A 57,671-nucleotide genomic window follows, 5' to 3' on the forward strand; every position below is an offset into this window, starting at 1 on the left:
ACAATACCGTTTAAAGAACATCAGAAAACGCAGGTAGAAGTTATATCGCATATATCAAATGACTTACAAGCACCGATAAATCAAGGCGAAAAAGTGGGGTGGCTTGAAATTGTGTGTGACGGAGTGAGCGTCGGTGAAGTTGATATTATTTCGGAAAACGATATTTACGGAGTAAGCAATATAAGATTGAAAAACAGTTTTTTCAGCAGTTTTATAAGAGTTGCGAAAATATTGTTGGTATAAATGAAAGGAGAAAAAATGGGAGAGATAGTAAGATTACAAAAATATATAGCAATGAGCGGTGTTGCGTCAAGACGTGCCGCAGAAACTATGATACAAGAGGGCAGAGTTAAGGTAAACGGCAAGAAAATAACGGAACAAGGCGTAAAAATCGAAATCGGTGCAGACAATGTATCCGTTGACGATAAGCCGATAAAGCTTAAAAACAAGAAGTATTATATAATGCTTAATAAGCCTGTCGGATATGTTTCAACCGCAAAAGACCAATTTGACCGACCGACTGTTGTTGACCTTATAAAAGAAGATTTGGGTGACGTAAGAATTTTTCCTGTCGGACGACTTGACTATGAAACCGAGGGATTGCTTTTGCTTACAAATGACGGCGACTTCACATACAAAGTCACGCACCCTAAGTTCCATACCGATAAGACTTATATCGCAACGATAAAGGGCGGTATAACGATAAGCGGTATCAATAAGCTGAGAAACGGTGTTTATATAGATGATTTCAAAACATCACCGGCGGAGGCTGAAATACTTGATGCGGTAGACGGACACACATATATTAAAATAACAATTCACGAGGGTAAAAACAGACAGGTTCGTAAAATGTTTGCGGCAATCGGCTGTACGGTTGTCGGCTTGCAGAGAATTAAGATAGGCAACGTGGAACTCGGTAATCTTCCGCTTGGAAGATGGCGTCATCTGACAAGTCACGAAGTAAATTATTTGATGAATTCTTAAAAAGAGGCTGTTGACATTTTGTCAACAGCCTCTTTTGTGTATCATATACAAATTTAAGGGGATATTTGTCGATATTTTTTGAAAGCTAACTTGTGAAAAAAGAAATAAAAATGATTGAAAAAAAATTGCGGTTAAGGTATAATATACTTTAGGTATATTTTTTTAAAATTTATCTCTAATCTACAAACAATGGAGGTTAAAACATGGGAACAGTTGATAAATTGACTGAACTTCAATACCGCAGAAGTGTAATAAATAACGGCGGCGGAGAAGTAAAAATCAAAAAGCAGCATGATTCCGGAAAGCTGACAGCAAGAGAGAGAATTAATGCTCTTTTGGATGAAGGCAGTTTCGTTGAAATTGATGCTTTTGTAACTCACAGATGTACCGAGTTCGGTATGGATTGTGTTGAGGCTCCGGGTGAAGGAGTTGTTACAGGTTACGGTACAGTTGACGGACGTCTTGTTTACGTTTACGCGCAAGACTTTACAGTAATCGGTGGCTCACTTGGAGAAATGCACGCAAAGAAAATTTGCAAAGTCATGGATATGGCGGCAAAGATGGGTGCTCCGATAATCGGAATGAACGATTCGGGCGGTGCAAGAATTCAAGAAGGTATAGACGCTCTTTCAGGTTTCGGAGATATATTCTTCAGAAACACTGTAAACAGCGGTGTAATTCCTCAGATTTCTGTAATTATGGGACCATGTGCAGGCGGTGCTGTTTATTCACCGGCTATTACAGACTTTATCTTTATGGTTGAAAAGACAAGTCAGATGTTTATAACAGGTCCACAGGTAATCAGTTCTGTTACAGGTGAAAATGTAACAAGCGAAGAACTTGGCGGCGCTGATACACATACTTCAAAGTCGGGTGTTGCACACTTTAAGGCGGCAAATGACGAAGAATGTATCGCAAAAATCAGAAAGTTGCTTTCATACTTACCTGCAAACAATCTTGAAGAGGCTCCTTACGAACCTACAAATGACGAAATCAATCGTCTTTCAGAAAAACTTACAACAATCGTTCCTGACGATTCGGGTAAGGCTTATGACGTTAAGGAAGTTATCGCCGAACTTGTTGATAACGGCGACTTCTTTGAAGTACAGGAAGGCTTTGCAAAGAATATTGTAATAGGTTTTGCAAGAATGAACGGACAGGTTATCGGTATCGTTGCAAATCAGCCTAAGGTTATGGCAGGTTCACTTGATGTTAACTCATCAGACAAAGCAGCAAGATTTGTACGTTTCTGCGACAGCTTTAATATTCCTCTTGTTACTCTTACAGACGTACCGGGTTATTTCCCTGGCGTTGAACAGGAACAAAACGGTATTATCAGACACGGTGCTAAGTTGCTTTACGCATTCTCAGAGGCTACAGTTCCAAAGATTAACGTAATCTTGAGAAAAGCTTACGGCGGTGCATACATAGCAATGAATTCAAAACATCTTGGTGCTGATATAGTAATGGCATGGCCGACGGCAGAAATCGCTGTTATGGGCCCTGAAGGTGCAGCTAACATCATTTTCAAGAATGATATTAAGGAAAGCTCTGACCCTGTTACTACAAGAAATGAAAAGATTCAGGAATACAGAAATAAGTTTGCATCACCTTACGAGGCTGCAAAGCGTGGTTACGTTGACGATGTAATTGAACCTGATTCAACAAGACCGAGAATAATCGCCGCACTTGAAATGCTTGCATCAAAGCGTGATTCAAGACCGGCTAAAAAGCATGGAAATCTTCCTGTTTAATTGTGAAAGGAGATTTTTAGTATGTATTCAGAAGCATTATTGACAGGTCAGAACCTGTCATTAAGTGAAGCGTTGGCAATGGGAGGAGAAACAACAGTTATAGGTTTGGCAATAGTTTTCGCCGTACTTATCATACTTATGATAGTGCTTTCGCTTTTCAGGGTTATATTCTATAAAAAGCCTAAAACACAGGCAGCTCCTGCTGCAGCACCGGCTCAAGCAGCACCTGTAGAGGAAGAAACGGCAGACGATACAGACGAAGAAGAGCTTATCGCAGTATTGACAGCCGCAGTTGCCGCAAGTCTAAATACTTCAACGTATAACCTAAGAATTAAGTCATACAGAAGAACAGACAACAAAATGCCTGCTTGGAATAAGGCGGGTGTAACCGAAACAATTAATAATAGATTCTAAAGGAGGCAAAACCTAAATGAGAAAGTTTAATATTTCAGTAAATGGAAAATCATACGAAGTTGACGTAGAAGAAGTAGGCGGAGTATCAACTCCTGCACCGGCTCCTGTTCAAACAGCCGCTCCTGCACCAAAGGCTGCACCGGCTCCAAAGGCTGCACCGAAAGCTGCTCCTGTTGCAGGCGCTAAGCAAGTAACTGCTCCAATGCCTGGTACAATCGTATCTGTAAAGGTAAATGTTGGTGATAAAGTTGAGGCCGGAACACTTGTTGCCGTACTTGAGGCAATGAAGATGGAAAACGAAATTTTCGCCGGTGTAGACGGAACAGTTGCAGGTATCAGTGTATCAGCAGGTGACAGTGTAAACAGCGGTGACGTAATAGTTTCAGTAAACTAATACAGTCACGACTAAATTATAGAAAGTGGTGACAATAAAGTGTTAGAAAGTTTTGCAAACTTTTTGCAGAATACAGGTTTGTACGCACTTATTTCAAGCGGTGGCATTGACGCCGTTAAGACAATTATAATGATTGCGATAGCTTGCGTACTTCTGTATCTTGCAATAGTAAAAAAATTCGAGCCGTTATTGCTACTTCCGATTGCGTTCGGTATGCTTTTGTCAAACTTACCGATGATTAAGGATTCAAGTGCTATTATGATGCACACGGAATTTTTTACGAATCCGGAGTATATGACGGACGGAAAATATATTAATGTCGGATATATCTGTCAGCATGGCGGTCTGCTTGACCTATTGTATCTCGGAGTTAAGCTTGGTATTTATCCTCCGCTTATTTTCGTTGGTATCGGTTGTATGACAGACTTCGGTCCGCTAATTGCCAATCCAAAGAGTATTCTTCTTGGTGCGGCTGCACAGTTCGGTGTATTCTTTACATTCGTAGGTGCTCTTGTTCTAAGCGCTCTTGTACCGTCAATCAATTTCGGTATCAAAGAAGCTGCGTCAATAGGTATCATCGGCGGTGCCGACGGCCCTACGGCTATTTACGTTACAAAATCACTTGCACCGGCACTACTGCCGGCAATCGCCGTTGCGGCATATTCATATATGGCATTGATTCCTGTAATTCAACCGCCTATTATGAAACTTATGACTCGTAAAAAAGACAGAATGATTGTTATGGAACAATTAAGACCTGTTTCAAAAACAGAAAAAATCTTGTTCCCAATCATCGTTACAATTATCGTTGCACTTATAATCCCTGACGCAGTGTCACTTGTAGGTTGTCTAATGCTTGGTAACCTTATGAAAGAATCAGGCGTTGTTGAAAGACTTACAAAGATGGCACAGAACGAACTTATGAATATCATAACTTTGTTCCTTGGTGTTACAGTAGGTGCTACTGCAACAGCGTCAAGTTTCCTATCAGCACAGACAATCGGTATTATCGTACTTGGACTTATCGCATTCTGTTTCTCAACAGCAGGCGGCTTGTTCTTGGGTGATATTATGTGTTGGGTAACAAAAGGTAAGGTTAATCCGCTTATCGGAAGTGCCGGCGTTTCAGCCGTACCTATGGCTGCTCGTGTATCTCAAACAGTAGGACAGAAGGAAAATCCTTCAAACTTCCTTTTGATGCACGCTATGGGTCCTAACGTTGCCGGAGTTATCGGTTCTGCCGTTGCGGCAGGCGTATTCCTTGCAATGTTCGGAAATCTTTAATTAAACAGATAATAAAGGAGTGAAATATAAATGGCAAAGGGAAAGAAAGCTGTAGAAATTACAGAAACAGTCCTAAGAGATGCTCACCAGTCACTTATTGCTACAAGAATGACAACAGAGCAGATTCTTCCTATTGTAGAAAAGCTTGATGACATCGGTTATCATTCGCTTGAGGCATGGGGAGGAGCTACATTCGATGCCTGCCTAAGATTCCTTAACGAGGATCCTTGGGAAAGATTGAGAAAGATTAAGGATAGAGCTAAAAAGACTCCTATCCAAATGCTTTTCAGAGGACAAAACATACTTGGTTACAGACACTATGCTGATGATATAGTTGAATATTTCGTTCAAAAGTCAATCGCAAACGGTGTTGATATACTAAGAATTTTTGATGCTCTTAACGACGTCAGAAACCTTGAATGTGCTATCAAGGCTTGTAAGAAAGAAAAAGGTCATGTACAGGCTACAGTTTGTTACACAACAAGTGAATTCCATACAAACGAAAAGTTCGTTAAAATGGCTAAGCAACTTGAAGAAATGGGTGCAGACTCAATCTGTATCAAGGATATGGCAGGTCTTTTAAGACCATATGTAACATATGACCTTGTAAAGATGATGAAAGAAGAAGTTAAGATTCCTATTCAACTTCATACTCACTACACAAGCGGTGAGGCTTCAATGGTTTACCTAAAGGCTATTGAGGCAGGTGTAGACGTAATCGACTGTGCTATGTCACCGTTGGCTATGGGTACATCACAACCGCCTACAGAGCCTATGGTTGCGGCTCTTCAAGGTACAGAGTACGATACAGGCTACGATTTGGATAAGCTTATCGAAATCTGCGACTACTTCAAGCCGCTAAGAGAAGAATACATTAAGAGCGGTCTTATGAACACTAAGGTTATGGGTGTTGACGTTAATACTCTTAAGTATCAAGTTCCGGGCGGTATGCTTTCAAACCTTGTATCACAGCTTAAGCAACAGGGCAGAGAAGATGCATATGATGAAGTGCTTAAAGAAGTACCTCGTGTTCGTGCAGACTTCGGTTATCCTCCGCTTGTTACACCGTCATCACAGATTGTCGGTACACAGGCAGTACTTAACGTGCTTATGGGTGAAAGATACAAGATGGTTTCTAAGGAATCAAAGGGTCTTGTAAGAGGCGAATATGGTAAGTGCCCTGCTGAAATCTCTGACGAAATCGTTAAGAAGATTATCGGCGACGAAAAGAGAATTACTTGTCGTCCGGCTGACCTATTAAAGCCTGAGCTTGAACAGATGAAGAAAGAATGTGCAGAATGGATTGAACAGCCTGAAGATGTATTGTCATATGCATTGTTCGGTCAAGTTGCCGTTAAATTCTTTGAATACAGACGTGCTCAGAAATATAAAATTGATGCAGATTTAGTGGATATGGAAAATAAGACATATCCGGTTTAATTGCGTGTTTTAGTACCGGACGAAATATTTCGTCCGGTATTTTTTATAAAAAATTTTAAATACAGGAGGATATTATGATTTTTGGATTTATAGGCAGCGGAAATATGGGCGGTGCTATAATCGGCGGAATTATTAATTCTGATATAGCAAGTCCTGAAAATGTAATTGTTTCGGATAAAAATGAACAGGCATTGAAGAATATTAATGAAAAATACGGTGTTAAAGTGACATCGGACAATAAAGAAACGGCAGATAAAGCTGATGTATTGTTTTTGTGTGTAAAACCGCAGTTTTTATACGGTGTAATTGATGAAATCAAAAACAGTGTTTCAGATAATACAGTAATCGTTTCAATAGTCGCAGGACAGGCGATAGAAACGATTGAAAAGGCTTTTGAACATGATATTAAACTTGTGCGTGTAATGCCTAATACACCGGCTTTAGTCGGCGAGGGAATGGCGGCATTGACACCGAACAGCAATGTTACAAAAGAAGAAACAGATGTAGTTGTAAACGTGTTTAACAGCTTTGGTAAAGGTGAAGTCGTATCGGAAAATCTTATGGATGCCGTAACGGCTGTCAGCGGTTCGTCACCGGCTTATGTGTTTATGATGATTGAGGCAATGGCAGACGCAGCTGTTATAGGCGGTATGCCGAGAAGTCAAGCATATACATTCGCCGCACAAGCGGTACTTGGAAGTGCAAAGATGGTACTTGAAACAGGCAAACACCCGGGGGAATTAAAAGATATGGTTTGCTCACCTGCCGGAACTACAATAGACGCAGTTGCAATACTTGAAAAAGACGGTTTCAGAAACAGTATCATTGACGCAATGGTAGGTTGTATGAATAAGTCAAAAGAACTTGGAAAAAAATAAGATAAAACAATAACGCCACCGATTTTATTATCGGTGGCGTTATTGTATATGAACGTAACATTGTATTCAAACAATGTTAAATATATTATACACTATTAATTGTAAAAATTCAATAGAAAAATAAAATCTTTTTAAAAATATCTCTGATTTTTAAACATTATCGAAGTATGATATATATTTTACGGGTGCTTGTTTATTAAATAAATACTCATATAAGTCGATAAAATAGTCGTCTGTCATACTTGCGATGTAATCCGTCACAATATCATTAAAATCACTGTTTTTTGTATATTCGTATCCCGAAAATCTGTTTGAATAGTCGATTAATTCAATATGATGCTTGAATATCGGCGATGATTTTATGTCATTTTTTAAATCATAAAGCAACTTATTGTATATTTCCTCAAACATCGGTTCAATAGTTTTGTCGTATACGTCAGAAATTTTGCTGTTTTGATATATAACACGGAAATTGTCTTTTTTACTGTTTTTTAGTGCTTGATAGTGCTTTTCATCAAGCTGTATAAAATCTTTGCCGTAACTGTTTTCAACGATATTTACAATAAGATTATTTATAATAGCCGCATTGTATTTGCCTATTTCACTTTCGGCGAAAACACTTTCACTGTCAATCAGCTTGGTTTTTATAGCGTCTTGGCGGTCTTTTCCGATATAAGCAATCATATCCGAAATTCTGACAACACAACCTTCAAGCGTAGACGGTACAAGTCGGTCTATTGCGGATTGGTCAATATAACATTCTTCAACCTTTGCGTCAAAATCCTTGAAATTGTCAAGCTTTGACGGACGGTATTCTTTGCACTCGAACTCACCGTTGTGACAAAGTATTCCGTCAAGTGTTTGAAGGCTGATGTTGAGGTTAAATATTTTATCAAGCACACGCACACTGTGTACGTTGTGATTGAAATATCGTCCCGTATTTGCATGATATGATTTGTTTAAGAATTTTTCGCCCGCGTGACCGAACGGTGTGTGACCTATGTCGTGACCGAGTGCGACAGCCTCTATTAAATCAAGGTCAAGACCAAGCATTCTGCCTATATTTCGCGCAATTCTTGAAACAAGCTGAACGTGCAGAGCACGGTGTGAAATATCATCGTTTTTATAAAAAGAAAATACCTGTGTTTTGTCGGCATAGCGGTTGTAATATGGACTGTGCATAATTTTTTCAACGTCACGCACAAACGCAGGCCGCCAAAGAGTGGCTCTGTCGTGTTCCTTGTCAATACGGCGGATTGCGTTATCCTTAAAACCGTTGCCGTCAAAAAGTTCTGTATTTATTTTGTTTTGTAATTCATCGGAAAGTTTTTCGTAATTTGAATCTGAACTCATTTTATACCTCCTCGTTTTAATTGATTATACCATAAAATGCGGAATATAACAATATTCGTAACAATAAATTAACAATTACAGTAGTGACAATTAAAAAAGAATGTGATATACTATATGTAGTATGAAGAAAATATTAAAGTAAATATAAGGAGCGAGAATTATGAAAAAAGTGCTTTCGGGTATGATTGCGGCAGTTATGACAATATGTATGTCGGTATCTGTATTTGCGTCACCAAATTCAAGCGTATCTATAAAAAATAATGACAGTAAGTCAACCCCTGTTACATATGAATATGCACCTGATCAGTTGGGCGAAACTGTGAGATCGATAAAGCCGTTGATGACAAAACTTGACGATTTGTCTAAACAGTCGTCTGTTGTTCAGACTCTTACAATATCAAGCGAAAGTGCAGAGGGTGATCCGGTAGATTTTAAATTGAGATTGTCTATGTCGGAAAAAACGTCAAACGATGTAAAACCAGAGGCCTTAAAAACACCGTCACCTGACGAATACAGTGCTTTGAATTATTATAATATAAAAGTAACGGATTCAAACAATAAGCTTATTTATTCGTATGCGAATGACGACTCTAAAACGGATAACAGTACATATAAAGATGTTCCGTTGGGAACAATGAACAGTTCTGCGAATACTGAAAACAAAATTATAAATGTAACGGTATCGGTAAATAAGTCCTTGAAAAATTCTGATGCGGCACAATATGCTGAAAAACTTGATTGGAGCATTGTTTCAAGCGTGAAAAAAACAGAGACTGCCGAGACACCAAAGGCTACAGAAGAAGTTGCAAAAGAAACAACCGCACCGACAACGGAAGTAACAGCGAAGGAAACAACTAATCCGTCTGTAAAAGAGGATAAAAACGGTGTTGTTACATTGGCACAGGGCGAATATATTTGCGGTGAAGATATTGACCCGGGCAGATATACTATGACAGGTAACGGGAAAGTTCATGTTTACACAGAAAACGGTGAATTAAAATCAACAATCGCATTAAAGGATAAAAATTCATCTGCAAACGGAGTTGAGGAATATCTTATAAATTTGACAGACGGTGAAAAGATAAAGGTTGAATCTGAAACTAAATTCACACCGTATACTGCAACTGCGACCGCAAAACCGAAAGCAACCTCAACAGCAAGTTCATCGACAAAAGCTACAACAAAGCCGACAGCTACACCGAAAACAACGGCTAAACCGTCAAAGAACAATCCTAAGACAGGGGATAACACTCCTATCGTAGCATTGGTTTCAGTCGGTATTCTTGCGGCAGGTGCATTTGTGTTTATCGAAATTAAAAAGAGAAAAAACAACTAAACTAAAGTGAAAGGGCGTGTATGATAGTGAAAAAACGACTTACTGTCATACAGGTCCTTTTAGTTTTGATATTTGTAGGGTGTTGCGGTTATCTCGGAAAATATTTTTATGATTCACATAAGGCTGAAAGCGGTTTTGATGAATTGAAAAAAGTGGTTGAGAAAACGGAACGTGCAGACGCAACGGACGGTTATATTGATAAACGTGCGGATAACGGTATGCTTGAATGTTATTACTCGTTATATCAGCAGAATAATGATATGGTAGGGTGGATAAAGATTCCCGATACACCTGTCGATTATCCTGTGGTAAAGTATAGCGACAATGAATTTTATTTGCATAAGAATTTTAATAAGGAATATCAATTCAGCGGTATACCTTTTCTCGATTATCAGTCGAATGACGAATCGGTGAATAAAATTATTTATGCACATAATATGAAGAACGGTACAATGTTTGCGTCACTTGCCGATTATGAGGATAAAAGCTTTTATGACGCTCATAAAAATATAATGTATGATACATTGTATGATAAAGGCGAATATGAGATTGTGTCCGCGTTTACGACTAAAGTCGGTGCAAGTAATGAATTTAAGTATTACGATTATGCGGATATAGAGTCGGAGGAGCGGTTTAATGAATATGTAACTCAGGCAAAGTCACGTTCGTTTTATGATACAGGCGTAAATACAGTGTACGGCGATAGCCTTATAACACTTTCAACGTGTGCGTATCATACGTCAAATGAAAGATTTGTCGTGATTGCAAGAAAGAAATAAGAAAATACTTGAAATCAGCTTTGAAATATTATATAATATATTGGTATGTTAATAGTGTTTTGCTCTCGTAGTTAAGTGGATATAATAAACCCCTCCTAAGGGTTAGTCACCAGTTCGACTCTGGTCGGGAGTACCACGTCGGAATGGACTACGCTCCATTCCGATTTTTCTATGCAGAAAAATAATTATTATATTATTTCCCAATAATAGATTGCTCCCAAATTTGTTTTTGACGCCATGTGGTAGGGGGAACACCGAATTGTTTTTTGAAAGTTCTGTTAAAGATATGAGTATCGCAATAACCTACGCTTTGTGCAGTTTCTGTTACGGACGCGTTTGTGTTTTTTAAATACAATGCCGCGGTATTCATTTTAAGTGAAATAATATAGTTTTGCGGACTTGTTTTTTTATATTCATTGAAAAGTCTTGTTAAATAACTTCTGTCAATTCCGACATATTTTGCAACGTCCGAAACGGATATTTTTTTATGAACATTTGTTTTTATAAACGTTTCTGCTTTTTGAATATATTCTTCGGCATTGCTGACGGTATTAATTTGTTCGCCGTCTGTAAGGCAGTAAATGAAATTCCAAAATTTTTGCATGAGCAATTCAAAACACATTTCTCCGGACGAAATAATATTACAGAGTGCATTGCCGACCGAATTATTCTCATCATCGGTATAAATCGGCGTGCTTTCGTTAAGACCGACAGACTTTAAAATTGACTGCGACATACTTCCGTTAAATTCAATCCATCGATACAACCAAGGGTCGCTGTCATCGGCTTTATAATATGTAAGCTGATTTGGCGATATAAGAAACATCTGCCCTTTATGAAGATGATATGTGTTATTTTCTGTTTGAAAAATACCTTTACCGCTGTAAACATAATGCAACAGATAGTTACTTCGTACACATGGTCCGAACGAATGATTTCTATTGCATTGTTCTTCGCCGTATTGTACGGGATAAATATCGGTAGGAATAAACTTTGTATATGCGTAATATGTATTTATAAAACAATTCATTTTACTCAACTCCTATTTGTAGAATATCACATTTAGACACATACTGTCAACACTTTGATATTCTATTTTCGTAAATAAAGTGATATTATAATATCACAAAAAATACAGGAGGATATAAAAATGATTGTCAGAAACGGAAAAACAACGCACCTTATCGGCAGAGATATAAGTTATATAATGTTTGAAAACGAGGACGGAGACCTTTTGAATTTTCATTTCGGAAAAAAGATAGCGGATATTGATTATTCGCAAATGAAAGAAGAATGGGAAGAAAAGTGGGGGTTTGTTTCAAACAGATTTTGTCTTGACAATTATCCGCAGGAATATCCGTCTTACGGCTATTCTGACTTGAGAAATCCGGCATATCAGGTTGTAAATAAATTCGGAAATGCTGTTTCAAGACTTGTGGTGAAAGAATATATAATTCATAATGAGTGTGCCGTTCAAACCGACGGTATGCCTTGTCTTTTCAATAAGAATAAAAAAGCTGATACGCTTGAAGTTGTATTATATGATGAAATTATCGACTTGGAAGTGCATTTATATTATACGGTATTTGACGAGTACAATATAATCGCCAGACATACTGTAATTATAAATAAATCAGACAGTGATATTAAGCTTTTGAGTGCGTATTCGGCAAGTATTGATTTACCTATGGACGACTATGAAATGATACATTTTGCAGGTTCGTGGGGACGTGAGAGAGCAATGCACAGAACAAAGCTTGAAATGGGAATGAAAGCTGAAGTCGAAAATGCAAGAGGCGGAAGCGGACATCAGTTAAATCCGTTTTCAATGATTACTTCGGTTGGCGCGGACGAAACACATGGCGAAGTTTACGGATTTTCACTTGTATACAGCGGTAATCATTCCACAGTCGCAAAAATAGACCAATTCGGCAATTTAAGAGTACAACAGGGAATTAATCCGCATCAGTTTGAATGGATTTTAGAACCGAACGAAAGCTTTTGTACACCGCAGTCTGTAATTTGTTATTCCGACAGCGGTATCGGTGCTATGACAAGAGAGTATCACGACGTTTTCAGAAACAATTTGATGAGAAGTAAATGGGTAAACAAAAAACGTCCTATCCTTATAAATAATTGGGAGGGTACATACTTTGATTTTACCGAAGAAAAGTTACTTCAAATGGCTGAAAAGGCTCATCAGGCGGGTGTTGAGCTGTTCGTGCTTGATGATGGTTGGTTCGGAAAGAGGAACAATGATACGTGCAGTCTGGGCGATTGGAAAGTTAATTATGATAAATTACCGTCGGGTATAGACGGATTGGCGGAAAAAATAAATAAAATCGGTATGAAATTCGGTTTGTGGTTTGAACCTGAAATGATAAGTCCGGATTCGGATTTATACAGAGAACATCCCGATTGGGCAATTCATATTGACGAAAGAGAAGGAGTTCAGTCAAGAAATCAAATGGTGCTTGATTTGAGCAGAGATGAGGTTTGCGAATATGTTATAAATGCGGTGAGCGATATACTTGCAAATGCAAATATTGAGTATGTGAAGTGGGATATGAACAGACAGCTTACAGATATGCCGAGATTGGGATATAATCACGAATACACGCTCGGTTACTATAAAATAATGTCCGCAATAACCGAAAAATTCCCTAATATTTTATTTGAGGGCTGCAGTGCCGGCGGCGGTAGATTTGACGCGGGAGTGCTTGCATATATGCCGCAAATATGGACGAGTGACAATTCGGACGCAATAGCAAGACTTAAAATGCAGTATTCGACTTCAATGTGTTATCCTGTTTACAGCATATCTTCTCATGTAACAGCGTCGCCAAATCATCAATGCGGACGTGATACGTCTTTAAAAACAAGGGCAGATGTTGCATATTGCGGAACATTCGGATATGAGCTTGACGTTACAAAGATGTCCGATGAAGAATTTGAAGAAATCAAAGCACAGATTAAATTTGAAAAGAGAATACAAGACCTTATGTGTAACGGTGACTTGTACAGATTGATAAATCCGTATGAAACGAATTATTGCAGTTGGGAAGTGGTTTCAAAGGATAAAAAGCATATATTTGTTATGGCTTGCAAAGTGCTTGCGGTTGCACAAACAAAGAGTGAAAAAGTTAAATTACAGGGACTTGATACGAATAAACAATATAGAAATACATTTACAGGTAAAGTTTACAGCGGTGATTTTCTGATGTATCACGGTATAAGAGCCAATTATGAAATGAAAGATTTTTCAACTGTTGTATTTGAATTTGCAGAGATATAAAATAAAGGCTGATGACAAAAATCATCAGCCTTTTACTATTCAACTATTTTTCCGATAACAATTCCGTTTTCGTTTCTTTCAAGAAGAACATTTCTGAATTGGTCGTTTAAATCTATATCGGACGGTGCGTGGACTGTAATGTAATTATCTGTTTTACCCTCAAAAAGTCCGTCTTTTGCAGGTTGTTCAAAAAGTACACGCATTGTTTTGCCTATAAAACGATTTATAAATTCATCACGCGTTTTCTGTGTTTCGGCGATTATTATTTTACTTCGCTTTTCTTTTACGTCCGGTGAAATTTGGTTTGGACGTTTTGCGGCTGGTGTTCCGCGACGTTGCGAATATTGGAAAACATGGGCGTCGGCAAATTTTATATTGCGTACAAATTCAACTGTTTTATTAAATTCTTCATCACTTTCATCAGGAAAACCGACCATTATATCAGTAGTGATTGCAACATCGTCAAATGCCTCTCTTAAACCGTCCACAATGCCTTTAAATTGAGCGGTTGTATACTTTCTGTTCATACGTTTTAATGTTTCGTCACAACCGGATTGAAGCGATATATGGAAGTGGTGACACAGCTTTTTAGAATCCTTAATGCTGTCTATAAATTCCTGATTTAAAGTCATCGGCTCAATAGAAGAAAGACGTATACGCTCAACGCCGTCAATCTTGTCAACGTCCATAATTAAACTTTCAAGCGTTGTGTCACCGAGATCGACACCGTATGACGCAACATGAATACCGACAAGGATAATCTCTTTAAAGCCGTTGTGTGCAAGCTCCTTGATTTCTCTTACAACATCATCTTTTGCTCTGCTGCGAACAGGACCTCTGGCATAGGGGATAATGCAGTAAGAACAAAACTGATTGCAGCCCTCTTGAATTTTAATAAATGCACGGGTTCTATTTGAATATTGCTTTATTTGAAGTTCTTCAAATTCGTGGTTACTCATTATATCCGAAACGTGATTAATGTTTGATTCGGTGTTAAGTTCTTCAACAAGCGTAACAATGTTCTTTCTGTCTTTTGTGCCGAGTACAAGATTAACACCCTCAATGGCAAGAACTTCGTCAGGTGCGGTTTGAGCATAACAGCCTGTAACGGCTATAACTGCATTCGGATTAAGTTTTTTTGCACGACGAATAATTTGACGTGATTTTCTGTCACCCATATTTGTTACGGAACAGGTATTTATAACATACACGTCCGCAACTTCGGTAAATTCTTTTATTTCATAGCCGCTATCGGCAAATAATTCCGCCATAGCCTCTGTTTCATATTGATTAACCTTGCAACCAAGTGTATAAAATGCTGCTTTTTTCATCTTTTCAACCTTTCAAGTATATCTTTTGACAATATCGTTAAAAATACCTTAACGACATTAGTATTATTATATAAAATTTTTTTTAAAAACGCAATAGCTATTGACTTTTTCAGAAAAAAATTGTATTATAGGTAATGTAAGAGATTACATATCACAAATAGGCTTCACGCATGAAATAAGGAGGAATAAAATTATGAAAACATTTGATTTATTACTAAGCTCTATTAATGACGTAAAAGATTTCGTGAATATCGTAAGTAAGTATGACTTCGATGTAGACTTGACATCAGGTAGATATGTCGTTGATGCAAAATCTATCATGGGTATCTTCAGCTTGGATTTGTCTAAGCCTATTAAGGTTGAAGTACATTCTGATGACTGCGATAAGTTTATGGAAGAACTTGATAAGTTTATCATTAAATAATGTAGCTTGAAAATTAAGCGTCCTTTAAGAAAAAGGGCGTTTTTCTTTTGAAAACAAATTTTAAGAGGAACGTTTTTGATGCGTTCCTCTTTTTCGTTTATTCCTGTTCATTTAATTGTGACGGAGTTTCAAGGGTTATGTGACCGATTTTTGCACCGCGCAGTTCGTCAAGTACCATATTTGCGGCACGCTCCATATCAATTTCACCGCCCGAAATAACAAAGCCGCGTTTTTTACCGATTTTCTCCAACACTTCATATCCCTTAAGCCCCTCGACCGTATCAAGTTTGTATCGTGTACAAAGTTCGTTCGGATAATTGTCACGTAGATAATCGCATAGGGAATAGGCAAGAAGTTCAGTGTTCATTATTTCGTCTTTTATAGCGCCTGTGTAAGCAAGTTTTACGGCAACTGTTTGGTCCTCGAATTTCGGCGGAAGAATACCGGGAGTATCAAGAAGTTCCGCGTCACCTTTAATTCTAAGCCACTGCTTACCGCGTGTAACACCCGGTTTGTCGCCTGTTTTTGTGCTTGCCTTACCGATAAGACGGTTTATAAGACTTGATTTTCCTACATTCGGAATACCGACCATCATTATTTTTAAAGTTCGGTTTCGTCCTCTTTCTCTTTCACGGTCAATTTTATCCTGTATAAGTGCGCGAGCCTCTGCAATCACCGTATTAATGCCCATACCTGTCGTACAGCTTATCGGAATAACCTTAAGACCTTGCTCTGCATACCAATCAATCCACAGTTTTGTTCTGTTTTTATCTGCAAGGTCGGCTTTGTTTAAAACAAGCAGTCTCGGTTTGTTTTTTATAATATCGTCAAAATGCGGATTACGTCCCGAAAAGGGAATACGTGCGTCCAATATTTCAACAACAACGTCAATTAATTTAAGATTTGCCTCAATCAAACGGCGTGTTTTCGCCATATGACCGGGATACCATTGTAAATTCTGCATAAGTACCTCGTTAATTATTTAGTAAGACCTATATCCGATAAAGGCCATATTCTGACTTGTGACTTACCTAAAATTGCTTTGAAAGGAACTTGACCGAGTTCTGATGAACGGCTGTCCTTACTGCGGGTTCTGTTGTCACCCATAACAAATACACAGTCATCGTCCACGGTGATAGGATATTCAACGGTAGGATCTATTGAAGTTGTTAAACCGTCATAATAAGGCTCGTCAAGCATTTCACCGTCAACATATACTTTACCGTCAACCAAGTCTATTGTTTGACCCGGCATGGCGATTATTCTCTTAACATAATACTTTTTCTTAAGATTTGAAGGCATACTGCTTTGTGCAAAGAATTTTTCAAATGAAGAAAGTTCTTCTTTGTCTTTTGATTCAGCCAATCTGTCAAAGTATTCTTCACGGTTTTTGTATTCACTGTCAAGAATGATAATATCACCTTGTTTCGGAGTGTAGCCGAGTTTTGTAACTATAAGTCTGTCGTTATCTACAAGTGTAGGGAACATACTTGAACCGTCTACACGTACAATGTCAAATATAAAGCCTTTGATAAGCATAGCAATTACTATTGCGATAGCAAGTGTATATACCCATTCCCAAATTTCTCTTGCAAGGCTTGTCTTTTTATCTTCCTTAGCAGTTGTTTTTGTTACGTTTTCGTTCTTTCCTTCTTGTTCACTCATTTTTTTCTTCCTCCTGACATACTATATAAAATGATTATACTACATTTATATTCAAGTTACAATGAATAAAATGTTAATTTTTAAAGACAAAAAAGGGGACACCGAAATGCCCCTTTTCGTATTATAAGGAAATTAGATTCTTTCCTTAACTTTTGCTGCTTTACCAACTCTGTCACGAAGATAGAATAGTCTTGCACGTCTAACTTTACCTTTTCTTGAAACTTCAATCTTTTCAATGTTAGGTGAGTTAACAGGCCATGTTTTTTCAACGCCTACGCCGTAAGAAACTCTTCTTACTGTGAAAGTTTGAGCGATACCGCCACCCTGTACTTTGATGATTGTACCTTCAAACATCTGAGTTCTTGTACGAGAACCTTCGACGATTCTTTGGTAAACCTTTACGTTGTTACCAACTACAAGTTCAGGTAAATCTGTTCTGATTTGGTCTTTTGTCAAAGCGTTAATGATTTCTTGTGTGTTCATCATTAAATCCTCCTTAATAATCTGGGACATTCGTGCCGACCGAGGCAGAGGACTATCCGTAATAACTACAAAATTATACCACAGTTCAAGCGTAATTGCAAGCTTTTTTTGAAAATTTTTTCGACATATTTAAAAAAATCTTGCGTATTTATAAAATAGCACTCTATGAAAGGGATAAAATTATGAAATTTAAAACTGTTGTTATAACAAAAAAGAAACTTATCATAGCCGTAGTGGGTATTTTGTTTTTAGGCGGTATTATTACGGCGGTGAGCTTAATTCCTCCCAAAACGGCGAATGTGTTTAATTATCAAAATGAAATATATGAAGATATACTTGCCGAGGGTCTGCCGAATAATAATGAAAAGACATTCAGCTTAAAGGATTTTGCAAAGAAAATATTAGGGTTTGATATTGAAAATCCGGAAACAATAATAAGTGAATATTCATCGGTATTTGACGGGACAACCTCACAGACGGAGCAGGAGAATACCGGTGAAGAAATTGCGGAAGAAAATACTGAGCTGGGAGAAGAACAAACGGAGCAAACACCTGACACAGTACAGGAAGAAGTACCAATGCCAGACAAATCACAAATTTGTACGGCGAATAATTTAAAGCTGAACAATGCGACAACATATAATGTGGATGTAAATGCTTTGTGCGCGGAGGAGTTTTCCATAAACACAGATGCGGACGGACCGAAAGTTCTTGTTGTACATACGCATACAACGGAATGTTATGACGGCGACCAGATGAACGGTGAAACAGAAAGAAATACGGACGCGAGTATGAACGTGGTTGCGGTAGGTGACGAGATATGCAGAGTGCTTGAAGAAAACGGTATAAAGACGGTACACGACACAACTTATCATGATTATCCGTCATATCAAGGCTCTTATACAAGGGCGTTGTCAACGATAGAAACACAGCTTAAAAACAATCCGTCAATAGAAATTGTACTTGACGTACATCGTGACGCATTTATTTATTCGGACGGCTCAAAACTTGCGGTTACGTGTGAAGAAAACGGAATATCGACTGCACAGGTTATGCTTGTTGTCGGTACGAACAGTATGGGATTGTGGCACGAAAATTGGCAGGAGAATTTGAAGTTTGCGGCTAAAATTCAAAATGCGGCTGAAATAATGTATCCCGGAGTTATGCGACCTATTAATCTAAGAAAAGAACGATTTAACGAGCATATGACTAAAGGAAGTTTGATTTTAGAGGTCGGAAGTAACGGAAATACTCTTGCACAGGCGAAAGAGGGCGGAAAAGATGTTGCAAGAGCGATTGCGGCGGTGCTTAATGCAAAATAATCGTTGCACAGACAAGCGATTTGTGATATAATAAAAAATAATTATCGAATATTTTAGGAGAGAAAATATGTCAAACGAAAGACAGAGTAAAATCAGAAATTTTTGTATAGTAGCACATATAGATCACGGTAAGTCAACACTTGCCGACAGATTGCTTGAACTTACGGGAGAAGTTTCGGAACGTGATATGGAGGAACAGCTCCTTGATAATATGGATTTGGAGCGTGAGAGAGGTATCACGATTAAGGCACACGCCGTTACACTAAAGTATAAGCGTGATGACGGAGAAATTTATACTCTTAACTTAATTGACACACCGGGACACGTTGACTTTAACTATGAAGTTTCACGTTCGCTTGCGGCGTGTGAGGGAGCGATACTTATTGTTGACGCGTCACAGGGTATCGAGGCACAAACACTTGCAAACACATATCTTGCAATCGACCATGACCTTGAGGTTGTACCGGTAATCAACAAAATAGACTTGCCGTCTGCACAACCCGAGATGGTAATAAACGAAATCGAGGACGTTATAGGAATCCCTGCGGAGGACGCACCTCAAGTATCGGCAAAGACAGGTCTTAACGTGGAATCTGTACTTGAAGAAATTGTTGAAAAAATTCCGTCACCGACAGGTGATGAAAATGCACCGCTAAAGGCACTTATATTTGACTCTTATTATGATAGCTATAAAGGCGTTATTGTTTACGTAAGAATTAAAGAGGGAACAGTTAAACCTGGTGACAGAATAAGAATGATGGCGACCGGTGCTGAGTTTGACGTTGTTGAAGTCGGTGTTATGCACCCTGCCGGACTTGTGCCTAATAAGGGATTGGCGGCAGGCGATGTCGGATATATTGCGGCAAGTATTAAAAATATTCAAGATACGCGTGTTGGTGATACGATTACAACTGTTAAAAATGCGGCGGCAGAGCCGTTGCCGGGATATAAAAAGGTTAATCCTATGGTGTACAGCGGTATCTATCCTGCCGACGGTGCACAGTATGAAGATTTAAAGGACGCATTGTCTAAGTTACAGCTTAATGATGCGGCACTGATGTTTGAACCGGAAACATCTGTTGCACTTGGTTTTGGTTTCAGATGCGGATTTTTGGGACTTCTTCATATGGAGATTATACAGGAAAGACTTGAAAGAGAATATAATCTTGACCTTGTAACAACAGCGCCGAGCGTTATATATAAGGTTTATAAAACGAACGGTGAAATGGTGTGGGTGGATAACCCTACAAATCTTCCCGATCCTGCAGAGATTGATTATATGGAAGAACCTATGGTTAAGGCTACGATTATGGTACCTAAAGACTATGTCGGCAATGTAATGGAATTATGTCAGGAAAGACGCGGAATATATAAGGATATGACGTATATGGACGCGTCAAGAGCGGAGATATTCTATGAACTTCCGCTTAATGAAATTATATACGATTTCTTTGACGCGTTAAAATCAAGAACTAAAGGTTATGCTTCATTTGACTATGAACTTTGCGGATATACACGCAGTAATCTTGTTAAACTTGATATTCTGCTTAACGGTGAAATGGTTGACGCACTTTCATTTATTGTTCATAAGGACAGTGCATACTCACGCGGCAGGAAAATGGCTGAAAAACTTAAAGAGGCAATTCCGCGTCAGCTTTTTGAAGTGCCTATTCAAGCGGCAGTCGGTTCAAAGATTATCGCTCGTGAAACTGTTAGAGCAATGCGTAAGGATGTGCTTGCAAAATGTTATGGCGGTGATATTACGCGTAAAAAGAAACTTCTTGAAAAACAAAAAGAGGGTAAAAAGCGTATGCGTCAAGTCGGTAGCGTAGAAGTACCGCAAGAGGCGTTTATGTCTGTATTGAAATTGGATGACTAATGCGAAAACAAGCGACAATGAAAAAGTCGCTTGTTTTTTTTAGATAAAATGTAAAGTGTACTTGACTTTTTATAAAATAATGATATAATAAAAATGTAAAGCAAACTATACATAAAGGAGTGGTAATTTGAATAATAGAATAAAAGAACTGCGAAAACAAAAGAAAATAACGCAAGATGAATTGGCAAAAGCGGTTGAAGTAACACGGCAAACGATTATATCGCTTGAAAACGGCAAATATAACGCGTCACTTCAGCTGGCGTACAAAATATCAAGGTATTTCGGAACCAATATTGAAGATGTATTTATTTTTGAGGAGGAATAGTGATGAAATTTAAAAATAAGCTGAAAATGCGATTAGGTATAGCAATTGTTTATGTAATTATCGGTGTATTACTTGTAGTTTTAACAAGTATCGGAATAATAAAAAATGAAGCGATGCTTGTTTTCGGAACGGCATTCGGTACTTGCGGTTTGGTGATGATAGTAAAGAATATCAGAATTTTTAAGAGTACAGAGAACTTCATAGAGAAAGAGATTGCAGAAAAAGACGAACGTAATATAATGATTTGGACAAAGGCGAGGAGTTTGACATTTAGCGTGTATGCCGTTATAGCCGGAATTGCGATTATAGTATTGTATACAGTGAATATGGAATATGCGGCACAAGTGATTGCGTATAATTTGTGTGGCGTTCTGGTTATATATTGGATTTGCTATTTTATAATAAGAAATAAATATTAAATATGGACAAATTCAAAGAAATTTGGTATAATATGTTTAAATAATTATTTGATAGTGGGGGATAAGATATGTATTGTAATAATTGCGGAACAAAAGTACCCGATGATGCGACTTTTTGTCCTAATTGCGGAAACAATATGCAATCACAAAAACAGTTAAACGGTATTAAAAATGATTTTTCTAAAAATACAAACGGTAATAAACATTCAAAAAAGAATAACAATAACACTGCGTTGATAGTTGCTATTATAGTTGCAACATTGATTGTATTCATATCAGCCGGCTTGATAATGTTTAATGTGATGTCAGGGAGCAGTCCTTTTGCACCGAAAGCAACATCAACTCCTATGCCGACACCGGTGCCGTTGCCGACTGCGACACCGACACAAATGCCGGAAGTTACACCGCAAATTGTATATGTGACACAGGAGCCGCAACAAGCTAATGTACCGCCTCAACAGCCAAGACAGGATACAGGTGTTGTAGCACATCCAAGTTATACTATGTATAACAGCAGTGCATATGGTTTTAAGTGCAGTTATCCGTCGCATTTTGTAGTATACAATGACGGAAAAGCAGAAACACTTTATTCTGTGGAAGCACCTGACGGCTCGGCAAGAGAAATTATAGCAACAAAGTCGGCGGCAGATACCTCGGTAGGAAACGAATTGAATTTCTATATTCAAAATCACGTAGGAAATGTGACGTATAAAACATCGGGAGCGGATTATTTTGCGGTAACGGTTAGTGACGGTATAACGGAATATTATAAGTATTGTAAGTTTAGAAACGGTAATATGTATTGGTTTGAATTTATATCACCTCACGCATATCACGATATTTATGATGTCTATATAAATGATATTTACGGTACGTTTAAAGTAAATTAATAAAAAATGCAAGCTGATTTAACAGCTTGCATTTTGTTTTTATTGCTGTGCTAAAAATTCTTTTGCGTCAGCGATTGCTTTTTCGACAACTTCTTTTGCCGGACCGCCTATGACTTTTCTGTCATTTACGCAAGTTTCCATGCTGATAGCATTATAAATATCATCCTCGATAATATCCGAAAATTCTTTGAATTCATCCATTGTAAGGTCATCAAGTGCTTTATCGTGTTCGATTGAATAGAATACCATTCTTCCGACAACTGCGTGTGCCTCTCTGAAAGGCAAGCCTTTCTTTACAAGATAATCGGCAACGTCAGTTGCGTTTGTAAATCCACCCTTTGAGCCTTTTAGCATATTATCCTTTTTAACTGTCATTGTTGCAATCATATCGCAGAATACAGGCAAGCAAAGTTTAACTGTATCAATACTGTCAAAAATAGGCTCTTTGTCTTCCTGCATATCTTTGTTGTATGCAAGCGGAATACCTTTCATTGTAGTAAGCAAGCCCATAAGATGACCGTAAACACGACCTGCCTTACCGCGAATAAGTTCCGCAACATCGGGATTTTTCTTTTGTGGCATAATAGATGAGCCTGTTGAAAAAGCGTCGTCCATTTCAACGAATGAAAATTCATTGCTTGACCATAAAATAAGTTCCTCGCAGAAACGGCTAAGGTGCATCATAACAAGAGCAAGACAGTTTGCAAGTTCAATAACAAAATCTCTGTCGGAAACACCGTCAAGCGAGTTCATTGTAACCGCATCAAAACCAAGTTCGCTGGCAACAAATTCTCTGTCAAGAGGGTAGGTAGTACCTGCAAGCGCACCGCTGCCCAAAGGCATAACGTTTGTACGCTTTCTGCAATCGCGAAGTCTTGAAAGGTCGCGTTTGAACATTTCAAAGTAAGCCATTAGGTGATGTGCAAAGGTAACAGGTTGTGCTTTTTGAAGGTGTGTGTAACCAGGCATAATTGTTTCGGTGTGGTCTGAAGCAAGGTCAACAAGTACGTTAAGTGTGTGTATAAGCATTTCTTCAATATCGGCAGTTTCGTCCATAAGATACATGCGAATGTCAAGAGCGACTTGGTCGTTACGGCTTCTGCCGGTGTGAAGTCTTTTACCTGCATCACCGATACGCTCAATTAAAATCTTTTCAATATTCATATGAATATCTTCTGCGTCAATTTCAAATTCAACTTTGCCGTCCTCAATATCCTTTAGAATATTCTTTAATTCGGCAACGATTTTGTCACTGTCCTCTTTTGGAATGATGTTCTGTTTGCCAAGCATTGTAGCGTGGGCAATAGAACCTTTTATATCTTGTTTGTACATACGTTTGTCAAAACGTATTGATGAATTGAAATCGTCAACTTTTTTGTCGGTGCTTTTCTGAAAGCGACCGCCCCATAATTTAGCCATATATTTTTTCTCCTTTGTCTATTAACTCATATACTTTTATTATATAATAAAAAAATGAAAATGTAAACGATTTATAAGAATTTTTCGAAAAAGAAAAAGAGGATACCCGAAAGTATCCTCAATATAATATACGATTATTATTTATCCAAACCGTTCTTTTTCTTCATCATAGCACGAACCTTTAGCGGTAGACCGAATAGGTTGATGAAACCTTCACTGTCTTTGTGACTGTAAAGTTCATGACTGTCACCAAATGATGCAATGTCTTCATTATATAGTGAATATGGTGATTTAGCACCTGCAGGAGTTACGCTGCCTTTGTAAAGCTTAAGTCTGACTTCACCTGTAACAGTTTCGTCCATAACGTCAAACATGGCTGACATTGATTCACGAAGCGGTGTAAACCATTTACCGTCATATACAAGTTCAGCAAACTTAATAGCTGACTGACGCTTGAATGCTTGAGTATCTCTGTCAAGGCAAAGGTATTCAAGTTCTTGAATAGCAGTATAAAGAATTGTACCGCCCGGAGTTTCATAAACACCTCTTGACTTCATACCTACAAGTCTGTCCTCAACGATGTCTGCAATACCTACACCGTAAGCACCGCCAAGCTTGTTAAGTTCTTCAACAAGCGGTCTTGGGTCTAATTTCTTGCCGTCAAGTGAAACAGGTTCACCCTTTTCAAAACCAATTGTTATGTACTTTGGCTCGTTAGGAGCTTTTTCAGGTGAAACGCCAAGCTTTAACAGACTGTCAAGCTGCGGTTCGTTCGCAGGATCTTCAAGGTCCATACCTTCGTGGCTGATGTGCCAAATGTTTCTGTCACGAGAATACAAATCTTTCTTTGTAACAGGGATTTCAATGTTGTGAGCCTCTGCATAGTCAACAGCGTCTTCACGTGATTTAATATCCCAAATTCTCCAAGGAGCGATTATCTTTAGTGATGGGTCAAGAGCCTTTATACCAAGTTCAAAACGTACTTGGTCGTTACCCTTACCTGTAGCACCGTGGCATATTGCAACAGCACCTTCCTTATGAGCGATTTCAACAAGTCTTTTTGCAATGATAGGTCTTGCGTGAGAAGTACCTAAAAGATACTTGCCTTCATATACAGCACCTGCTTTTAAAGTAGGGAATATATAATCCTTTACATAATCATCTCTAAGGTCTTCGATATAAAGCTTAGATGCGCCTGCCTTTTTTGCTCTTTCTTCAAGACCGTCTGTTTCTTTACCTTGTCCGACGTCACCGCATACAGCGATTACATCGTAATCGTAATTTTCCTTTAGCCAAGGAATAATGATTGAGGTATCAAGTCCGCCTGAGTAGGCTAAAACAACTTTTTCTTTTGCCATGGTTGCAATTCCTCCTAAAATATTATAAAATATCATTTATTGATGATTTATATTATACACCAATATTTATATATATTCAATAGCAAAATTGACGAAAATAAAGGAGTTAGAAATAAAATGATTATAATAGGTATAGACCCCGGATATGCAATAGTCGGAATAGGAGTGGTTGAGTATGTCGGAAACAAGTTCAGAACGCTTGAATACAACGCAATCACAACACCTGCAGGAATGCCGACTGTCGAACGTTTAAAAAAGATATATACGGAGATGACGATGTATATAGATAAGTATAAACCCGACGCGGTGGCGATAGAAGAATTGTTCTTCAATTCAAACCAAAAGACCGCGATTAACGTTGCACAGGCAAGAGGTGTATTGCTTGTAGCGGTGGCAAACAAGAATGTACCGATAAGCGAATATACACCGCTTCAGGTTAAGCAGTCCGTTACAGGTTACGGACGTGCGGATAAAAAACAAATACAATCTATGGTGAAAATGATTTTGGGATTGAATGTTATACCTAAACCCGATGATGCCGCAGATGCTCTTGCACTTGCAATTTGTCACGCACATTCCAATAAAATGAATAATATGCTCGGAATGAACGGTGTAAGGTAAGCATATATGTAGTGAAAAAATGAATTAATATACAACATATAGTATGCAATGTTACAGAATTGTAACATTGCTGAAAAGTTTATGAAATATAATAATTTTGGATAAAATATACAATAAAATTAATAGGGAATAATATTAGTATGGCTAAATTATACATACAAAAGAACGATAAGTTAAAAATAAATTAAAAAACAAAATGATATTTAATAATTTTGTAACAAATTGCAAGTTGACATAATTGTAATGTTATTGTATTATATATGTACGAGGTAAGAAAGAATGTATTATTATATAAAAGGTACGTTGGTACAAAAGAGCGATAATTACATAGTTGTAGACGCAAACGGAGTGGGATATATGATTTACACTTCGCTAAACAGTATGCAAAATGCCGGTGAAGTCGGTAAAAAAATTACAATATATACATATTTACACGTCAGAGAGGACGTAATGGATTTATTCGGTTTTACAACTATAGAAGAAAAGAATATGTTTATGCAACTTATATCTGTTTCGGGTGTGGGTCCTAAAGCGGCACTTTCCATTTTGTCGGTAACAACTCCGGCTAAATTCGCGGTGGCTGTTATAACGAATGACGTTAAGACGATTACAAAAGCATCGGGCGTAGGTCCTAAAATGGCTCAAAGAGTTATATTGGAGCTTAAAGATAAGATGAAAACGGACGAGCTTGAAATTGATTTGGAAGACGAAAGTGACGATATACTTTCAGATAACAGAAGTGAGGCAATAAGTGCGCTTGTTGTTTTGGGTTACAGCTCAAACGATGCACAAAAAGCCGTTAAGGGTATAGACGGAACATTGAGTGTTGAAGAAATAATAAAGAAAGCACTTGCAGGATTATTATAATAGGAGATTATATGGGGAGGTAAAATCATTGTTTGATGAGGACGAAAGATTTGTCACAAGTGATTTTATAAGTGAAGATGCGGAGATTGAGGTCGGTTTAAGACCGAGAAATCTTTCTGAATATATAGGCCAGGAAAAAGCTAAAAACAATCTTGAAATATACATAAAAGCAGCACTTGAAAGACGTGAGGCTTTGGACCACGTTTTGCTTTACGGACCGCCGGGATTGGGTAAAACCACATTGGCAAGTATTATTGCCAATGAGATGGGTGTTAATATAAGAATAACTTCCGGTCCTGCGATTGAAAAAGCGGGTGACTTGGCGGCTATTCTTACAAACCTGTCGGAACACGATATACTGTTTATTGACGAAATACACCGTATGTCAAGAACGGTTGAAGAAATACTTTATCCGGCTATGGAGGACTATGCGCTTGATATTATTATAGGTAAAGGTCCGGCGGCGAAGTCTATAAGAATTGATTTGCCGAAATTTACACTTATAGGAGCGACAACAAGAGCAGGACTTTTGACAGCACCGTTAAGAGACAGATTTGGTGTTATAAGCCGACTTGAACTTTATACTGTTGAAGAAATCAAGGAAATAGTCAAAAGAAGTGCGGGTTTGCTTGATGTGGAAATAGACGATGAGGGTGCGGCGGAAATTGCGTCACGTTCAAGAGGTACTCCAAGAATTGCAAACCGATTTTTAAAGCGTGTGCGTGACTTTGCACAGGTAAAGTATGACGGTAAGATTGATTATAAGGTTGCGGCAGATGCTTTAAAGAGTATGGAAGTCGATGAACTCGGTCTTGATATAATTGACAGCCGAATGATTAAGACTATGATTGAAAACTTCGGTGGCGGACCTGTCGGTCTTGACACTTTGGCGGCGACAATAGGCGAAGAACCGAATACTATTGAGGATGTATATGAGCCGTATTTGTTACAACTCGGTTTTATATCAAGAACACCGAGAGGAAGAATTGCGACAAAGGCTGCGTATGACCATTTTGACATTCCGTTTGCGGAATGATTGAAATAGAAAAAATGTGTAGGATAAAAAAGAAAAGGAGATGATGTGCAAAATGAGAAAATTAAGAGTATCACTTATAGCGATAGTAATGTTTTTGTTTTGCAGTGTAGGTTTCGCATCGGCACAGACTATGATGCTTGAATATGACGGTGGAACACACGAGTATAAAGGAGAGATTTATGCGCTTGTTGTAAACAATCAGCTAATCAATCCGCCGCTTTCACCGATTATATTTAATGACAGAGCACTTGTACCGGTAAGAGAAATATTTGAGGAAGTGGGTGCAACGGTAAATTACATTAATGACACTCAAACCATTGAAGTTTCAAGTGATGAATATGATGTGGTTATGAGAATTAATGATAATGTTGCGTACATAAACGGTGAAAAAACCAATATACCCGACAATGTAGTACCAAAGCTTATCTCAAAGGTAGGCGGTGAAACAAAAACAATGGTTCCCGTAAGATTTATAAGTGAAACGATAGGTCTTGATGTAAAATTTGATTCGGAGGACGGAGCGATTTTGATTGATTCGGACGGATATGTTATTTCGGACGAAAATCAAGAACCGAGTATTGACGATGTAGTTCCTCAGCCTGATAATTCGGATGATAGTGCAAGTTATACACCGTCGGTTGAAACAAAAATAACAAACGTTTCATATGACATTACAGGTGATAACAGCATTAAAGTTACAGTTACATCCAATGCCGATATTTCAAATTATTCCGATTTTACATTAAGTTCACCGGAAAGAGTTGTTGTGGATTTTGCAGGAATGAAGTTTGACGGCGTAGGTGATACACTAAGCGTTAACAAAGCAGGTGTGACATCTGTAAGAATGGGCGACAATGACGAAAGAGCAAGAGTTGTTGTAGATATTTCAAATTTGAAAAAATACAATATTGAAAAAACGTCAAACAATACTGTTGTTATAAATGTTGAAACAAAGGCGGCTGCACCGACACCGAAGCCGACTGTAAACAACGGAAATTCAAACAACAATTCGACAATTACTGCCGATTCAAGCAAATTGATTGTGCTTGATGCAGGTCATGGAGGAAGTGACTCAGGCGCAGTTGGTTATTCTAACGGTAATGTGGTACTTGAAAAGAATTTGACTCTTGAAATAACATACAAAGTAAAAGAAATTCTTGAAAATGCCGGTTATACCGTTTCAATGACAAGAACAGGCGATACTTTGCCGTCATTGGTTGAACGTCCTACTCAAGCAAATGCTGAAAATGCCGCTGTTTTTGTAAGTATACATATCAATTCCGTTGACAATGCACCGAATGCTAACGGAACTGAAGTATATTACGCAAATTCAAATAACGGTAACGCTTACGGCACAACAAGCGAAAAGCTTGCAACCAATATATTAAACAGGATGCTTTATTATATGGGTTCAACAAACAGAGGCGTTAAAACTGCCGAACACGCAGTTACAAAACGCTGTGAAATGCCTGCGGCACTTACCGAAGTCGGCTTTATAACAAATCCTACGGAAGTTTATAATATGACTACCGACGAATATCAATATAAAGCTGCTCAAGGTATTGCCGAGGGAATAATGATAACATTAAAAGATATTAATGTTCCGCAATAATTTTGTCTTTAAAATGAACTGTCTTTCCTATTTGGGAAAGGCAGTTTTTTTTATTATAATGTTTCGACTAAACTATGTCGAAACATTTTTTTTATTCGACAACCGACTTTGACATTTTTCTTACAGTATATGGAGTATAATACTTTTTAGAGGTGAGCGATATGGAGATATATGCCGATGTAATATTTTTTGTTAATTTCATATTTTCATATGTGCTGTTATACATTCTCGGCAAGTTCGTTAATACGGTGAAAATAAAAAAGCTGCGTTTAGCCGTTGCGGCGGTAATCGGCGGAATAAGTTCGGCGATTATATTTTGTATAGAAATGCCGATGTGGATTTCGTATGTGCTGAGATGCGTGGCGATGTTTTTGATGATAACAACAGCCTATTTTGAAAAACGCAAAAACATACTAAATCAGATGTTATGGTTTGTAATGCTCGGAGGTATAATGATGTTTGTTATGATAATTCTTGTATCGCTTACGGGTAAAACAATCGGTATGGCAATCAACAACGGCATTGTATATTTTGATATTAATTCAAAGGTGTTTGCCGTATCGCTTGGAATATCGTGCATTATGATGATTTTCGTTGTAAAGATGTTTAAAAACAGAAAAAATAAAAAATACTATATACTGAATGTGACACATAATGACAGAACTATAACTGTTTCTGCATTGTTTGACAGCGGTAATTTACTTAAAGAGCCTATAACGGGTAAGTGTGTAAGCATACTTGAATGGGAAGCGGCGAAAGAACTGTTTGATACCGAAATAGAATTTTCGGATATTGAAAATTATATCGAAGATATGAAATTGTGGGCAGTACCGTTTAATTCGTTGGGGAATTCGTCCGATGTTTTGTTTGCTTTTTTGGCAGATGAGATAAACATACCGGAAGAAAATAAAACAATAGATAAAACATTTATAGGTTTGTACGGCAGCAGACTTTCAAATAATGAAGAATATCACGCATTGATTAATGCAGGCTTACTATGAAGGAGTTAAAGGAAATGGAATTATTAAGAAAAATCAGTTCAAAATTTATTTGTATCGGCTCAAATCCTCTGAAAAATGCGGAAGTCTTTTATATCGGAGGCAGTGACACATTGCCGCCGCCATTGAAAAAAGACGAGGAAGAAGCACTTATGAAAAAGCTTGCAAACGGTGATATGAGTGTTAAGGCTACATTGATTGAAAGAAATTTAAGGCTTGTTGTTTATATTGCAAGAAAGTTTGAAAACACGGGGATATATGTTGAGGACTTAATCTCAATCGGTACGATTGGTTTGATAAAAGCGATAAATACATTTAATCCGCTTAAAAATATAAAGCTTGCAACGTATGCGTCAAGGTGCATTGAAAATGAAATATTAATGTATCTTCGTAAAAATTCAAATATGCGCAGTGAGGTTTCTATTGATGAGCCGCTTAATGTGGATTGGGACGGAAATGAACTTTTGCTTTCTGATATACTCGGAACGGATAATGATGTTATCTGTAAAAATATAGAGGACGAGGTTGACAAGGCACTGCTTGTTGACGCGATGAAAAAACTGTCTGTAAGGGAGCAACAGATAATGCGGTTACGATTCGGACTCGGTAACGGAAAGGAAAAAACACAAAAGGAAGTTGCTGATATGCTTGGTATATCGCAATCATATATTTCCAGACTTGAAAAAAGAATAATAGGCAGATTGAAAAAAGAAATAGCCAAAATGTGCTGAATATACATATTATCGTCATATCTTGTACATAACCGCAATAAAGCGGTTTTCAATCAAGGAGGAAAAAGATATGACGAACAAAGTGGAAATCTGCGGGGTGAATACGTCAAAACTCCCTGTTCTTTCAAGAGAGGAAAAAAATAAGTTATTTATAAAAATTAAGAACGGCGATTTACAGGCGCGTGAAACTTTTGTAAAGGGCAATTTAAGGCTTGTACTGAGCGTTATACAAAGATTTAATAATAGAGGTGAAAACGTAGACGATTTGTTTCAAGTAGGCTGTATAGGACTGATAAAGGCGATAGATAATTTCGATTTAAGTCAAAATGTGCAATTCTCAACATATGCCGTGCCGATGATTATCGGTGAAATAAGAAGATATTTGCGTGACAATAATTCTATCCGCGTGAGCCGTTCTCTTAAAGATATAGCATATAAAGCAATGCACGTCAAGGAACGGCTTATAAGTAAAAATTCAAAAGAGCCGACCATATCGGAAATAGCAAAAGAGCTTGACTTACCGAAAGAGGACGTTGTGTTTGCACTTGACGCAATAGCCGATCCGGTATCGCTGTTTGAACCGATATATCACGACGGAGGCGAGGCTATTTATGTGATGGATCAGGTTAAAGACACTAAAAATGTTGACGAAAACTGGCTTGAAAATATTGCGTTGAGCGAAGCAATGAAACATCTTGACGAAAGGGAAAAGCATATTTTGAATTTAAGATTTTTTCAAAGCCGTACGCAAATGGAGGTTGCGGAAGAAATCGGTATATCGCAGGCTCAAGTTTCCAGACTTGAAAAGAGTGCTTTAAAACAGCTTAGAAAATATGTATAATGCAGAATACAAAAATCGGGGCAAAAAGCCTCGATTTTTGTGATTAAATCTGAAAATTAATAAAAAAATTGCCGTCTGCTATTGCATTTTTGACATATTTCGTGTATAATGATAGAAGAATATAATAGCATAATTTGTATTTATAAATAAACAAATTGGAGGAATGAAAATGATAAGCAAGGCATTTCAAAATATTGTAACGCAAATGGCTGATGTTTTTCCAAAGAAATTCGGTATTGTGGATTCGCATGGCTTGGTTTTGGCAAATAACGGCGGTGAACCGACAGGCGATATTATAGAAAATCTTGTATATGCGGCTACAAATAATGATAAATTACTTTTTAAGGACGGATATACAGTTCGTTCAATGTCAAATAAACCGTATGCCGAATATGTTGTATATGTTGAAGGCACTGATGAAGTATCAAAGTATTGTTGTAATTCCATTGTTGTTGCAGCAAATAATGTACGTCATTATTATGATGAAAAATATGACAAGAACAATTTTATGCAAAATATCATTTTCGATAATCTTCTTTCTTTTGATTTACACCAAAAAGCAAGAGAACTTCATGTTGATATAGATATTCCGAGAGCAGTTTTCTATATAAAGGTGCTTGACGAGGGTGAAGTAGGTATTTACGATGTGCTTAGAAATATGTTCCCGGATAAAGAGAGAGATTTTGTTATCAATATAGATACAAAAAATCTTGTGCTTATAAAGGAACTTAAGGAAGTTGAAAATTCTCAAAAACTTGAAGAAACGGCACAAGCTATTGTTGATACGGTAAATGCGGAAACAATGCTTACAGTATGCGTTGGTTTAAGTACGGTTGCTTATAATATCGACCAGATTAATAATGCATACAAAGAGGCACAGATTGCACTTGAAGTAGGTAAAGTGTTTGATGAAGAAAAGTATATTCTGAATTATGATAATTTGGGTATCGGCAGACTTATTTATCAGTTGCCTATAAAACTTTGTGAATTGTTCTTGCAAGAGGTGTTTAAGAAGGGGGATATATCAACTCTTGATGACGAAACAATTTTGACAATAAATAAGTTCTTTGAAAATGACCTTAATGTCAGCGAAACATCAAGACAGCTTTTCGTACACAGAAATACTCTTGTATACAGACTTGAAAAGATTTATAAACTGACAGGTCTTGATTTGAGAAAGTTTGACCAGGCTATCGTATTTAAAGTGGCAATGATGGTGCATAAGTATCTTGAATCAAATTCAATGAAAATCTGATAATGATTTTTTGGGGGTGTGTAAACCACACCCCTATATTTTTGTTTTTTAAGGAGCAATGAAATATGTCTGATAAGAAAAAAATAGTTTTGACGGCATTGATAACAGCTGTTGTTACTGCTTTTATCAGCGTCAATTTAACATCGTTTGTAAAGGACAGAATTGCGATATATCTTCCGAGCAAGGACGAGAATAAGGCCTTTTCAAATAAAATGACGGCAGTTGAAAATATGCTTAGCAGTAACTATTTGTATGATTTTGACAAAACAAAACTTCGAGATGATGCGATTAAAGCATATGTTGACGGACTTGACGAGCCGTATACGCATTACTACACTCAAAGCGAGTTTTCTTCATATATAGACAATATCCAAGACGGCTATGTCGGGATAGGAGTAATAGTCGGAGTGAATGACGATAATCAAATAGAAGTTGTCGCACCGTTTGAGGACAGTCCGGCATATAACGCGGGAATACAGCCAAGCGATATTATAAAGGCGATAGACGGTGTGGAATACAGCGGAGATAAGCTTTCAGAAGCGGTTGACAATATCAAAAACGGAGAGATAGGAACGACTGTTGATATTAAAATTCTTCGCGGTGAAGAAGAACTTGATATAACGGTTACAAGAGATGATATTGCAACCGATTCCGTAGACGGTGAAATGCTTAACGACAATATCGGTTATATCCGTGTGACAGGTTTCAATACAACATCGGATAACGGTGAAAAGAGTACATTCAGCGAATTTAAAGATAAGATTACTGAACTTCAGTCAAGCGGTATGAGCAAAATGATTATTGACTTGCGTGATAATCCGGGCGGTGTGCTTGACGAGGCTTGCAATATGGCAGATATGATTTTACCGGAGGGTATTATAACATACACCGAAACAAAATCCGGCAAGAGAACGGATTATAATTCGGATGCGGAAAGTCTTGATATTCCGATAGTGATACTTATAAACGAAAACAGCGCAAGTGCGTCTGAAGTGTTTACGGGTGCGTTAAAGGACTACGGCAAGGCAACAGTTGTAGGTAAAAAGAGTTACGGTAAGGGAATAGTGCAAAGCGTACTTCCGTTCTATGACGGCTCGGGAATGTCGCTTACCGTTGCAAAATATTATACACCTAATGGCACTTGCATACACGGAATAGGCATTGAGCCTGATGTTGAGGTTGATATGCCTGACGAATATAAAGATATGTATGCGTCAATGGTTGAGCATGATAAAGATACTCAACTTCAAAAAGCGATTGAGATTATAAAGGAAAAATAGTTATATTTTCACGCTTGAATAAATATATAGCATATGTTACAATAGAAAAAAATAATTTGTGATGGAGAATTAATAATGATTTCATTTGGTAAATGGCCGCGTGTTTTATTTGCGAGCGTGCTGGCAATGGCTTTATGGACGTTTATAAGCGTAAATACAAACATTTTCAGCGTAGACGGAAAGTTTGACGGATTTATGTATTTCACGTCATATATATTGGTGATAGGAGTATGGGCACTTGTCGCTGTTAAAATAAATGTATCGGATAAGTTTTATAAAGCAATTTCGATATTCATATTTGCTCTGACACCGTTTTTCTGTATGCAGGTGGCAATGATATTGTCGGGGGCGGCAGAGTATTCGTTTGGAATATACTTTATAAATATTATGTTCTATGTCGCGATTATGGCGATAATTCTTGCGATTACAAGAAGTATGAAATGGACGGCAATAGTAACAAATCTTGTTGCGTACTTATTCAACTTGTCAAGCTTCGTTGTAAATATTTTAAGAGGCACACCGCTAATTCCAAGCGATTTCCTTGCAATCGGTACGGCGGCACAGGTAGCGGAAAATTACACATTTCAGCTGAGATACCCGATTGTTGTTGCAACGGTTATAGTGGTGTTGGTTATAACGTTAATCGCTAAATTTTCGTTTAAACCGCAGTTTAAGCACAAAAATCTTATATTTTCTTTAAGCGGCGGTGCAGTTGCACTTGCATTTATAATAACAATGTCATGTATAGATTTTACTAATTCATCAATGGATGTGTACGACCAGTATCACGCCAATAATACGCATGGCTCGTTATACAGTTTCTATATTAACGTAAGAAAAATGATGCTTAGCAAGCCTAAAGGATATAAGGAAGAGGACGTACAGGCACTTTTGAGTAATGCCGACAGTGAGGAACAAACGACTGTTGACAAAGAAGAAATGCCGAATATCATTGCGATAATGAATGAGAGCTTTTCCGATTTGAACGTTGTCGGTGACCTTCAGACGAGTGAAGATTATATGCCGTTTATACGCAGTATGACTAAGAATACGATAAAAGGTCAACTGTTGGTGTCACCGTTCGGCGGATATACTTGTAATACCGAATTTGAATTTTTGACGGGACTTTCAATGGGCGTGTTGCCGAGAGGTTCGGTCCCATATCTTCAATATGTGTCAAAACAATATCCGTTCTCACTTCCGTCACATCTTGATGAACTCGGATATAAGAGCGTAGCCGTTCATCCGTATTTGGGAAGATGTTGGAACAGACAAAAGATTTATGAGCTTATGGGCTTTGATGAATTCATAAGTTTTGATAATATCAAAAAATATATGGACGAAGATGATATTGAGTATGTTCGTTATTATGTGAGCGACAGAACTTCATTTAAACTTGTAACAGACCAGCTTGAAAATAAAAAGCCGGGCGAAAAGATGTTCTTATTCAATGTTACAATGCAAAATCACGGCGGATACACATATGACGGCGGAGAATTTCCGACTGTAACAATTTCAAATTTGCAAGGTCATTACAAAGAGGCAGAACAGTATTTGTCACTTATAAAAGAAAGTGACAAAGCGTTTGAAGAATTAGTCAGATATTTAAAAAATTATGACGAACCGACAATCGTTGTAATGTTCGGTGACCATCAGCCTGCTGTTGAACAGGAATTTTATGAAGAACTTTACGGAAAAAGCTTGTCAAAATTATCAACTGAGGAATTGCAACAAAGATATAAAATTCCGTTCGTTATATGGGCGAATTACGATATAGAAAGTCAGGATGATTTAAAGACAAGTCCTAACTATTTGTCAGACTTGTTGCTTGATACGGCGAATGTTCCGAAGAATGAAATTGAAAACTTTACATCGGAGGTAAGAAATGATGTACCGCAAATAAATGCAATGGGACATTACGACAGTGATGGCAACTGGGTAAGCAGAGATGAAGATACTTCAAATGCTCTTGATAAGTATGAAGCGGTAGAGTATTATATGCTTACAAGAAAAGAGAACAAAGACGCAAAAGAGAATAAAGACGATAAGAAATAAAATTAAGCAAGGCAAAGCCTTGCTTAATTTTTTAGTCTATACCCATTTTTGCAAAAAAGTCAGCGGTGGAAATACCGCTTGGACGGTTATATCTTTTTAGCATAAACAATGAATCGGCATCGGTTATATGATTAATTCCTTCGTTACAAGTTAAACTCATCTTAAATCCCATTGATTTTAACATATCAGTGGTTTCTTCACTGTAAGCACCGAAAGGGTATGTATATATAATCGGTGCAAAGCCTGTTTTTGTCATAAATCTGTCTTGGGCTTTTTGTGTGTCGGCAACAAATATATTCTTGTATGTATCTTCGCTTTCGCCGCTGTTACGCTTTGAACCGTTTCTGCCGTGATTATTTGAATGAAAATCGTAGGAGTGATTGCCGACTTCAACACGCTTGTCAATAAACATATCATAAACCTCGCTCCAACGTACATAACCGTATGTCATATTTGCGATATTACTTTTGGAATATTCATCGGTATAACTTCCCACAACAGAAATAACCGCTTTTGCGTCATACTCTGAAAGTATAGGCATAACGTAACCGTAGTTGTTATAAAAACCGTCGTCAAATGTGAGCATAACGGGTTTGTCGGGAAGTTTGGACGTGCCGTTAGTATAGTCGATTAATTCTTGTGCGGAAACAAAGGTGTAGCCTTTGTTTTTCAAAAAATTAATATCGTTTTTCAATGTGTCGGGAGTGACAATGTATTTCCCTGATAAATTGGTGTCTTTCAATACGCTGTGGTACATAATAATAGGCATATCAACACCGTTGGAAATATTCACCGAAAGAACGGGAACACTTGAAACGGAATTGAAAACAATTCCGAGAATACCGCAGTAAAGCAGAGAAACGAATATTACAACCGAGAAAATTTTTAGTTTTTTAATCATAAAAATACACCCCTTATCAAATAGTATGATAAGGGGTGTTTGTTCATTACTAAAATTATGCTTTGTTGATTGAACCGAAAAGTTCCATCTTTTCTTTAACAATAACTTTAATAGCCTCAAAACCTGGAGCAAGAAGTTTTCTTGGGTCAAAACCTTTACCTTCAAGGTCTTTGCCTTCTTCAATATACTTTCTTGTAGCCTCTTGGAAGTATAGCTGACACTCTGTATTAACATTGATTTTTGCAACACCAAGTGAAATTGCCTTTTGAATCATATCTGCAGGAATACCTGTACCGCCGTGAAGAACAAGCGGAAGGTCGCCGATAAGTTCCTTTGTTTTTGCAAGAGCGTCAAAGTCAAGACCTTTCCAGTTTGCAGGGTACTTACCGTGAATGTTACCGATACCTGCTGCAAGGAAGTCAACGCCAAGATCGGCGATTTTCTTACATTCGTTAGGGTCAGCAATTTCGCCTGCACCTATAACGCCGTCTTCTTCGCCGCCGATTGAACCGACTTCAGCCTCGATTGAAAGACCTTTTTCGTGGCAAACTTTTACAAGCTCAGATGTCTTTGCGATATTTTCTTCGATAGGGAAGTGTGAACCGTCAAACATTACTGATGAGAAACCTGCCTCGATACACTTGTAGCAGCCTTCGTATGTTCCGTGGTCAAGATGAAGAGCAACAGGAACAGTGATGTTAAGTTCTTCAATCATTGCCTTAACCATTGCCGCAACAGTCTTAAAACCTGTCATATACTTACCTGCACCCTCAGATACACCAAGAATTACAGGTGAGTTGTTTTCCTGAGCTGTTAGAAGTATAGCCTTTGTCCATTCAAGATTGTTGATGTTGAACTGACCTACGGCATACTTGCCTTCAACTGCCTTTTTTAGCATTTCAGTTGCTGAAACTATCATTTTAAAGTCCTCCTTAAAATAAATAAAATAAATATATAAATTTAATTTATATTCAAAATTATTTACCGATTATAATTGCTTTTGCATTTAATAATCGTGTTAAAGTTTCTTCTGTTGTCTCGATGGCTTTTGATTTTTTGCATTGCAGACACGTCAGAATAATGTTGCCGTTTATGATATTTAATTCAATATCTTCACTTCCGCATGCACAGGAAATATTATGTGATTCCTGCAAGGCGTGCAGACGTTCGATAATTGAATAAATCAAGTTAAAAGAAATATCACTGTCATCATCGTCAAATTCATCGAGAATATCTGAAAACATATCAGTGTTTTCGTTAAGCATATTTTCAACCAAATCTTTTTCACCGGCAAAAAATACATCTATTCCTGCAACGGGACATTTGTATGTTAACAGCGGTTTGTTCCAAAAGTTTTCTTTTGTTGTTGTGTACGAATGGTTGTCACCGCATATCGGACATTCGATGTCAAATTTGTATTTATCGTGTTTTTCGGCTATTGTAACACAGGTTTCGTGACAGCCGTGAGTAGGGCATATAAGCTGAACCTTGTCTTTACCCGAAAAATTAAATATTGAAAGTGATTTTGACGACATATTTGAACAGAAAGGACATATATATGCTACTATTCTTTTTAAATCTACTAACACTCTGAAATTCAAATCCTTTCCGCCCACGATATACTTGTCTTAAAATCACTTTTAATGTGGGCTGAAAAGTGATTATTCAGTGCCAATTTTGTTTTCTCTTGCATAGAAGAATAGATATTGCTGAGCAAAACCGCCTATATCGCCGAAATGCTTTTCGGCAAATGCGGATATTGCAGGTATGCTTTGTTCACCGTCAAAATAACAGTATTCCATTATGCGTTTAATCCAAACGTCAACGGGGAATGAGTCGACTCTGCCAAGACCGAATAAAAGTATACAGTCGCTGACCTTGTTGCCGACACCGTTAATAGTCATTAATGCTTTTTTGGCGTCCGGAGTTGACAGTGATTTTATATATTCTTCCGTAAGAGTGCCGCTCTTGAATTTGTCTGCGGCGTCCATTATATATTTGTCACGAAAACCGGAACGGATAACCGATAAATCTTCTTTTGAAAGAGAATAAATCGTATCGGTATCGGGGAACGTGTAATACGTTTTGCCCATATAACTTATTTGTTTTCCGAAGTTTTCGCAAAGTCTTTCTATAATGCCTTTGATTCGCGGAATATTGTTGCTTGCCGAAATGATGAAAGAAATAACAGCCTCCCATAAATCCTGGTTAAGTATACGAATACCGTCACCGTATGAAACAGCTTCTTTCATAATCGGGTCATTGGATAATCTGCTCTTGATTTCGCTGTAGTCGCGGTTTAAATCAAAGTAATCATACCAAATATTCTTAAAATCGTCTTCAGTTGTATCGTAAAATATAACTTCATCATCATTTTGCGATATTAAAAGAGCCTTGTTCTTTGCAATGCCGAAATATGAATTCTCGCTTACTGCATTAAAACGAAAGCATTGACCGCAATCAAATATATGGTGTAAGTTAAAATCTTTTAAACCTGTGACAATAAGATTATTGTCTTTTTTATTAATATCCATATTAGATATTATATCACGTTGTTATAAATTTATCAAGTGACAAAATCCATATTTATCTGCATAATTACATACTTGACAGAGTTGCACAGAGCATAACTTTTTTATATATTACATTATGGTCAAAATGCACGGAATTAAAACAATCAAGAAAAAATATGAAATAAGAAATTCGTTTTATGTAGACTATTTTTTGTATTTGTGGTATAATGAGTGTCAATAATAAAAATAAATGACGTCTTATTCGTCCGCAATAAGCCGCGTATATTATTTTTATCAGCGGACAGAAAGGTTATGATTTATATGACAGATAAAGAGTTATTTAATGAATTATCATACAAAAGAAAAAATGTGTATGAGAATTTGAGCGAACAGGAATATAAGGAAATGTTTGAACTTTGCGACGAATATCGCGAATTTCTTGATGAGGGAAAGACAGAACGTGAGTGCGTTGAAAAGTCGATAAAAATGGCTGAACTTCACGGATTTAAGAATATTAATTCAGTAAAGCAGTTAAAGGCGGGAGATAAGGTTTATAAGATTAACAGAAACAAAAATATTTTACTTGCGGTTATCGGCAGTGAAGATATTAAAAACGGTGTAAATCTTGTCGGCGCACATATCGATTCACCAAGACTTGACTTAAAGCAAAATCCGCTATATGAAAGCAATGATATGGCACTTTTGAAAACACATTATTACGGCGGTATTAAGAAGTATCAATGGACTGCAATTCCGCTTGCTATGCACGGTGTTATATTTACAAAAGAGGGTAAAAAGGTGACATTAAATATAGGTGAAAATGAAAACGACCCTGTATTTTGCGTGACAGACCTTTTGCCGCATTTGGCTAAAGATCAAATGACAAAGAAGATGATTGACGGAATAGAGGGAGAAAATCTTAATATTCTTATAGGCGGTATGCCTGTTAAATCGGAAGATGTAAGCGAAAAGGTTAAGTTCGCGATTTTGAAACATCTTAACGAAAAATACGGCATAACAGAAAGAGATTTCTTAAGTGCCGAAATTGAAATTGTACCTGCTTTCAAGGCTAAGAATGTCGGACTTGACGAAAGCTTTGTCGGTGCATACGGTCAAGATGACAGAGTGTGTGCATTTACTACATTAAAGGGTATATTCGCTGTTGAAAATCCTAAAAAGACAGCACTTGCAATCCTTGTTGATAAAGAAGAAATCGGTTCAACGGGTAATACGGGTATGCTTAGTGCATTCTTTGAAATGACTCTTGCGGAAATTATTGAAAAGATTAACGGCAACTGCACAATTACCGATTATAATACAACAATAGAAAATTCAGCTTGCTTGTCATCGGACGTCGGTGCGGCAGTCGATCCGAACTATGAATCCGTATACGAAAAACGTAATGCGGCATTTGCAGGCTATGGTATGGTGCTTATGAAGTATACAGGTGCAAGAGGTAAGTCGGAGTCGTCAGACGCGTCTGCCGAATTTGTTTATGAAATAGGTAAGATACTTGACGATAACGGAGTTATTTGGCAAACAAGCGAACTCGGTAAGGTTGATCAAGGCGGCGGCGGTACAATCGCACAGTACGTTGCTAATCTTAATATGGACGTTATTGACTGCGGTGTTCCTGTACTTTCAATGCACGCACCGTTTGAAGTTACAGCAAAGAGTGACGTATATATGGCATATAAATCATATGTTGCATTTTATAATAACAGATAGTAGAAATGAGCCTGTCGACATTTTGTCGACAGGCTCATTTTGCTTTTATTGTTGAGGAAGGTAGTCGGTTGGGTTTACCAAAACTCCGTCTTTTGACATTTCAAAGTGAATATGCGGATCGGTCACATTTTCACCGGTACATTTACCTGACGTTCCGATAACTTCGCCTGATTTTATTTCTTTACCTACAGTGAGATTTTCAATATTTTCAAGTCCCATATATTTCGTTATAAATCCTGCGGCGTGAGATATTATTACATATTCGCCCATTGCGTCTTTGCCTGTTTCGTCAATAACGCCGTCAGCGACGGCTTGTACACTGCAACCTGTGTTGGCGGCAATGTCAATGCCGTTGTGGGTACGCCAATCGGAAAGCTGTTCGTTGTATTTTAATTTGTCCGAATATCCTTCAAGTGTATTTCCGTTTACAGGCATAATAAATGCAGGTTGTTCGGATGATACGATAACTGCGGTTTGGTCAACGTCGGGATTGTTGACTGCATAGTCCTCAACAGGTACTTGTTGCTCGGACATAACAGGCATATCGGTTTGAGTGTCGGTACTTTGAGCGGTTTCGGTATCAGATACAACTTCCGAACTCTCTTCTACATTTGCTGATGAAGCCTCTTGAGTTTCATCTTCTGAAACGTTCAGAGCGGAAGATGTGAATTTGTCGGTTGAATCCGAAAAAACTTCGCTGCCACTGTTATCGGCTATCTCATTGCTTAGCATACTTGATGAGTCTGAATTGTGTCTTTCGGTAAAATAACCGGCTATACCGATTGCCAATACACAGCAACAAAGTGCTATGTAAAAGCTTGGTAGCTTTTTTGTTTCCTTTTTTTGTTGTTGATTCATTTTGTGTTCCTCCATATACATTGTAGTATTTAGTATTGTTTCCTTAATTTTCTGTATTATACATTTTGCTAAATAAAAATTTTACATAAATAATTGACAGGTATGACGGAAAGTGTGTCTTTTAAAATTCACGGTGATTATAGCAGTTGTTATTAAAAAAGTTAATTCATTATTCGTGTTATTAGGGTATAGGAAGCCGTAAGGCACTCGGTATGGGTGGTGACGAACAGAATATGCTTTTGGTATAGCTAAAAAGAATTTCTTAAAATTTAATAAGGTTGTCGCAAACTATTGCAACAACCTTATTTTTTTGGTATAATGTAATCTAAATGAACAGAAAAAAGAGGTAATTATTTTGAAAAGAACGGATTTTTATTATGACTTGCCCGAAGAACTTATTGCACAAGAACCTTTAAAGGACAGAAGTTCTTCAAGGCTTATGATACTTGATAAAAATACAGGTGAAATTGAGCATAAGCATTTTTATGATATAGTCGATGAACTAAATGAGGGTGATGCACTTATATTGAATGATACAAAGGTACTCCCGGCGCGTCTGTACGGTCAAAAGGAGGGTACGGGCGGTGCTATTGAATTTTTGCTTTTGCATAAGCATACGCTTGATACTTGGGAAGTGATTTTGAAACCTGGCAGAAAAGCTAAACCCGGTGCAAGATTTGTTTTTGGCAACGGTGAGCTTAAAGCAGAGGTTTTGGACGTTATAAATGACGGTAACAGACTTGTTAAGTTTGAGTATGAGGGAGTATTTGAGGAGGTTTTGGATAAACTCGGAGAAATGCCTCTGCCTCACTATATAACACATAAACTTGAAGATAAAAACAGATACCAAACAGTGTATGCAAAAAATCCCGGCAGTGCGGCGGCACCTACGGCAGGACTTCACTTTACACCCGAATTGCTTGAAAAGATTAAGGCAAAAGGCGTTAATATAGGTTATGTAACACTTCACGTCGGACTAGGAACATTCAGACCTGTTAAAGCCGACGATATACTTGAACATAAAATGCACTCGGAATTTTATATACTTCCGCAGGAAACAGCCGATTTGGTAAATAAAACAAAATCAAACGGTAAACGTGTAATTTCTGTCGGAACAACTGCTACAAGAGTTTTGGAAACGGTCGGAATGGAAAACGAAAAACTTGAACAAAAAACAGGTTGGACGAATATATTTATTTATCCGGGTAAGGAATTTCACGTTATAGATGCGCTTATAACAAACTTCCACTTGCCTGAATCAACACTTATAATGCTTGTAAGTGCTTTGGCAGGCAGAGAAAATGTGCTGAATGCCTATAAAACAGCGGTACAGGAAAAATACAGATTTTTTTCATTTGGCGATGCGATGCTTATAAAATAAAGGAGATACGAAATGTTTAAAATTTTGCATACTGACGGAAATGCAAGACGCGGCGAATTTCATACGGTACACGGAGTTGTACAGACACCCGTTTTTCAGAACGTCGGAACAATAGCGGCAATAAAAGGTGCGGTAAGTACAATGGATTTAAAAGAGATAGGCTGCCAGGTTGAACTTTCAAATACCTATCATTTACATTTAAGACCCGGCGACAAAGTTATAAAACAGCTTGGCGGGCTTCACAAATTTATGAATTGGGACAGACCTATTTTAACGGACAGCGGAGGTTTTCAGGTGTTTTCACTTGCAGGTTTGAGAAAAATAACAGAAGAAGGCGTCAGCTTTAATTCACATATTGACGGTCACAAAATATTTATGGGACCTGAAGAAAGTATGCAGATACAGTCAAACCTTGCGTCTACAATAGCAATGGCATTTGACGAATGTATTGAAAATCCCGCACCGTACAAATATGTAAAGGACTCATGCGACAGAACGTACAGATGGCTTGTTCGTTGTAAAAAAGAGATGGAAAGACTTAATTCGCTTGACGATACAATTAACAAAAATCAAATGCTTTTCGGTATTAATCAAGGCGGAACTTTCGATGATATAAGAATTGAGCATATGCAGAGGATTGCGGAACTTGATTTACCGGGATATGCGATAGGCGGTTTGGCGGTTGGCGAGAGCCACGAAGAAATGTATCATATTCTTGATGTTGTACTTCCTCATGCACCTGTAAATAAGCCGAGATACTTAATGGGTGTCGGAACACCGTCAAATATTATTGAATCGGTTGCAAGAGGTGTAGACTTCTTTGACTGTGTTATCGCGTCAAGAAACGCAAGGCACGCATTTATCTTTACAAGAAACGGCACAATGAATTTAATGAACCAAAAATATGAACTTGATACAAGACCGATTGACGAAGAATGTGGTTGTCCTGCTTGTCAGCACTATACGAGAGCATATATAAGACATTTGTTCAAGGCAAAAGAAATGCTTGGAATGAGATTGGCAGTTCTTCATAATTTGTATTTTTATAATGAGCTTATGGAACGCATCAGAAAGGCGATAGAAGAGGACAGATTTGAAGAATTCAGACGTGAAAATGTTGAAAAGCTTGCACAAAGACTTTAATAGTGCAAAAACTATAATTAAATGACAATTCTATATTGCTTTTTTGTGAAAGTTTTGGTATAATATTATACAATATGAATAACAATTTAAGGAGGATACCATAGATGAGAGCAAAGTATAAGAGAGTGCTTTTAAAAATAAGCGGAGAGGCACTTGCGGGAACAAATGGATTTGGACTTGATGAGCATACTATTGCACATATCAGTGAGAACATAAAGAAAATTGTGGACATGGGTGTACAGGTTTCAATCGTTGTAGGCGGAGGAAATATCTGGAGAGGACGAAGCAGTGAAAATATGGACAGAACAAGAGCTGACCATATGGGTATGCTTGCAACTGCGATAAATGCGTTGGCACTTTGCAGTGCACTTGAAAACTGCAATGTACCTACAAGAGTGCAGACTGCGATTGAAATGCGACAGGTGGCAGAACCTTATATCAGAGGTAAGGCTGAAAGACATCTTGAAAAGGGCAGAGTAGTAATATTCGGCTGCGGAACAGGTAATCCGTTTATGTCAACAGATACAGCCGCCGCACTTCGTGCAGTTGAAACAGATTCACAGGTTATATTACTTGCAAAGAAAGTTGATGCAGTATATGACAGCGACCCTAATATAAATCCTGACGCAAAGAAATATGATGTACTTTCATTCAGTGATATACTTTCAAAAAATCTCGGCGTAATGGATTCAACTGCGGCATCAATGTGTCGTGATAATAATATGCCTATACTTGTTTTCGGTCTTAGCGACCCTGAAAACATTGTAAGAGCGGTAAAAGGCGAAAAAATCGGTACACTTGTAAATAATGAGGGTAAACTTTAAGATTAATTGATATATTTAAGGAGGAATTTTAAAATGGGTAAGTATCCTGAAATTGAAGAAAAGATGGAAAAAAGAATAAACGGTTATGCGGGTGAATTAAAGACAATCCGTGCAGGACGTGCAAACGCGTCTGTACTTGATAAAGTTGCTATTGATTACTACGGTACAATGACGCCTGTCCAACAGGTAGGTTCAATCTCATCACCTGAACCGAGATTACTTGTTATTCAACCTTGGGACGCAAGCGTTTTAAAGGAAATCGAAAAGGCAATCAATGCGTCTGATATTGGTATAGCACCTCAAAATGACGGTAAGGTTATAAGACTTAACTTCCCTCCGCTGACAGAGGAAAGAAGAAAAGAACTTGTTAAGACTGTAAAGAAGTATACAGAAGAAGCAAAGGTACAAATCCGTAATGCAAGACGTGACGCAATGGATAAGTACAAGGCTATGAAGAAAGACGGCGAAATCACAGAGGACGATTTGAAAGAAACAGAAAAGGATATACAAAACTTGACAGATAAGTATATTAAAGAAATTGATAATATCAGTGCCGCAAAGGAAAAAGAAATCCTTGAGGTTTGATAATTAAAATCACTACGCATATGACCGGCAGGCTAAGTCTGCCGGTATTGTGCTAAATAGAGAGGTATCGTATGTTTTTTTCAAAGAAAAAGAAAATCAATGAAATAGATATGTCAAGACTTCCGCAGCATATCGGAATTATAATGGACGGTAACGGCAGATGGGCGAAAAAAAGAGGTTTGCCGAGAAGTGCCGGACACAGTGCCGGAGCGGATTCACTGAAAAAAATTATCACAGAGGCAAATAATCTCGGTGTAAAGTATATAACGGTATATGCTTTTTCAACGGAAAATTGGAAACGACCGAAAGAAGAAGTAGACTATCTTATGTCGCTTTTGCTTGACTATCTGAGAAATGCTGAAAAAACTCTTTCGGGAGAGAATGTCGTTATTCGTGTAATCGGTTCAAGAAAAGGTCTGTCCGAAGAAATTTGCCGGCAGATTATAAAGACAGAGAATTTTACAAAGAATAATACAGGAATTGTTATGAATATCGCTCTTAACTACGGCGGTCGTGAAGAAATTGTCAATGCGGTAAAAAATATCTGTAAGGACGTTAAGGACGGCAAGCAGAATGTTGATGATATTGACGATGAAGTTTTTTCAAGCTATTTGTATACCGCAAATCAGCCTGACGTTGACTTGCTTATCAGAACAAGCGGTGAGCAGAGATTGTCAAACTTTATGCTTTGGCAGGTAAGCTATGCGGAAATGTGGTTTACCGATAAGCTATGGCCTGATTTTAAACCGGCTGATTTACATAAGGCTATAATCGATTTTCAAAACAGAGGCAGAAGATTTGGGGGTGTGTAAAAATGGTTAAGAGAATTATAACGTCGGTGGTGGCATTGGCGGTATTTGTTGGTATACTGTTTTTACCGCCGATATGCTTTACAGTTGCACTTGCGGCGGTTATATTATTTATGCTATATGAGTGTTACAGTGCGACAAAAGCCGATTTGGGTATGAAAACTATCGGATTTATTTCGGCTGTTATATTGATGTCATCAATTTATTTTTGTAAAGCAATAGAGTGGGATACTTTTGCATGGGCAACTGCGTCAATAGGTATAATTTTTATCATAGCACTGCATATGATTACAGTAGTGGCAAAGCACGGTAAAAGAAATTATAAGGATATACTTTCAAACGGTTTCTTAACTATATATATTGTACTTTCGATGAGTTGCGTGTGGCTTGCAAAAGAAACGTTTGATACTGCTACCATGCTTTTAACATTTATATGTGCGTGGTCGTGTGATACGTTTGCATATTTTACAGGCAGATTTTTAGGCAAACACAAACTGATACCTCACGTCAGCCCAAATAAAACGGTTGAAGGCTCTGTCGGTGGTGTTGTCGGTGCAATGGTTATATGTATTGTATATCTATTGATTGTGAAAAATGTATTTGATACAAATATGTTGCAGTGGAGCAATGTAGTTGTTGAGGGTGCGGTTTACGGTCTTGTAGGCGGTGCATTGTCACAGCTCGGCGATTTGATTGCTTCGGCTATCAAACGCGATACAGGAATAAAAGATTTCGGTTGGATATTCCCGGGACACGGCGGATTTATGGACAGATTTGACAGCGTTATGTTTATAGCACCTATTATGTATATATTGCCGATGGTAATTTTTGGAGTTATGTAGGGAATGTCAAATTAATTGGAGAAAAGACAAATGGAATTTGAAAAGAAAATAGCGGTATTGGGGTCAACAGGCTCAATCGGTACACAGACTCTTGAAATTGCCCGCGAATACAAGGGTATAAAAATAGAGGCAATGTCTGCACATTCAAATATTGATTTGATTGAAAAACAGGCGAGAGAGTTTAAACCGAAAACGGTGTGCCTTACCGATGAAGGAAAGGCTAAGGATTTGAAAATCAAGCTTGCCGATACCGATATAAAAGTAGTACAAGGAAAAGAAGGTCTTATAGAAACGGCAACGGCTGACAGTGCTGATACGGTTGTAACCGCGGTTGTCGGTATTTCGGGACTTGAGCCTACAATAGAGGCAATAAAGGCAAAGAAAAATATTGCTCTTGCGAATAAGGAAACGCTTGTAACAGGCGGTCATATCGTTATGGATTTGGCAAAGGAAAACGGAGTTGCGATACTTCCCGTAGACAGTGAACACAGTGCGATATTTCAGTCACTTCAAGGCTGTAAGGACAGACGCGAAGTAAAGAGAATACTTTTAACCGCATCGGGCGGTCCGTTCTTTGGGAAAAAACGTGAAGAACTGGTTGACATAAAACCTGAGGACGCATTAAAACACCCTAATTGGAATATGGGTGCAAAGGTTACGATAGATTCATCAACGCTTGTCAATAAAGGACTTGAAGTTATGGAGGCGAAGTGGCTTTTCGGAACGGATAACATAAAAGTTTTGGTACACAGACAGAGCGTTGTACATTCAATGGTTGAGTTCGTGGATAACGGAGTAATTGCACAGCTCGGTGCACCTGATATGCGACTTCCTATACAGTACGCATTGACGTATCCGAACAGACTTCCGATGAAGAATAACGAACTTGACTTTACAAAGTATCCGTCACTTACATTTGACGAACCCGACACAGACACGTTTTATGCGTTGAAATTGGCATATGATGCACTTAAAGACGGCGGTATAAAACCGACTGTATTTAACAGTGCCGATGAGGCGGCGGTTGAGTTGTTTATGCAAGGTAAAATATCTTATCTCGGTATATCCGACGCTATCGCAAAGGCAATGAGCGAGATTAAAAATATCGAAAATCCGACAATTTCGGATATATGGGAAACAGATAAGTTAGCCCGTGAGATTGTATATAGATTTGAAAAGGAGAGTTTAATTTGATAACTGCGATTGTATCTGTTGTAATGTTCCTTGTAATGGTTTCACTGCACGAATTCGGTCACTTTATTGTTGCAAAAATGCTGAACTTTAAAGTTGATGAATTTTCTGTTGGAATGGGACCTGCAATATTCAAGAAAAAGAAAGGCGAAACACAATACTCAATAAGAATTTTGCCGCTTGGCGGTTATTGTAAATTTGAGGGCGAAGATGAAGCCGACAATACCGATCCGCGAGCTTTTTCAAATCAAAAGCCGTGGAAAAGATTGCTTGTGCTTTTGGCAGGCGGTGTTTTTAATATCATTTTGGGTTTTGTACTGTTTCTTGTTATCGTTCCGTCAACGTCACCTGCACGAACAAATGTTATTGATACGGTTGTTCCGCACAGCTATATAGAACAAGTCGGAGTACAGCCGAATGATAAGATTATAAAGATTAACGGAAAGAAAATCAATTTCTATAATGATATTTCGCTTTATACTCAAAATTTCAAAAAAGACGAACAGGCAACCGTAACGGTTTTAAGAAACGGTGAAAAAATCGACTATTCATTTATGCCGACGGAGCAAATTGTCAAAACAACTTACGGAGAAAACGGCGTGCAAGTCGACAGTACAATAAACGGATACACAACAGGTCAGTTTGTGGAATATTCCGATAAAATGCCTAAGGACGATTCGATTGTAGGTCAGTCGGAAACAAGCACAAGATATATAATAGGCTTTACACCTAAAACAAAGGATATAACGATATTTAATGTTTGGGGAGAGGCTTTAAATGAAACCGAATTTGTGGTTAAGCTTGTGTATCAGTCATTCTGGCAGATGATAACAGGTAAGGTCGGAGTAGACCAAATGTCAGGACCTGTCGGAATTGTAAGCGAAGTGAACAACGCGGTTAATTCGGGCAGTTACAGTTGGCTTTATGTGCTTAACTTGGTTGCACTTTTGACAATAAATCTGGGAATATTCAATCTTCTTCCGATACCTGCACTTGACGGCGGAAGAATATTGTTTGTACTGATTGAAATGATACGCAGAAAGGCTATTCCGCCTGAAAAAGAGGGGATAGTTCATGCAGTCGGAATGTTATTGTTATTGGCATTCATTGTGTTCGTATCATTCCACGATATAATGCGATTATTCAATAAGTGAGGTTAATATTTATGAGAAAACAAAAAAGAATTGTAAATATAGGCGGTGTGAAAATCGGCGGTGACAATCCCGTTGCAATTCAGTCTATGTGTAATACCGACACAAGAGATGTCAAAGCAACGGTAAATCAGATACATGAACTTGAAAATGCAGGCTGCGAGATAATTCGTGTTGCTGTGCCTGATATGGTTGCGGCTAAAGCCGTAGCGGATATAAAAAAGCAAATTCATATACCGCTTGTTGTCGATATACATTTTGATTATCGTCTTGCGTTGGAATGTATGAAAAACGGTGCGGATAAAGTCAGAATTAATCCCGGCAATATCGGTGACCGCGACAGAGTAAAGCAAGTTGTCGAAATGGCAAAGGAAAGAGAAATCCCTATCAGAATCGGCGTCAACGGCGGTTCGCTTGAAAGAGAATTACTTCAAAAATACGGTGGTGTAACTGCCGACGCACTTGTGGAAAGTGCTATGGGACACGTTGCAATTCTTGACGAACTTAATTTTAATAATGTGGTTGTGTCAATTAAGATTTCAGACGTTCCGAAAATGCTTTGCGCATACAGAAAATTCAATGAAATATCGGATATTCCGTTGCATATCGGTGTAACCGAATCCGGTACGTTAAAAGGCGGAACGGTTAAATCGGCTGTCGGAATTGGTGCACTTTTGGCAGAAGGAATAGGCGATACTATGCGTGTTTCGCTTACGGCAAACCCTGTTGAAGAAATTTATGCGGCGTATGATATTCAAAAGGTTTTGGGTATGAGAAAAACAGGTGCGGAGATAGTTTCGTGTCCGACTTGCGGAAGAACTCAACTTGACCTTATTTCAATCGCAAACGAAGTTGAAAAACGTGCCGCAAATATTGATAAACCTATTAAAATCGCCGTTATGGGTTGTGCGGTAAACGGACCCGGTGAAGCGAGAGAGGCTGATATAGGAATTGCAGGCGGAAAAGGTGAGGGACTTATTTTCAAAAAAGGCGAGATTATAAAGAAAGTACCTCAAGACAGCCTTGTCGATGAACTTATGAAAGAAATAGAAACATTATAATACGAGAGGATTGGGATATATTGAAGAAGTATCTTGTTATAAACGGCGTAAACTTAAATATGCTTGGTATCAGAGAACCGGGAATATACGGAAACAGCACTCTTGACGATTTGGAAAACAACATCAGAAAAAAAGCAGATGAACTTGGTGTTGAGGTTGATTTTTTTCAAAGCAATTTTGAGGGCGAAATCGTTGAAAAAATACACAGTGCAATGGGTAATTACAACGGCATTATAATAAATCCGGGGGCATTTACTCATTATTCGTATGCTATCAGAGATGCGTTCGGTTCGGTTAAAATGGATGTAATCGAAGTACATATTTCAAATATCCATAAACGTGAAGAGTTCAGACATACATCTGTTATCGTACCTGAATGTATAGGACAGATTTGCGGTTTGGGATTTAAGGGGTATGAACTTGCATTGGAGGCATTGGTATGCAGAGCAGAATAGATAAACTGTGCGAAAAAATGCACGATAACGAGGCGGTTTTTATATCAAGCTATCCGAATATATTTTATTACAGCGGTTTCACGTCAGAGGACGCATATTTGCTTATTTCGCACAGTGGCAAGTATATTATCACAGATTCGCGATACACAATACAGGCGCGTGAGCAAGCAAAAGGCTTTGAAGTGATTGATATTGCAAAAGGTTTTGAAAAAATATTTTCAAGAATAGACGAAAAATATATAGGTTTTGAAGAATCATATATGAGCGTCGGAGAAAATAAGCGAATAAGAGCAAAACTAAAAGACGGACAAGATTTTGTTGAAATGCAAAATCTTATAAACAAACCGCGAGAAATAAAAGACGAATGCGAAATTAAAAAAATTGCAGAAGCCGAAAAAATTGGAGATATGGCATTTGAATATGTTTTAGGCAGAATTAAAGAGGGAGTAACCGAAAGAGAAATAGCACTTGATTTGGAGTTCTTTATGAAAAAACAAGGTGCGACTGCATTGTCGTTTGACACTATTTCCGCATCGGGTATTCGTTCGGCAATGCCGCACGGCATAGCTACCGATAAAAAAATCGAAAACGGAGATTTTCTTACTTTGGATTTCGGCTGTGTTTTCGAGGGTTACTGTTCGGATATGACAAGAACAGTAGTTGTCGGCAAAGCGAATGATAAACAAAAAGAAATTTACAATACAGTTTTAAAAGCACAAACCACTGCAATAGACGCAATTAAAGCAGGTATGAAGTGCAGTGAAGTGGACGGAGTGGCACGAAAGATTATAACCGACGCAGGTTACGGTGAGAACTTCGGTCACAGTCTTGGACACAGTGTCGGTATTGAAATTCACGAAAATCCGTCATTTTCACCTAAAAACAATGCTGTTGTGCAAAACGGTAACGTAATTACGGTTGAACCGGGAATTTATATAGACGGTTTCGGCGGTGTAAGAATTGAAGATTTAATCGTTGTACAAAACGGTAAAGCGGTAAATCTGACATCATCACCGAAAGAACTTATTGAAATTTAATACAGCTCAAAAATCACATCAATTTTGATGTGATTTTTGATTTTTTTAATCTATGGTGTTAGTCATGTCAATCATATTTTCAGCAAGAGTACCATATCCTTTTGTGGGATTGTTTACAAATACATGAGTTACCGCACCTATAAGCATACCGTTTTGTATAATCGGCGAGCCGCTCATACCCTGAACAATTCCGCCTGTGCAGTCGATTAAACGAGGGTCGGTAATTTCAATAATCAATCCTTTGTCGGAATCGTTTGTGATTTTGTTTATTTTTATCGAGTATTTTTCCGTTTTTTGCCCTATAACGTCTGAAAGTATATACGCGTCACTTTCGCCTATCTGTTCCTTTGCGGCAACGGGTATGGTATTATCAGAGGAAAATTCATCGCAAGACATATTTCCGTAAATACCTATTTGTGAATTTATACTGATATTACCTATTGTATTACCGTCAAACGCACCGTTAATTTCTCCGGGATGACCTTTTGAACTTTTTGATACAGATAAAATATCGCAATTAAGAATATTTCCTGATTTAACGGATAAAATATTACCTGTATCAATATCGTTTATTCCGTGACCGAGTGCGGCAAAGCTGTTGTTTTGGGGATTGTAATAAGTCACAGTACCGATTCCGGCGGTACTGTCACGCACCCAAAGACCTAAACGGTATATATTGTCTTCCGATAAAACGGGAACGGCATTAATCAAAATATCTTGATTATCCCGCTTTATTGAAAGTGCCACACCGCTTGGATTTTCATTTACGGTCTTTGAAAATTCTTCTGTACTGTTGATGAGTTGATTATTTATTTTTTCTATTCTGTCATTTATCTTTATACCGTATTTTTTTGAAACATTTTCACCGTTTACTTCCGATGTCCCGACAACGAGCAAGCCGTCGGTATATATCTTTACGCCTACCGCTTTACCGATAGGAACGACTTTGATTTCATCGGCATAAACGCTTGTGAAAATACACAAATTTAAAAGAAGAAAAACTACTATTTTACAGGAAACTTTTTTCAAATTATTCACCGCCTTTCTACACTTAAATTTGCCGAAATTCGACACGTTTATACTGAAAAACTTATTGAAGAAATGGTTTTAAAAGTTTGTGTTTTTTCTGAATATGTGGTATAATAACCTCACGAAACATACAAAAAATCAAAGATTTTTATGTTTCGGAGAACATTGTATCATAATACTGCGGCGACATTCAGCCGCCTTCGTTGTTATGATATAATAAAATGAAAACGATTTTAGGAGAACATTTGATGAATAATATGTTAGATAAACTTAACGAAAGGCAAAAAGAGGCTGTATTGGCAACGGAAGGTCCTGTTCTTGTGCTTGCAGGTGCGGGAAGCGGAAAAACAACGGTGCTTGTAAACAGAATTGCATATATGATTTCCGAAAAACATATACGTCCTTGGAATATTTTAGCGATAACTTTTACAAACAAAGCCGCAAGAGAAATGAAAGACCGTATTGAAAGACTTTTGGGTGATACCGCAAAAGATATGTGGATTGGTACATTTCACTCGGTTTGCGTCAGAATTTTGCGTAGTTGTATTGATTTGCTTGGTTACAGCCGTGATTTTGTAATTTACGATACAGCAGATACAAAGACTGTTATGAAAGAATGTCTAAGAGAACTTGACATTGACGAAAAAAGTTTTCCTGTCAGAAACGTGTTGTCTATAATAAGTAACGCAAAAAATGACTTGATGGATGCGGCAACTTTTGAAAATGTTTACAAAAGCGATTATCGTATGAGCATAATCGCAAAAATATATTACAGATACCAAACAAAACTGAGAAAAAACAATGCAGTCGATTTTGACGATATTATTTTGAATACAGTTAAGATTTTAAGTGAAAATCCCGATGTATTGTCAAAATATCAAGATAAGTTTCAGTACATACTTGTTGATGAGTATCAGGATACGAACAATTCGCAGTATCTTCTTATAAATCTTCTTGCACAGGCAAACAGAAATCTTTGCGTTGTCGGTGATGACGACCAAAGTATTTATAAATTCAGAGGTGCAAATATCGGAAATATTCTTAATTTTGAAGATGATTACTCTGATGTACAAAAGATAACGCTTGACCAAAATTACCGTTCAACGCAAAATATCCTTGATGCCGCAAACAGCGTTATATCTAACAATAAGGGTAGAATGGGTAAATCGTTGTGGACGTCAAACGGTGACGGAAACAAAGTTTTTGTATACACGGGTACAAACGAATATGACGAGGCAAGATATATTGCACGTCAGATAAAAAAGCATTTCGATGAACAAGGTTCATTTTCGGATTGTGCGATACTGTACAGAACAAATGCACAGTCGCGTGTAATAGAAGAAATGCTTATGCGTGAGTCTGTTCCGTACAAAGTCCTTTCGGGACTTCGATTCTATGATCGTAAGGAAATTAAGGATATAATTGCATATTTGAGAGTTGTATATAATCCGAATGATGATGTAAGTCTGGCAAGAATTATCAATGAGCCGAAAAGAAAAATCGGTAACGCAACGCTTGAAAAAGCGAGAAATATTGCACGTGAAAAGGAAACAAGTCTTTATGATGTTATTTCTCACGCGGACGATTACCCTGAATTTAAAACGGCTATAAAAAAATTACTTAGTTTTTCGGAAATAATACAATCACTTATCAAACTTAAAGATACCGTTACGATTGAAGATCTTACGGGAAGAATATTGAATGATACAGGATATATGCCGGCACTTGTAATGGAAGATACAACGGAAAGTAAGACAAGAATAGAAAACTTGGGCGAATTTATTTCTGTTATTACCGAGTTTGAGAAGAATGAAGAAACGGGGAATACACTGGGTGAATTTTTGGAAAATATAAGTCTTGTTTCGGATATAGACGGATATGACGAAAATGAGGACAGTGCGGTACTTATGACTATTCACAGTGCAAAAGGTCTTGAATTCCCGATTGTATTCTTGAGCGGTCTTGAAGAAGGATTGTTCCCGGGAATGCGCTCAATGGAATCGGACGATGATATAGAAGAAGAAAGACGTCTTTGCTATGTTGCGATAACGAGAGCGAAAGAACAGCTTTATATCACCAAAACGATAAGCAGAACTATTCACGGTAAAACAATGCCGACAACCGCGTCAAGATTTTTCAGGGAAATACCTGTTGAATATCTTGAGGACAAGACAACGCTGCAACCGAAAGTTGCAAAGGTAATGCAAGACTTAGGAGTGCGTAATGCGTCTGCACCGAAAAAAGAAGTTTATATGACAAAAGGGTTTGGCAGCAGTGTAAAATCAAGTGGTTCAACCGACTATTCTAAATTCAAAGCCGGTGATGCCGTTGAACACAGAACATTCGGACGCGGAGAAATTCTGAAAGCCACTCCTTGCGGAAATGACTGTATTCTTGAAATTCAATTTGAAAGTATCGGTTTTAAACGCCTTATGGCGGCATTTGCAAAGGTGAAAAAGATTAATTAATAGAGAGCCTGTCGACAAAATGTCGACAGCTCCAAAAATCACATCATGCTGATGTAATTTTTGAGTATTTTCAGAGAAAAATCTAAAGTTCCTCCAAAGTCGAAACTTTAGATTTTAAGCCATTTCTGCCGCGCATGTCGCCAGAAATGATTGAAACTTGAGGTTAGCTTTTTCAGTAGTTTTGCCTACGGCAAAACCGCTCTGCGAGCGTTGGATGTCTTTCCGATACGCCATCAAACTCCCCAAAATAAAGCAGACAAAGCCGTAAAGGTTTTGTCTATAATCAATTAATGTTGATAAGCCTTAAAATATTATCATTAAACGGCTGAATATTTTGATTATATAAAAAGCCTGTTTCGCGTGGCGGTATTGCATTAGGCAGATTTATTTCGATAAGTGAGCCGTTAGATAATTCGTTTTTTACAAACTGCTTTACCACACAAGAAACACCTATGCCGATTTTGGCAAATTCAATAAGCATATCCATATCGTTCACTTCAAGGATATGCGTAGGATTGATATTGTTTTCGGCATAGTAGTTGTTAATATGCATACGGGAAACGTTGTCTTTGTTTAAAAGCATAATATTGCCACGTTCAAAAATTTCAAAACCGTTGCAGTTAAGACGTTTCAAGTATGACGGAGTACAGACGAATGTGTCCTGTATTGCACCGAGCGGATAATATTCAAGACCGCTGATGTTGTCGGGCTTTGCCATAAGCGCAACGTCGATTTTACACTCTTCAAGCATTTTATGTGCATTTGCAGATGATGTACAAGTTATGGAAACATCGGTGAAAGGATATTTTTCGGTGAATTTTTGAAGATAGGGCATAAGCAGGTACTTGCAAAGCACATTACTTGCGGCAATGCGAAGTCTGCCGTTGTTTTCAAGGTGCTTTAAATTGCTTTCGGTATCGGAGAGCATATTTAATGCTTGTTTTACGCCGTCATAAAGAAGTCTGCCGTTTTC

55 protein-coding genes and 1 tRNA gene (2 of these 56 running past the window's edge) are annotated in these 57,671 nt (G+C 37.8%); 41 read left to right on the forward strand and 15 right to left on the reverse strand.

Features of this window, described 5'->3' with window-relative positions; translation table 11 throughout:
- The 8 genes from LKE05_RS02260 to proC all read left to right on the forward strand — a co-directional run.
- Positions 1–243, forward strand: the final stretch of a protein-coding gene (locus LKE05_RS02260) for a D-alanyl-D-alanine carboxypeptidase family protein (RefSeq protein WP_147514110.1). Its footprint begins 879 nt before the window's first position; the window shows 243 of its 1,122 coding nt (coding positions 880–1,122); its start codon lies beyond the left edge, outside the window; its stop codon occupies positions 241–243.
- A gap of 15 nt (positions 244–258) precedes the next feature.
- On the forward strand, positions 259–984 hold the full coding sequence (locus tag LKE05_RS02265; protein WP_022228752.1) for a pseudouridine synthase: 726 nt from the start codon (positions 259–261) through the stop codon (positions 982–984).
- A gap of 203 nt (positions 985–1,187) precedes the next feature.
- Positions 1,188–2,738, forward strand: coding sequence for an acyl-CoA carboxylase subunit beta (locus LKE05_RS02270; RefSeq protein ID WP_022228753.1), 1,551 nt, complete (start codon positions 1,188–1,190; stop codon positions 2,736–2,738).
- Between the two features lie 21 nt (positions 2,739–2,759).
- Positions 2,760–3,152 (forward strand): OadG family protein, encoded by a 393-nt coding sequence (locus tag LKE05_RS02275; protein ID WP_308455792.1) that lies wholly within the window; start codon positions 2,760–2,762, stop codon positions 3,150–3,152.
- Between the two features lie 16 nt (positions 3,153–3,168).
- Positions 3,169–3,546: a biotin/lipoyl-containing protein gene (locus LKE05_RS02280; protein ID WP_022228755.1), complete on the forward strand. Its 378-nt coding sequence runs from the start codon at positions 3,169–3,171 to the stop codon at positions 3,544–3,546.
- 129 nt (positions 3,547–3,675) lie between these two features.
- Positions 3,676–4,830 carry a sodium ion-translocating decarboxylase subunit beta gene (locus LKE05_RS02285; protein WP_373367868.1) on the forward strand — a complete coding sequence of 385 codons (1,155 nt, stop codon included), beginning with the start codon at positions 3,676–3,678 and terminating at the stop codon, positions 4,828–4,830.
- Positions 4,831–4,860: 30 nt separating this feature from the next.
- Complete coding sequence (locus LKE05_RS02290) at positions 4,861–6,270, forward strand: oxaloacetate decarboxylase subunit alpha (protein WP_118446391.1); 1,410 nt, start codon at positions 4,861–4,863, stop codon at positions 6,268–6,270.
- 74 nt (positions 6,271–6,344) lie between these two features.
- Positions 6,345–7,148, forward strand: coding sequence for a pyrroline-5-carboxylate reductase (gene proC / locus LKE05_RS02295; RefSeq protein ID WP_308455793.1), 804 nt, complete (start codon positions 6,345–6,347; stop codon positions 7,146–7,148).
- Between the two features lie 150 nt (positions 7,149–7,298).
- Here the strand turns inward: proC and LKE05_RS02300 are convergent, their stop codons facing one another.
- Positions 7,299–8,501, reverse strand: coding sequence for a deoxyguanosinetriphosphate triphosphohydrolase family protein (locus LKE05_RS02300; RefSeq protein WP_308455794.1), 1,203 nt, complete (start codon positions 8,499–8,501; stop codon positions 7,299–7,301).
- A 160-nt stretch (positions 8,502–8,661) separates the two neighbouring features.
- Here LKE05_RS02300 and LKE05_RS02305 point away from each other — a divergent pair, with 160 nt between their 5' ends.
- The 3 genes from LKE05_RS02305 (at position 8,662) to LKE05_RS02315 (ending at position 10,752) form a co-directional block, all read left to right on the forward strand.
- Positions 8,662–9,837: an LPXTG cell wall anchor domain-containing protein gene (locus LKE05_RS02305; RefSeq protein ID WP_147514113.1), complete on the forward strand. Its 1,176-nt coding sequence runs from the start codon at positions 8,662–8,664 to the stop codon at positions 9,835–9,837.
- Positions 9,838–9,863: 26 nt separating this feature from the next.
- Positions 9,864–10,616 carry a class B sortase gene (gene srtB / locus LKE05_RS02310; RefSeq protein ID WP_308455795.1) on the forward strand — a complete coding sequence of 251 codons (753 nt, stop codon included), beginning with the start codon at positions 9,864–9,866 and terminating at the stop codon, positions 10,614–10,616.
- Positions 10,617–10,677: 61 nt separating this feature from the next.
- A tRNA-Arg gene (locus LKE05_RS02315) sits at positions 10,678–10,752 on the forward strand.
- A 57-nt stretch (positions 10,753–10,809) separates the two neighbouring features.
- Here LKE05_RS02315 and LKE05_RS02320 read toward each other — a convergent pair.
- Positions 10,810–11,646 carry an AraC family transcriptional regulator gene (locus tag LKE05_RS02320; protein ID WP_308455796.1) on the reverse strand — a complete coding sequence of 279 codons (837 nt, stop codon included), beginning with the start codon at positions 11,644–11,646 and terminating at the stop codon, positions 10,810–10,812.
- 120 nt (positions 11,647–11,766) lie between these two features.
- Between LKE05_RS02320 and LKE05_RS02325 the strand changes: the two genes are divergently transcribed.
- Entirely contained in the window at positions 11,767–13,911 is a 2,145-nt protein-coding gene (locus LKE05_RS02325; protein ID WP_308455797.1) for an alpha-galactosidase, read from the forward strand.
- A gap of 35 nt (positions 13,912–13,946) precedes the next feature.
- On the opposite strand, the gene mtaB is transcribed toward LKE05_RS02325, so the two are convergent.
- On the reverse strand, positions 13,947–15,242 hold the full coding sequence (gene mtaB / locus LKE05_RS02330) for a tRNA (N(6)-L-threonylcarbamoyladenosine(37)-C(2))-methylthiotransferase MtaB (RefSeq protein ID WP_147515062.1): 1,296 nt from the start codon (positions 15,240–15,242) through the stop codon (positions 13,947–13,949).
- Between the two features lie 193 nt (positions 15,243–15,435).
- Here mtaB and LKE05_RS02335 point away from each other — a divergent pair, with 193 nt between their 5' ends.
- Complete coding sequence (locus LKE05_RS02335; RefSeq protein ID WP_022229204.1) at positions 15,436–15,666, forward strand: HPr family phosphocarrier protein; 231 nt, start codon at positions 15,436–15,438, stop codon at positions 15,664–15,666.
- 97 nt (positions 15,667–15,763) lie between these two features.
- Here LKE05_RS02335 and ylqF read toward each other — a convergent pair whose 3' ends face one another.
- The 3 genes from ylqF to rplS form a co-directional block, all read right to left on the reverse strand.
- The gene (gene ylqF, locus LKE05_RS02340) at positions 15,764–16,630 is read right to left on the reverse strand and encodes a ribosome biogenesis GTPase YlqF (RefSeq protein ID WP_308455798.1); all 867 of its coding nucleotides are present in this window, start codon (positions 16,628–16,630) and stop codon (positions 15,764–15,766) included.
- 14 nt (positions 16,631–16,644) lie between these two features.
- Positions 16,645–17,331: a signal peptidase I gene (gene lepB / locus LKE05_RS02345; RefSeq protein ID WP_022229206.1), complete on the reverse strand. Its 687-nt coding sequence runs from the start codon at positions 17,329–17,331 to the stop codon at positions 16,645–16,647.
- A gap of 132 nt (positions 17,332–17,463) precedes the next feature.
- Positions 17,464–17,814, reverse strand: coding sequence for a 50S ribosomal protein L19 (rplS, locus tag LKE05_RS02350; RefSeq protein WP_117965767.1), 351 nt, complete (start codon positions 17,812–17,814; stop codon positions 17,464–17,466).
- A 182-nt stretch (positions 17,815–17,996) separates the two neighbouring features.
- On the opposite strand from rplS, the gene spoIIP reads away from it, so the two are divergent.
- From spoIIP to LKE05_RS02375, 5 genes are all read left to right on the forward strand, one after another.
- On the forward strand, positions 17,997–19,136 hold the full coding sequence (gene spoIIP / locus LKE05_RS02355) for a stage II sporulation protein P (RefSeq protein ID WP_308455799.1): 1,140 nt from the start codon (positions 17,997–17,999) through the stop codon (positions 19,134–19,136).
- A gap of 67 nt (positions 19,137–19,203) precedes the next feature.
- Entirely contained in the window at positions 19,204–21,015 is a 1,812-nt protein-coding gene (gene lepA / locus LKE05_RS02360) for a translation elongation factor 4 (RefSeq protein WP_022229209.1), read from the forward strand.
- Between the two features lie 127 nt (positions 21,016–21,142).
- The gene (locus LKE05_RS02365; protein WP_022229210.1) at positions 21,143–21,340 is read left to right on the forward strand and encodes a helix-turn-helix transcriptional regulator; all 198 of its coding nucleotides are present in this window, start codon (positions 21,143–21,145) and stop codon (positions 21,338–21,340) included.
- A gap of 2 nt (positions 21,341–21,342) precedes the next feature.
- Positions 21,343–21,759 carry a DUF2178 domain-containing protein gene (locus LKE05_RS02370; protein ID WP_308455800.1) on the forward strand — a complete coding sequence of 139 codons (417 nt, stop codon included), beginning with the start codon at positions 21,343–21,345 and terminating at the stop codon, positions 21,757–21,759.
- Positions 21,760–21,827: 68 nt separating this feature from the next.
- Positions 21,828–22,649, forward strand: coding sequence for a zinc ribbon domain-containing protein (locus LKE05_RS02375; RefSeq protein ID WP_308455801.1), 822 nt, complete (start codon positions 21,828–21,830; stop codon positions 22,647–22,649).
- A gap of 39 nt (positions 22,650–22,688) precedes the next feature.
- Here LKE05_RS02375 and argH read toward each other — a convergent pair whose 3' ends face one another.
- Positions 22,689–24,068: an argininosuccinate lyase gene (gene argH / locus LKE05_RS02380; RefSeq protein WP_308455802.1), complete on the reverse strand. Its 1,380-nt coding sequence runs from the start codon at positions 24,066–24,068 to the stop codon at positions 22,689–22,691.
- 137 nt (positions 24,069–24,205) lie between these two features.
- Positions 24,206–25,426 (reverse strand): argininosuccinate synthase, encoded by a 1,221-nt coding sequence (locus tag LKE05_RS02385; RefSeq protein WP_117965755.1) that lies wholly within the window; start codon positions 25,424–25,426, stop codon positions 24,206–24,208.
- A gap of 117 nt (positions 25,427–25,543) precedes the next feature.
- Here LKE05_RS02385 and ruvC point away from each other — a divergent pair, with 117 nt between their 5' ends.
- From ruvC to LKE05_RS02435, 10 genes are all read left to right on the forward strand, one after another.
- Complete coding sequence (ruvC, locus tag LKE05_RS02390; protein WP_022229215.1) at positions 25,544–26,047, forward strand: crossover junction endodeoxyribonuclease RuvC; 504 nt, start codon at positions 25,544–25,546, stop codon at positions 26,045–26,047.
- A gap of 279 nt (positions 26,048–26,326) precedes the next feature.
- Complete coding sequence (gene ruvA / locus LKE05_RS02395; RefSeq protein WP_118446701.1) at positions 26,327–26,914, forward strand: Holliday junction branch migration protein RuvA; 588 nt, start codon at positions 26,327–26,329, stop codon at positions 26,912–26,914.
- A gap of 28 nt (positions 26,915–26,942) precedes the next feature.
- Entirely contained in the window at positions 26,943–27,950 is a 1,008-nt protein-coding gene (ruvB, locus tag LKE05_RS02400) for a Holliday junction branch migration DNA helicase RuvB (RefSeq protein ID WP_022229217.1), read from the forward strand.
- 52 nt (positions 27,951–28,002) lie between these two features.
- A complete protein-coding gene (locus LKE05_RS02405; protein WP_308455803.1) occupies positions 28,003–29,562 on the forward strand; it encodes an N-acetylmuramoyl-L-alanine amidase family protein in 1,560 nt (519 codons plus the stop codon).
- A 161-nt stretch (positions 29,563–29,723) separates the two neighbouring features.
- The gene (locus LKE05_RS02410; protein ID WP_308455854.1) at positions 29,724–30,563 is read left to right on the forward strand and encodes a sigma-E processing peptidase SpoIIGA; all 840 of its coding nucleotides are present in this window, start codon (positions 29,724–29,726) and stop codon (positions 30,561–30,563) included.
- 14 nt (positions 30,564–30,577) lie between these two features.
- The gene (gene sigE / locus LKE05_RS02415; RefSeq protein WP_308455804.1) at positions 30,578–31,291 is read left to right on the forward strand and encodes an RNA polymerase sporulation sigma factor SigE; all 714 of its coding nucleotides are present in this window, start codon (positions 30,578–30,580) and stop codon (positions 31,289–31,291) included.
- A gap of 70 nt (positions 31,292–31,361) precedes the next feature.
- Positions 31,362–32,132, forward strand: a complete 771-nt coding sequence (gene sigG, locus LKE05_RS02420; RefSeq protein ID WP_022229221.1) for an RNA polymerase sporulation sigma factor SigG — start codon at positions 31,362–31,364, stop codon at positions 32,130–32,132.
- Between the two features lie 169 nt (positions 32,133–32,301).
- Positions 32,302–33,387 carry a PucR family transcriptional regulator gene (locus LKE05_RS02425; RefSeq protein WP_022229222.1) on the forward strand — a complete coding sequence of 362 codons (1,086 nt, stop codon included), beginning with the start codon at positions 32,302–32,304 and terminating at the stop codon, positions 33,385–33,387.
- A 65-nt stretch (positions 33,388–33,452) separates the two neighbouring features.
- Positions 33,453–34,667, forward strand: a complete 1,215-nt coding sequence (locus LKE05_RS02430; protein ID WP_308455805.1) for a S41 family peptidase — start codon at positions 33,453–33,455, stop codon at positions 34,665–34,667.
- Between the two features lie 75 nt (positions 34,668–34,742).
- Positions 34,743–36,722 (forward strand): sulfatase-like hydrolase/transferase, encoded by a 1,980-nt coding sequence (locus LKE05_RS02435; RefSeq protein WP_308455806.1) that lies wholly within the window; start codon positions 34,743–34,745, stop codon positions 36,720–36,722.
- Positions 36,723–36,753: 31 nt separating this feature from the next.
- On the opposite strand, the gene LKE05_RS02440 is transcribed toward LKE05_RS02435, so the two are convergent.
- From LKE05_RS02440 to LKE05_RS02455, 4 genes are read right to left on the reverse strand one after another with little or no spacing between them, the layout of a single operon-like run.
- Positions 36,754–37,623, reverse strand: coding sequence for a polysaccharide deacetylase family protein (locus LKE05_RS02440; RefSeq protein ID WP_308455807.1), 870 nt, complete (start codon positions 37,621–37,623; stop codon positions 36,754–36,756).
- 55 nt (positions 37,624–37,678) lie between these two features.
- Positions 37,679–38,542, reverse strand: a complete 864-nt coding sequence (fba, locus tag LKE05_RS02445) for a class II fructose-1,6-bisphosphate aldolase (protein ID WP_117968717.1) — start codon at positions 38,540–38,542, stop codon at positions 37,679–37,681.
- Between the two features lie 58 nt (positions 38,543–38,600).
- Positions 38,601–39,224 (reverse strand): hypothetical protein, encoded by a 624-nt coding sequence (locus tag LKE05_RS02450; protein ID WP_308455808.1) that lies wholly within the window; start codon positions 39,222–39,224, stop codon positions 38,601–38,603.
- 60 nt (positions 39,225–39,284) lie between these two features.
- Complete coding sequence (locus LKE05_RS02455; protein ID WP_147515047.1) at positions 39,285–40,157, reverse strand: DNA-3-methyladenine glycosylase family protein; 873 nt, start codon at positions 40,155–40,157, stop codon at positions 39,285–39,287.
- A 291-nt stretch (positions 40,158–40,448) separates the two neighbouring features.
- Between LKE05_RS02455 and LKE05_RS02460 the strand changes: the two genes are divergently transcribed.
- Positions 40,449–41,864, forward strand: coding sequence for an aminopeptidase (locus LKE05_RS02460; protein ID WP_373367867.1), 1,416 nt, complete (start codon positions 40,449–40,451; stop codon positions 41,862–41,864).
- A gap of 45 nt (positions 41,865–41,909) precedes the next feature.
- Here LKE05_RS02460 and LKE05_RS02465 read toward each other — a convergent pair whose 3' ends face one another.
- A complete protein-coding gene (locus LKE05_RS02465; RefSeq protein ID WP_303693310.1) occupies positions 41,910–42,722 on the reverse strand; it encodes a M23 family metallopeptidase in 813 nt (270 codons plus the stop codon).
- 355 nt (positions 42,723–43,077) lie between these two features.
- On the opposite strand from LKE05_RS02465, the gene queA reads away from it, so the two are divergent.
- The 11 genes from queA (at position 43,078) to LKE05_RS02520 (ending at position 53,201) form a co-directional block, all read left to right on the forward strand.
- Complete coding sequence (queA, locus tag LKE05_RS02470; protein WP_022229231.1) at positions 43,078–44,103, forward strand: tRNA preQ1(34) S-adenosylmethionine ribosyltransferase-isomerase QueA; 1,026 nt, start codon at positions 43,078–43,080, stop codon at positions 44,101–44,103.
- 12 nt (positions 44,104–44,115) lie between these two features.
- Positions 44,116–45,246 (forward strand): tRNA guanosine(34) transglycosylase Tgt, encoded by a 1,131-nt coding sequence (gene tgt / locus LKE05_RS02475; RefSeq protein WP_022229232.1) that lies wholly within the window; start codon positions 44,116–44,118, stop codon positions 45,244–45,246.
- A gap of 104 nt (positions 45,247–45,350) precedes the next feature.
- Positions 45,351–46,070 carry a UMP kinase gene (gene pyrH / locus LKE05_RS02480; RefSeq protein WP_022229233.1) on the forward strand — a complete coding sequence of 240 codons (720 nt, stop codon included), beginning with the start codon at positions 45,351–45,353 and terminating at the stop codon, positions 46,068–46,070.
- A 33-nt stretch (positions 46,071–46,103) separates the two neighbouring features.
- Positions 46,104–46,655 carry a ribosome recycling factor gene (frr, locus tag LKE05_RS02485; RefSeq protein WP_308455809.1) on the forward strand — a complete coding sequence of 184 codons (552 nt, stop codon included), beginning with the start codon at positions 46,104–46,106 and terminating at the stop codon, positions 46,653–46,655.
- Between the two features lie 71 nt (positions 46,656–46,726).
- Entirely contained in the window at positions 46,727–47,467 is a 741-nt protein-coding gene (gene uppS / locus LKE05_RS02490; RefSeq protein ID WP_308455810.1) for an undecaprenyl pyrophosphate synthase, read from the forward strand.
- A 2-nt stretch (positions 47,468–47,469) separates the two neighbouring features.
- Positions 47,470–48,306, forward strand: a complete 837-nt coding sequence (locus tag LKE05_RS02495; protein ID WP_308455811.1) for a phosphatidate cytidylyltransferase — start codon at positions 47,470–47,472, stop codon at positions 48,304–48,306.
- Positions 48,307–48,336: 30 nt separating this feature from the next.
- Positions 48,337–49,500: a 1-deoxy-D-xylulose-5-phosphate reductoisomerase gene (locus LKE05_RS02500; protein ID WP_308455812.1), complete on the forward strand. Its 1,164-nt coding sequence runs from the start codon at positions 48,337–48,339 to the stop codon at positions 49,498–49,500.
- Positions 49,497–50,651, forward strand: coding sequence for a M50 family metallopeptidase (locus tag LKE05_RS02505; RefSeq protein ID WP_308455813.1), 1,155 nt, complete (start codon positions 49,497–49,499; stop codon positions 50,649–50,651). The genes LKE05_RS02500 and LKE05_RS02505 overlap by 4 nt, the downstream gene beginning before the upstream one ends.
- 11 nt (positions 50,652–50,662) lie before the next feature.
- A complete protein-coding gene (gene ispG, locus LKE05_RS02510) occupies positions 50,663–51,709 on the forward strand; it encodes a flavodoxin-dependent (E)-4-hydroxy-3-methylbut-2-enyl-diphosphate synthase (protein WP_147514529.1) in 1,047 nt (348 codons plus the stop codon).
- Positions 51,710–51,729: 20 nt separating this feature from the next.
- Positions 51,730–52,164, forward strand: a complete 435-nt coding sequence (aroQ, locus tag LKE05_RS02515; protein ID WP_022229240.1) for a type II 3-dehydroquinate dehydratase — start codon at positions 51,730–51,732, stop codon at positions 52,162–52,164.
- Entirely contained in the window at positions 52,149–53,201 is a 1,053-nt protein-coding gene (locus LKE05_RS02520; RefSeq protein ID WP_022229241.1) for a M24 family metallopeptidase, read from the forward strand. The genes aroQ and LKE05_RS02520 overlap by 16 nt, the downstream gene beginning before the upstream one ends.
- A 45-nt stretch (positions 53,202–53,246) precedes the next feature.
- Here LKE05_RS02520 and spoIVB read toward each other — a convergent pair whose 3' ends face one another.
- Complete coding sequence (gene spoIVB / locus LKE05_RS02525) at positions 53,247–54,230, reverse strand: SpoIVB peptidase (RefSeq protein ID WP_308455814.1); 984 nt, start codon at positions 54,228–54,230, stop codon at positions 53,247–53,249.
- 248 nt (positions 54,231–54,478) lie between these two features.
- On the opposite strand from spoIVB, the gene pcrA reads away from it, so the two are divergent.
- Positions 54,479–56,698, forward strand: a complete 2,220-nt coding sequence (gene pcrA, locus LKE05_RS02530) for a DNA helicase PcrA (RefSeq protein WP_308455815.1) — start codon at positions 54,479–54,481, stop codon at positions 56,696–56,698.
- 283 nt (positions 56,699–56,981) lie between these two features.
- Here pcrA and LKE05_RS02535 read toward each other — a convergent pair whose 3' ends face one another.
- Positions 56,982–57,671 carry the 3' portion of a LysR family transcriptional regulator gene (locus tag LKE05_RS02535; RefSeq protein ID WP_308455816.1) on the reverse strand. It continues 186 nt past the right edge of the window, so only the last 690 of its 876 coding nucleotides appear in the window; its start codon lies beyond the right edge, outside the window — the gene reads right to left on this strand; it ends in the stop codon at positions 56,982–56,984.

Source organism: Hominilimicola fabiformis, from assembly GCF_020687385.1.
Classification (GTDB): domain Bacteria; phylum Bacillota; class Clostridia; order UBA1381; family UBA1381; genus Hominilimicola; species Hominilimicola fabiformis.

What these genes read in the sequence shown, in the direction of transcription:
- LKE05_RS02520 (WP_022229241.1), top strand. Translation starts at nt 52,149, where the DNA reads ATGCAGAGCAGAATAGATAAACTGTGCGAAAAAATGCACGATAACGAG.
- pcrA (WP_308455815.1), top strand. Translation starts at nt 54,479, where the DNA reads ATGAATAATATGTTAGATAAACTTAACGAAAGGCAAAAAGAGGCTGTA.
- frr (WP_308455809.1), top strand. Translation starts at nt 46,104, where the DNA reads ATGGGTAAGTATCCTGAAATTGAAGAAAAGATGGAAAAAAGAATAAAC.
- LKE05_RS02425 (WP_022229222.1), top strand. Translation starts at nt 32,302, where the DNA reads ATGATAAGCAAGGCATTTCAAAATATTGTAACGCAAATGGCTGATGTT.
- LKE05_RS02410 (WP_308455854.1), top strand. Translation starts at nt 29,724, where the DNA reads ATGGAGATATATGCCGATGTAATATTTTTTGTTAATTTCATATTTTCA.
- sigE (WP_308455804.1), top strand. Translation starts at nt 30,578, where the DNA reads ATGGAATTATTAAGAAAAATCAGTTCAAAATTTATTTGTATCGGCTCA.
- argH (WP_308455802.1), bottom strand. Translation starts at nt 24,068, where the DNA reads ATGGCTAAATTATGGGGCGGTCGCTTTCAGAAAAGCACCGACAAAAAA.
- LKE05_RS02265 (WP_022228752.1), top strand. Translation starts at nt 259, where the DNA reads ATGGGAGAGATAGTAAGATTACAAAAATATATAGCAATGAGCGGTGTT.
- fba (WP_117968717.1), bottom strand. Translation starts at nt 38,542, where the DNA reads ATGATAGTTTCAGCAACTGAAATGCTAAAAAAGGCAGTTGAAGGCAAG.
- LKE05_RS02495 (WP_308455811.1), top strand. Translation starts at nt 47,470, where the DNA reads ATGGTTAAGAGAATTATAACGTCGGTGGTGGCATTGGCGGTATTTGTT.
- LKE05_RS02370 (WP_308455800.1), top strand. Translation starts at nt 21,343, where the DNA reads ATGAAATTTAAAAATAAGCTGAAAATGCGATTAGGTATAGCAATTGTT.
- LKE05_RS02325 (WP_308455797.1), top strand. Translation starts at nt 11,767, where the DNA reads ATGATTGTCAGAAACGGAAAAACAACGCACCTTATCGGCAGAGATATA.
- ispG (WP_147514529.1), top strand. Translation starts at nt 50,663, where the DNA reads ATGAGAAAACAAAAAAGAATTGTAAATATAGGCGGTGTGAAAATCGGC.
- LKE05_RS02270 (WP_022228753.1), top strand. Translation starts at nt 1,188, where the DNA reads ATGGGAACAGTTGATAAATTGACTGAACTTCAATACCGCAGAAGTGTA.
- LKE05_RS02405 (WP_308455803.1), top strand. Translation starts at nt 28,003, where the DNA reads ATGAGAAAATTAAGAGTATCACTTATAGCGATAGTAATGTTTTTGTTT.
- uppS (WP_308455810.1), top strand. Translation starts at nt 46,727, where the DNA reads ATGTTTTTTTCAAAGAAAAAGAAAATCAATGAAATAGATATGTCAAGA.
- LKE05_RS02465 (WP_303693310.1), bottom strand. Translation starts at nt 42,722, where the DNA reads ATGAATCAACAACAAAAAAAGGAAACAAAAAAGCTACCAAGCTTTTAC.
- LKE05_RS02435 (WP_308455806.1), top strand. Translation starts at nt 34,743, where the DNA reads ATGATTTCATTTGGTAAATGGCCGCGTGTTTTATTTGCGAGCGTGCTG.
- spoIIP (WP_308455799.1), top strand. Translation starts at nt 17,997, where the DNA reads ATGAAATTTAAAACTGTTGTTATAACAAAAAAGAAACTTATCATAGCC.
- LKE05_RS02455 (WP_147515047.1), bottom strand. Translation starts at nt 40,157, where the DNA reads ATGGATATTAATAAAAAAGACAATAATCTTATTGTCACAGGTTTAAAA.
- LKE05_RS02320 (WP_308455796.1), bottom strand. Translation starts at nt 11,646, where the DNA reads ATGAATTGTTTTATAAATACATATTACGCATATACAAAGTTTATTCCT.
- LKE05_RS02375 (WP_308455801.1), top strand. Translation starts at nt 21,828, where the DNA reads ATGTATTGTAATAATTGCGGAACAAAAGTACCCGATGATGCGACTTTT.
- LKE05_RS02335 (WP_022229204.1), top strand. Translation starts at nt 15,436, where the DNA reads ATGAAAACATTTGATTTATTACTAAGCTCTATTAATGACGTAAAAGAT.
- ylqF (WP_308455798.1), bottom strand. Translation starts at nt 16,630, where the DNA reads ATGCAGAATTTACAATGGTATCCCGGTCATATGGCGAAAACACGCCGT.
- LKE05_RS02500 (WP_308455812.1), top strand. Translation starts at nt 48,337, where the DNA reads ATGGAATTTGAAAAGAAAATAGCGGTATTGGGGTCAACAGGCTCAATC.
- LKE05_RS02280 (WP_022228755.1), top strand. Translation starts at nt 3,169, where the DNA reads ATGAGAAAGTTTAATATTTCAGTAAATGGAAAATCATACGAAGTTGAC.
- LKE05_RS02385 (WP_117965755.1), bottom strand. Translation starts at nt 25,426, where the DNA reads ATGGCAAAAGAAAAAGTTGTTTTAGCCTACTCAGGCGGACTTGATACC.
- mtaB (WP_147515062.1), bottom strand. Translation starts at nt 15,242, where the DNA reads ATGAAAAAAGCAGCATTTTATACACTTGGTTGCAAGGTTAATCAATAT.
- tgt (WP_022229232.1), top strand. Translation starts at nt 44,116, where the DNA reads ATGTTTAAAATTTTGCATACTGACGGAAATGCAAGACGCGGCGAATTT.
- LKE05_RS02305 (WP_147514113.1), top strand. Translation starts at nt 8,662, where the DNA reads ATGAAAAAAGTGCTTTCGGGTATGATTGCGGCAGTTATGACAATATGT.
- LKE05_RS02440 (WP_308455807.1), bottom strand. Translation starts at nt 37,623, where the DNA reads ATGATTAAAAAACTAAAAATTTTCTCGGTTGTAATATTCGTTTCTCTG.
- LKE05_RS02275 (WP_308455792.1), top strand. Translation starts at nt 2,760, where the DNA reads ATGTATTCAGAAGCATTATTGACAGGTCAGAACCTGTCATTAAGTGAA.
- lepA (WP_022229209.1), top strand. Translation starts at nt 19,204, where the DNA reads ATGTCAAACGAAAGACAGAGTAAAATCAGAAATTTTTGTATAGTAGCA.
- lepB (WP_022229206.1), bottom strand. Translation starts at nt 17,331, where the DNA reads ATGAGTGAACAAGAAGGAAAGAACGAAAACGTAACAAAAACAACTGCT.
- pyrH (WP_022229233.1), top strand. Translation starts at nt 45,351, where the DNA reads ATGAGAGCAAAGTATAAGAGAGTGCTTTTAAAAATAAGCGGAGAGGCA.
- LKE05_RS02285 (WP_373367868.1), top strand. Translation starts at nt 3,676, where the DNA reads ATGATTGCGATAGCTTGCGTACTTCTGTATCTTGCAATAGTAAAAAAA.
- sigG (WP_022229221.1), top strand. Translation starts at nt 31,362, where the DNA reads ATGACGAACAAAGTGGAAATCTGCGGGGTGAATACGTCAAAACTCCCT.
- proC (WP_308455793.1), top strand. Translation starts at nt 6,345, where the DNA reads ATGATTTTTGGATTTATAGGCAGCGGAAATATGGGCGGTGCTATAATC.
- LKE05_RS02460 (WP_373367867.1), top strand. Translation starts at nt 40,449, where the DNA reads ATGATTTATATGACAGATAAAGAGTTATTTAATGAATTATCATACAAA.
- rplS (WP_117965767.1), bottom strand. Translation starts at nt 17,814, where the DNA reads ATGAACACACAAGAAATCATTAACGCTTTGACAAAAGACCAAATCAGA.
- ruvA (WP_118446701.1), top strand. Translation starts at nt 26,327, where the DNA reads ATGTATTATTATATAAAAGGTACGTTGGTACAAAAGAGCGATAATTAC.
- ruvC (WP_022229215.1), top strand. Translation starts at nt 25,544, where the DNA reads ATGATTATAATAGGTATAGACCCCGGATATGCAATAGTCGGAATAGGA.
- LKE05_RS02430 (WP_308455805.1), top strand. Translation starts at nt 33,453, where the DNA reads ATGTCTGATAAGAAAAAAATAGTTTTGACGGCATTGATAACAGCTGTT.
- LKE05_RS02300 (WP_308455794.1), bottom strand. Translation starts at nt 8,501, where the DNA reads ATGAGTTCAGATTCAAATTACGAAAAACTTTCCGATGAATTACAAAAC.
- LKE05_RS02290 (WP_118446391.1), top strand. Translation starts at nt 4,861, where the DNA reads ATGGCAAAGGGAAAGAAAGCTGTAGAAATTACAGAAACAGTCCTAAGA.